The organism is Ruegeria sp. AL2 (assembly GCF_056540845.1).
Genome location: NZ_JBQFXM010000004.1, coordinates 225,169 through 280,965, shown reverse-complemented (window position 1 = coordinate 280,965; position 55,797 = coordinate 225,169). Strand labels below are relative to the sequence as shown.

Below are 55,797 nucleotides of genomic sequence, written 5' to 3'. Positions count from 1 at the left end.
CCGAGACCAAAGTTGGTCAGGTGATGGATTTTGCCCGCAGGCACCAGCACCCTTTGCAATGCACAATGGAACGCGAAGAGTAAGGCCTTTGGCCTGACGTTTTCCCTTCACTCAGCCGGAATTGCCCATGTCCCCTCGTCTGGAACTTGCCTTGCAAAACGGCCTGACGCTGTCCCCCCCTCTTAGTGTGATCTGCCCTACACCGGATCATGATCTGTCTGCTCTGGGGGAAGGTGCGCAGATTGTGCAGCCCTTCAAACCCTTTCACGACCATTTCGCCGCGCAGGGTTTTGAAACGGTGCCCGACGCAGATGGCCCCTGTCAGGACGCAATTGTCTTTCTGCCCCGCACCAAAGCACTGGCACGGTCGCTCATTCAACAGGCCTGTGCGCGGGCGAGCGGCCTGGTTGTCATCGACGGTGCCAAGACCGATGGTGTGGACAGCATATTGAAGGATGTGCGCAAGCGGGTTCCGGTCGAGGGACCGATTTCCAAAGCACATGGTAAGATTTTCTGGTTTCAGGCCGATGATCTGGCCTTTGTGGACTGGGCCGCGCAGAAACAGCAGATGGTTGGCGGATACTACACGGCACCGGGTGTGTTTTCAGCGGACGGAGTTGATCCTGCCTCGGCCCTGTTACTGAAGACCTTGCCTGACCGGCTTGGCCCCCGCGCGGCGGATCTGGGGGCGGGATGGGGATATCTGTCTGCGGAGATCCTGAAACGCGGTGGGGTAACCTCGCTGCATCTGGTCGAAGCGGACCATGCAGCGCTGACCTGCACGCGGCTTAATGTCACCCAATCCCAGGCGCATTTTCACTGGAGCGATGCCGTATCCTGGACCGCGCCGGAGCCTATCGACACCGTTGTGATGAACCCGCCATTTCACACCTCACGCAGCGCGGATCCCGCCTTGGGGCAAGGGTTTATAACCTCCGCCGCCCGCAATCTGACACGCAACGGAACCCTTTGGATGGTCGCCAACCGGCACCTTCCCTACGAAGCTACACTGAACGAACATTTCGCTCAGGTCGGTGAAATTGCCGGCGACAACCGGTTCAAGGTATTCCAGGCCTCTCGCCCTCGGCGTTAAGGCCCGTTAACCTGCGCCCCAATTCAGGAGGATTCGGATGTCCTTTTCCATCGCTGGCAAGACAGCAATCGTAACGGGCGGGGCAAGTGGCATCGGCCTGGCCATCGGGCGGCATTTCGCGGATGCGGGCGCAAATGTCATGTTTGCCGACATAGACGAAAAACGCCTGATCGACGAACTTGGAGAACAAGCCGAAGACAGCAATATCCGATATTTTGCGGGCGATCTGCGCGAAAAGCTGACCATTGCCAACCTGTTATCTGCGACGCTGGATGCGTTCGACCAGGTGGATATTCTGGTCAACGGTGCACGGCAAGTGATCCCGTCTGATCCGCTGGATCCGGATGACGATTCGATGCGCACCCTGCTGAACCAGAACCTGATGCCCGCCTTGCGGCTCAGCCAACTGGTTGCAAAGCGCATGATCAAGCAGGCCGACGGCGATCTCGAAAACCCGGCAGGGACGATCATCAACCTGTCCTCGATCGCGGCCCGACGGACCCACCCCGATCTGATGGCCTATTCCGTCTCGACCGCAGCACTGGACCAGTTGACCCGATCTCTTGCGGTCGCGCTGGCTCCGAAGCGGATCCGCGTCAACTCGATTGCGCTGGGTTCGGTCATGAGCGCATCACTGCAATCGACCCTCAAGGACAATCGCGATTACCGCGTCGATATCGAAAAGCACACACCCCTGGCCCGTATCGCCTCGGCCACGGAACTGACGGAAACCGCGCAATATCTTGCGTCTGATGCCGCCGGTTTTGTCACCGGGCAGATCCTGACAATCGACGGTGGCCGTACCCTGCTTGACCCGGTCGCGGCCCCTGCACATTAAGACCCATGTTCAAAACAGAAAAATCTACCGCCTCCGCCTGGTTTCGCCAATTGCGCGATGACATCGTTGCAGCGTTCGAAGCCCTCGAAGACAGCCACACCAACGGGCCGTTTGCCGATGCCGCACCCGGGCGGTTCGAGGTCAAGGAAACCAAACGCCAGTCGGACGATGGGTCAGACGCGGGCGGCGGGTTGATGTCGGTCATGCGCGGCGGGCGAGTGTTTGAAAAAGTAGGTGTCAATGTCTCGACCGTCTACGGCACGCTGGGCGAACGTGCGCAACGGGCAATGGCGGCGCGCAAAGGCATCCCCGGAATGACCGAAGACCCGCGCTTCTGGGCGTCGGGGATCAGCCTTGTGGCCCATATGCAGAACCCCCATACCCCGGCGGTTCACATGAACACACGCATGTTTTGGACACCCCATGCCTGGTGGTTCGGTGGCGGCTCGGACCTCAACCCCTGCATCGAGTATCGCGAGGACACCGCGCATTTCCACGCCACGCAAAAGGCGCATCTGGACCCGCACGGACCCGCCCATTACCCGCGCCTCAAGGACTGGGCCGACGAATATTTCTACATCCCTCACCGCAAACGCGCGCGCGGCGTCGGCGGGATCTTCATGGACGACTATTGCACCGGTGACTGGCAGGCGGATTTCGCCCTGACACAGGATATTGGCAGAGCCTTTCTGCCCGCCTTCCTGCCCTTGGTTGAAAAGCGCCGCGTTCAGAACTTCTCAGAGGCGGACAAGACCACCCAACTGGTGCATCGCGGCCTTTATGCGGAATACAACCTTGTCTATGACCGGGGCACAAAATTCGGTCTGGAAACCGGGCATGACCCGGATGCCGTTCTGATGAGCTTGCCGCCGATGGCAAAATGGGTCTGACGATCAGAACGGGTCCGTGATGAAATTGTCGTAGCAGTAGTTCTGCGCCGACACCGCCGACATGTTTGCTCCGACTTTCTTGACCGTGATCGAATAGCCGGGTTTCGTATCGGCCCCCGGCGGCGGGGTCATGGAGAACTGCACTGTTCGCACGCCGGGTTCATACGCCCGCCAGATATAGATCCTCTGCGAGTTCGGAACGCCAAGTGTGCGAATGGCATAATCTCCGATCCCGCACCAATAATTGACAGGCGCGGATGATCCGACAGCCTTCACCTCGTAAACGCCGTTCGGCAAGGGCGTGATCTCGGTACGGAACTGCGGCCGGACTGACAGGCCGAACCCAACGGCCCCGGCCACCGCAGGCGCTAAAATAAATGTGGCAGCGATGAATGGCTTGAGAAAACGCATGATCCAGATATCCCAAAACAATGGCACCAATACCGATAGCATAGCCACGACACCCTGCGAGTAAAGTGGGGCACGCCAGCTACGCGGACACAGTTATTTGGGGAATTCCCACTATTCATATCGCCGGAAACGAGTACACTACCCGAAAGCATTTATAACGCATCAAACTATCGGCAATTCCGTTGACCAAGAGCTTTCCAAAAGACTGGTTCGATTTCCCGCCCGAGAAATATGCGGATCTGGGTGCGATGTTCTATCTCGCGGGGCTTACGAAAACGCACCAGAAACGTAATCTGGCACAAGTTCTTTATGCGTTTGAAACCCCGTTCCGTCTGGGCCAATACCAGATCTTCAGGCAGAATGGCTTTCCCCGCGGATTTGTCACTTTTGCCGGTCTCAGCCCCGAGGCCGAGTATCGCTATGCGGTGAAAGAAAATCCGCTGATGGACAAGGATTTTACCAGCGGGTCATCCTTTTGGATCATCGACCTTGTCGCGCCGTTTGGACAGACCAGTCAGATTGTTGATATCCTCAAGCAAGAGATCCCGCATCCGCGCGTGCGCACCAACCGAATGGACAGCGACATGACACGCAACCGGATTGTCGAATGGACGCGGGACGAAGCAGGCGAGGTTCATATGCGCCTGTACCGAAAAAAGGAATTTGAGCGGGTGTTGCAACAAGGCGAGGTCTAGTTGGTTTCAGTTCCGATCACTGGTGAATTGACCGGCGACGTGACCGGGTCCCCACCCAATGTGGCGATGGGGCAACCCACCCTGAACAACGGAAACTTCACGCCGCTGACCCAAACCTGGACGATTGCGACACCTCCTGCCAACGGCACCGCGACGATAGACCCAAATACCGGAGAGTGGACCTATACGGTCGATCCGACGTATTTCGACAGCCTCGACAATGGTGAAGTTGTCTTTGACTCCTTCTTCATCAGCGTCTCAGGGACAACGCAAACCGGTCCTGTCACACTTCCGTTTACCGGCTCTCCGGATCCGGTCGAAGTGGTCATAAGGATCGAAGGCGTCTGTTTCGCAGCTGGAACCCTGATCGAGGCTGAGGACGGTCCCCGTGCCATCGAGTCCCTGAACGTCGGGGACAAGGTGGCGACAGCCGATCACGGGTTGCAACCTGTTCGTTGGATCGAAAGCAGCACGATCCCGCCCGACCGATTGCGCACCGAACCTGCGATACGGCCCGTTCGCATCTCGGCAGGCAGTCTGGGGCCTAACACCCCCGCGCGAGACCTGCTGGTGTCTCAGCAGCACCGTATTCTGGTGAAGGGCCCCTGGGTTGAGCTGCTTTTCGGAACCGCCGAAGCGCTGGTTGCCGCCAAGCACCTGTGCCGATGGCATGGAATAGGGCTCGATACCTCGGTTGAAACGGTCGAGTATTTGCACATCCTGCTGGATCGGCACGAAATCCTTTCGGCGGATGGAGCACAAGCAGAAAGCCTGTTTCTGGGGGAAGAGGCGCTACATACACTTTCATCCGACGCGCTTCAGGAACTGGCCGCAATATTTCCCGACCGTCCCTGCTCTGGACATCAGGGGTTTGGACGCGCCGCACGCCTTATCCTGCTGGAACACGAAGCCAGCGCACTTGCCTGAGGTCAGGTGCCGGTCCCGATGCGGCCACCGACATTCTGCGGGGCCAGCGCAACCGTCTTGATCACGGCATGGCATGTGCTGCCCGGCTGCAAGTTCAACGCCGCAACCGACCGGCGCGTGACCCGCGCCAGAACAGTCCCTGCCGGTGTCCTGACCGACACGATCGCACCGGGACCTTCGCCCGACCGGATCGAGTCGACCGTCCCGCTGAGCACGTTCAATGCCGACAGACCCTCGGGTTTTTGGACGGAAAGGATCACCTCCTGCGCCGGAATGCGAATTCGCAGATGCGTGCCGACCTCCTGCCCGATACGTGGCAGAAACAGACGCGCGCCATTTGCGTTCAGCTCGGTCAACCCGTCGGTGTGGTGCTTCAGCACCTGCACCTCCAGCACGGCACCGATCGCGCGCACACCTGCCGGTGCCACAGTCGGGTCAGACAGAACCTCGGACGCGGGGCCGTGGCGGACGACCCTGCCATCCTGCAAAGCGACAACCGATGTGGCCAGACGGGCCACCTCGTCGGCCGAGTGGGTCACATACAGGATCGGGACAGACACCTCATCCCTGAGACGCTCAAAATAGGGCAGGATCTCCGCCTTGCGGGCCTCGTCCAGCGCCGCAAGCGGTTCATCTGCAAGGATTAGTCGCGGGCTGGCCAGCAACGCCCTGCCTATCGACACTCGCTGTTTTTCGCCCCCTGACAACCCGGCTGGACGGCGGTTCAGAAGGTGGCCGATCCCCAGCATCTCGATGACCTTTTCCGGATCTTCACGCCGCGCGCTTTTGGGGGCGAACCAGCGGCCATAGGCAAGGTTCTGGCGCACGGTCAGATGCGGGAACAACCGCCCCTCCTGAAAAATATAGCCCAACCGCCTCCGGTGCGGCGGCAGCCAATGCCCCCTATCGGTGTCAAACAACACCCAGTCATCCACGGCCACCCTGCCCGCGCGCGGCCGCAGCAATCCGGCCACCGCGTTGACAATCGTGGTCTTGCCCGACCCGGAACGCCCGAACAGCACGGTCACACCGGATGGGGCGTCAAAACTGACCTCCAGATCGATCCCCGGCAGTTGATGGTGCAAACGAACAGACAAGCTCATGATCCGGCCACCCGCGCGGCGGCGCGCCGTCCCACATATTCCGACAGCAGCAACGCGCCCATGGCGATGACGATCGAGATCAGGACCAGCCTTGTTGCAGCAGCCTCGCCCCCCGGTACCTGCAAAAAGGCGTAAACAGCCGATGGCAATGTCTGCGTCTGTCCCGGAATATTCGACACGAATGTAATCGTGGCCCCAAACTCACCCATGGCCTTGGCAAAGGCCAGAATGGCCCCGGCGATGACACCGGGCAGGATCATCGGCAAGGTTACGGTCAGAAACACCATAGGCCGCGACGCCCCCAGCGTCGCCCCAGCCTGTTCCAGCTTCGGGTCAACCGCCTCGATCGACAGACGTATCGCCCGGACCATCAGCGGAAACGCCATGATACCTGCGGCCAGCGCGGCCCCAGTCCAGCGAAAGGCGACCACAATGCCGAACTCGGCCAAAAACCGCCCCAACGGCCCCTGAATGCCGAAAGTCAGCAACAGCAGATACCCCGTCACTACCGGCGGCAGGATCAAAGGCAAATGCACCAGACCATTCAGAACCTGCCGCCCGGGGAACCGCCAGCGGGCCAGAATGTAGGCAACAAAAATGCCGAACGGCAAAGTGGCCAGCGTCGCCCAGAACGACACGCGCAGCGACAGCTTCAGCGCTTCAGCTTCAGCGGGGCCCAACCACTCCAACGCGATCACCCGCCCGGCAGGGAAAATCCCTGCTCCTGAAAAATTGCCAAAGCCGCATCGCCGTGCAGATGATCCAGAAAAGCCCGCGCCGCACCTGTGGCATTACCTGTCATCGCCGCCGGATAGATGATCGGAGGGTGCAGGTCGGTGGGAAAACTGGCCACAACACTGACCCGCTGTTCCGCCCGCGCATCCGATCGATAAACGATCCCCAGAGGCGCGGCACCCGTTGCCACAAGGGCCAGCGCAGCGCGCACATTGTCGGTTTGTGCCACTCGGTCCTGCACCGCCTCCCACTGGTTCAGCCCCTGCAAAGCCGCCTTGCCGTAGATACCGGCGGGCACCGCATCGACCAGCGCCATGGCCAGAAAGCCTTCGCCCAGCTCGGCCCTGAGGTCATGAACCACCCGAATGTCACCCAGAACAGGACGCCCCGCAGCGCCGATCAGAACCAGACTGTTGCCCAGCAAATCCGACCGTGTCCCAGGCTGCAACAAGCCCTGCTGTTCCAGATAATCCATCCAGTCGGCATTGGCAGAGATGAAAATGTCCGCAGGCGCACCCTGCTGAATCTGACGCGCCAGCACTGAAGACGCTGCGTAGGACACGGTGACATCGTGACCCGTCCGCTCTGTGTATTCCGTCGCGATTTCGTCCAAAGCGGTCTTGAGGCTGGCTGCGGCAAAAACCAAAACCCCTTCTGCCCCGGCCCGGACCGGAGCCAGCACAAATGCGCCAAGGACCAGTGCCACCATCCAGATACGGCAGGCGAAGGGTAGGATCATGTGTGCTCCCGACCGGAAAGTTGCAGTCTCTTCGGGCATATCGGAGGCCATAGGGCGCTTGCAAGCGCCTTTGATCTTTTACACCCGCTGATCCAGATCAGGCGCTGGCAACCCACCCCGGCCAGCCTCGTCAACCTGTGGTCACCCCAGGCACGCGTTGATGGGGGCGGCATTTCCTATCCGCAACCCATCGCGGAATAAAAATCTCACAGACCCTCTTGCGCACGCCCGCTGGCTTGGCTACATGCAGCGTCACGGGTGATTAGCTCAGTTGGTAGAGCGCTTCGTTTACACCGAAGATGTCGGGAGTTCGAGTCTCTCATCACCCACCATCCTTTCCCCACAGTGTATCAAGGTCTTACGCGACTGGCATCTATTGCTATGCTGCGCATGAAACCGTGTCCGCTGCGCATTGATCGCCCGGCAGTTTAAATAGCGTTTTCTTGATTAGTGACGCGTATCTCAGCATGATCCGAATATGTCGGTTGAAATGGACACGTGGCTTAACGACCTCGGACTGGGTCAGTACGCAGATGTTTTTGCGGTAAACGACATTGATGCGCGGGTTCTGCCACTGCTGACAGGCGACGACCTGAAAGAGCTTGGGGTAAGTCTTGGTCACCGAAAGATCATCCTTGCGGCAGTTCAGGATTTGGCTGGCTCTAGTCACCTGTCTTCATCAGCGCCTGCCGCAGGAGAGCCCACCCGCGAGAATACTCGGCCATCCGCCGTTGATGTCGTGCAGGGCGAAGCTGCACCGACGAAAAAGCCCATCGCGCCCGCGGCTGAACGGCGTCATCTGACAGTCTTGTTTGCGGATCTGGTCGGCTCGACAGAGCTGACCAACCGTTTTGATCCCGAAGACATGCGGGATCTGCTACAGAACTATCAGGATACCGTCGCGGGGGCAGTGAGCAGGTATGGTGGCTATGTCGCGAAATACCTTGGCGACGGTCTTCTTGTGTTTTTCGGCTGGCCAACAGCCTACGAAGATCACGCCATTCGCGCGATAAAGGCGGGGCTTGAGTGCGTCCACCGGGTTGAAGAGCTCAACACTCCTGACGGTGAGCGTTTGTCGGTCAGACTGGGTATCGCGAGCGGCGATGTCGTGGTCGGCGACACGATCGGCGAAAACTCGTACGAGGAAGGTGCCATGACCGGGCCGGCGGTCAATCTGGCGGCGCGGATACAGGAACACGGCCTGCCGAACTCGGTGGTTTTGTCTGCGGAAGAAACCGAAGCCGCCTTGCACCGGATATTCGAGTTCGAGACCCTTGGATCAACTCAATTGAAGGGGTTCAAAGACCCTCGGACCTTGTTGAAGGTCGTATCGGAACGCAGCGCGGAAAGCCGGTTTCGCGCGTCGTACAAGGATGACGCCGACAGTACCATGATTGGCCGGGACTACGAAAAGGGTATCCTGTTGCAATCGTGGCAGCGCGCCCAAAGCGGTCATGGTGAGGTGGTTCTGCTGTCGGGTGAGGCGGGAATAGGAAAATCGCGCCTGACTGAGGGGTTTCTTGCGGATGTCACGGCAACCGGACAGGCCGATGTGATAAGGCTGAACTGCTCTCCCTATCTGACCAGCAGCCCCTTTCATCCGGTCACCCAGCGAATCTCGCAGGATGCAGGTGTTGAACCGGATTTTGATGACAATCAAATTCTGGAGCATGTCAGGAAGCTGCTGGAAGGCCGGGAAGGTCTGGACTGGGAACAGGTTCTGCCTGTCTTTGCAGCGCTGGTCGCGCCGCGCAGCGCACTGGCTCGTGAAGTTCTCGAGATGTCGCCGCAGGAGCAACGCGACATAACGATCCAAACCCTGATCCATACGGTGCAGGTCCGGGCAAGCGTGCGCCCGGTTATTCTGTGTGTTGAGGATGCACATTGGATCGATCCCTCGACGCAAGCCCTGCTGGAGCGGTTCAAGGCGATTTGCACCGATCTTCCCCTGATGATCCTGATGACCCACAGACCCGGGTGGGACTTGGCCCGCGATGACGGGGACACGCATGTTCAAACACTCCTGCTGCGCCGGTTCGGTTCTGCTGATGTCTCGGATCTGGTCCGCAATATCACTGGCAAGGACCCGGACGATGCCTTGATCGCGACGATCATCGAAAAGACTGACGGTGTGCCCCTGTTTGTCGAAGAATTGACCCAGGCGATCGTGAATGCAGATGAGCAGGGACAAGTCCGCATACCATCGTCGCTGAAGGGCGCCTTGATGGCGCGGCTTGATGCAGTTTCGCCCGAGGCCAAACAGGTCGCGTTGACGGGGTCAGTCATTGGGCGGGAATTTGAACCAGATTTGTTAAGGGCCGCGATGGGGCTGGAACGCGCAGATATCAATCTTCGCCTCGAAGAACTGTCGCGAACGGGACTGATCTTTGAAAGCGGAAACAACCGCGGGCATTTCGTGTTCCGCCACGCCCTTATCCGCGATACGGCATATCAATCCATGTTAAGCTCTACCCGCAGGCAGCAACATTCAGACGTTGCCCGCGCACTGATCGCGATGCGATCTGCTGAAATCGAACGCCGGCCCGAGCTGGTGGCCCGCCATCTGTCAGAAGCAGAAGAATGGCGCGCCGCATTCGACAAATGGGAAGCTGCGGCTGAAATGGCGTTGGCCCGGTCAGCCAGCCAGGAAGCGATGACTAATGCGCAACAGACGCTCAAAGCGGCTAAGCAGCTGAACTCGGAAACCGGCCGGGAAATGGTCAGGGGCATGATCCTGGTTGGCCGCAGCCATGACAGCCAGGGTCAGTTGTCCGAGGCGATAGCGGTTCTGAAAAGTGCATCTAACGCTGCCCAGAAACTCCACGATGTGGAGCTGGCAGCCGATGCAGCCAATCATTTTGCTGACTCGTGCATGATGACGAGCAAGCGACATCACGAAGCGATTGACCTTTGTGAAAAGGCGCTAAAAGACCTGTCTGACAATGACGAAGTCAGGCGGTGCCGGTTGATGAGCCAACTTGCGCGGGCGTATATGTTTGTCGGCCAGTTTTCCGTAGGCACCCGCTTTGGTCAGCAATCCATGGAACTGGCGGCGAAGCTTGGGGATCATAAATCCCAGTTTTCGGTAATGATGATGCATTTTGGGGCGCCATTCGTTGCGCGCAACGGGCAAGAGGCACGACATTGGCGTGAAAACCTGGACGCCATGCATCAGGTAGCGGAACACCTTGGCAGTATTGATCAGGGCCGCGACCGGACGCTCAGCCTGTTTGTCGGCGCTGAAATGGCCGACCGCGACCTGTTGGACAACTCACTCGAATTGCTGACAGCGATTTCCGAAAAGGACAATCATCTGCAACTCTATTGGGTTCAAAAACACGCACGCGCCATGGTTGCAATCATGGACGGCGACTTTGTTCAGGCTGAAAAGCACGCCACTGAAGCGGTCAAGATCGGTCGAAAAACGCACGGCGAACATGTCGAGGGCGTTTTCGGCGTTCAGATGTTTACCATCCGCCGCGAGCAGAACCGCCTGCACGAGGTCGCGCCTGTGATCAAGAAACTGATGACCGACAGCCCCGAAGACATCTCGTGGAAGCCGGGTTTTGGCCTTATCGCAGCCGAACTGGGATACACGGAACCGGCTGAAAGAATACTGAATGAAATGGCGGAAAACGGCTTCGACCTACCGCCAGATGCCATGTATTCAACAACTCTGTCCTATCTTGCTGACATCTGCGTGGCTGTCGGGCATCCGGGTCATGCCCAGACGCTTTACAGTATGCTGCAACCTTACGAAGACCTGACGATCACCGCAGGGGCAACCACAGTCTGCACAGGTGCCGCAGCCAGACGCTTGGGGAGACTGGCAACGGTGCTGAAAGACTGGGAAATTGCCGGGAAGATGTTCCGGAAAGCCATCGAGATTGACACGCGGATGAATTGCCCGCCCTGGATTGCGCATTCCAAGGCAGCGTATGCATCAGCACTCAGACAACAGGGCCGCCCCAGCGATTTGGAACTGGCGTTTCAACTGGAAGGGGAAGCGTTGGCAATATCACAGAAATTGAGTATGGTTTCCCTTAAGTCAAAGCTCGAAGGGGTAGCCAGTTAAGGCCCGGAAAATGCTTGGGGGGGGGGCATAATGCCACGATACATCATTGAACGAAATTTTGCGGAACAGCTGAATATCAGCGACAACGACAAAATTCACATCAAAGAAATCAACGACGAAGTCGGCATTGAATGGATCTTTTCCTTCCTCAGCGCAGATAAGCGCAAAACATACTGCCTTTACGAAGCCCCGGATGAAGAAAGCCTGCGAAAAGCGGCCGAGCGTCTAAACATTCCTGCCGATGTCATCACGCCGGTAGATCGGATCGATCCGGGAATATTTGCCTGACGACCAGCTTTCCCCCACAACCAAGTATCCCCTTCTCAGGGCAATAACAAATTCACGAGGCAGCCGTGCGCGAAACCTTTCCTGAAACAAGGGAGGCCTAAGCATGTTTGACCTGAAAGCACTCGACGGACGTATCGCGACTGTGGATCAAGGCGATTTGGACGCGCTTGACACTTCACTGCGCGGTGGGGTCTACCTGCCGGGAACCCCGGAATATGAAGAAGCCAGGATTACCTGGAACAGCATGTTCGAGCGTTACCCCGCCTTCGTGATCCGTGCGATGGGGGCAAGCGATGTCCAGAAGGCAATAAACTTCGTCCGACAAGCAGGCCTTATGATGACCGTTCGATCAGGTGGGCACCAGATTGCAGGGCACGCCGTCGCGGACAAGGCCGTCATGCTGGACCTGTCCCAGATGCGTTCGGTTCACGTGGACCCTGCCCGCAAAACTGTCCGCGTTGCACCTGGTGCGTTGCTTGGAGACGTTGATCGCGAAACACAGGCCCATGGTCTTGTTGTCCCCACAGGCATCAATTCGACCACCGGCATCGCCGGGCTGACCCTGGGTGGCGGTTTTGGCTGGACGACGCGGAAATTCGGCATGACGATCGACAACCTTCTGTCGGCAGAAGTCGTGACGGCGGATGGCGCGATCGTCACCGCCTCGTCCACGAGCCACCCGGAACTTTTCTGGGCCATTCGTGGTGGTGGCGGAAACTTCGGTGTCGTCACCTCATTCGAATTCCAGTTGCATGATCTTGGGCCCGATATCCTGTCCGGCCTGATCGTGCACCCGATCGAAAAGGCACCAGAGCTGCTTTCCGCGTTTGTGGCCATTGCAGACACCTCCCCCGATGAGCTCACCGTCTGGAGCGTGATGCGAAAAGCGCCGCCACTCCCGTTCCTGCCGGAAGAGTGGCACGGGCGCGAGGTGCTGATTTTCGCGGCGTGCTATAGCGGCCCGATGGATGAGGGTGAAAAAGCGATGTCGGCCTTGCGCGCGCTGGGTGAACCGATTGTGGATGTCATTTCACCGCACAGGTTCGTGGACTGGCAGGCGGCTTTTGATCCCCTGTTGTCGCCGGGCGTCCGCAACTATTGGAAAAGTCATGACTTCAATACGTTGCCCCCGGCCGCCATCACGGACCTGCTGGACGCGATTTCCACCATTCCTGACCCAGCATGTGAGGTTTTCATTGCTCATGTCGGTGGCGCGATGGCCCGCGTTGAACCCGCTTCTACCGCCTACCCGCAAAGATCTGCGCATTTCATTATGAATGTCCACACACGATGGGAGGACCCTGACAAGGATGACACCTGCATCGGGTGGGCACGCCAGCTGTACGAACAGATGAAACCATACTCAACAGGCAGTGCCTATGTGAACTTCATGCCTGAAGACCAGGCAGACCACGTGACCGGCGCTTATGGTGTGAACGGCGAAAAACTTTCCAAGATCAAAGGAAAGTACGATCCCACCAATTTGTTCAGGATGAACCACAATATTCTACCAACGTAAGACAACCAAAGTGGTAGTACCCGATCGACATTGATGTTGAGACTCTTGTCTTAGCATCACGCAAATTGTGTCGCTGGCCAATAATCGCGCCAAGCGGTTCCTCTCACCTATGGCCGCGCTGGCAATCATGCCCTCTTGTCGTGCAGCTACCCTAGATGCTGTACCACAAGCGCGTTGAATTTACGGATCGCGAACGAAATCAACTTCCCTGATCCCGTTTCAAACACCTGTTTTACGCTTAAGCCTGCAATCTCGGTCGCTAGGAGCAATTCATCGAATAACCGCTTCGCTAATCGCAGAGCAAGTTTCCTTCGGCTTCTTGCTAGAACTATCCGATGGGCCCATTGCGGCGTCCGGTTCCCAGAACCTTCACCTCCAGCCAGTGGAAAACCAAGGCAATTACACCCGCTACGAGAATGTAGAATACGGCCAACAGGATAAGCGGTTCGTAGACGATAAACGTATCGGCGCGCACACGGGACGACACGGCATAGATATCAACCACGGTTATTGTGGCGACCAGCGGTGTTGCCTTTAATTGCAGAATGGTTTCACCGCCCAAAGTCGGCAGAACATTTCGGATTGCCTGTGGTAACCAGATGCGGCGAAACATCGTCAGCCTTGGCATACCAAACGCCTTGGCCGCCTCCAGCTGTCCTTTGGCAACGCCCTTGAAGGCTCCGCGCATGACCTCACCTTCGTAACCCGCATAAGAAAGTGTCAACGCCAGCACCGCATAGGGCCAAGCCTGACGCAGGTACGGCCAAAGATCAGACGATCGTATCCATGGGAACTGCGGAAACAGAGAGCCGAGGCCATAATACAGCAGCCAAAGCTGCAAAAGCAGCGGCGTGCCGCGAATGATAGTGCAAAACGCCTTTGCAGGTGCCGCAAGGTACCATGGCCCAACTGCCTGCGCTAACCCAAGGGGTACAGCCAGTAAAAAACCAAGAACGATCGTGACAACCAGCAGCCAGAGCGTGGTCCAGATACCCTTCAATGCAAGAGGCGTATAATTGGGTATCCAATCCCACCGCAATGTCATCGCGCACCAAACCGCGATCCCGGCAAAGATCAGCATCATCACGATACGATGGGGTTGCATCAGAGATCTGAGGTCGATCATCTGCTGCCTCCGTTCAGAGCGGGTTGACCGCGACGGGCCCATTTCTCAATCCGCGCAAAGATTCCACCCGAAAACAGCGTAACCATCAGATAAAGGAAGCCCGCCGCCAGGAAAAAGGTAAAGTAGGCCCGCGTGCTGCTGGCCGCCTGGCGCGTTTCCAGTGTCAGCTCGTTAAAGCCGACAACGGCCAGCAATGCGGTGTCTTTGGTTGCAATCAGCCACAAGTTGGCCAGACCCGGTACCGCAAAGCTCATCATGGCGGGGATCGTGACGCGCCGCATGGTCATGAATGCCGGCATTCCGTAGGATTTCGCCGCTTCGATCTGACCGGGCGGAACCGCCTGAATGGCACCGCGCAGAATCTCGGTCGCATACGCGCCCTGAACGACGCCCAGCACCCAAATGCCTGCGGCAACGCCGTTGATCTCGACGCGGCCACCACCCATGGCAGCAGATATTTTGTTGATAATATCGGATCCTACGTAATACAGGATCAGGATCAGGACCAGTTCCGGCACGGCCCGGATCACGGTCGTGTAAATGGCAAGAAGGTCGCGCGTGACCTTCCCGCCGTAAAGTTTGCCATACGCTCCGAACAATCCGATCACGAGGCCCAGTGCATATGCGCCAAAAGCGATCTGCAAGGAGTGGGACAATCCGCGTAGCAGATTGGCCCCCCACCCCGGTGGCGAGAGCGACAGAAGCTCTGCGCTCTGCGCCAAACCTAGTGATTCCAGAAATCCGGTCACGGCAACGGCTTAGTAGATGCTGGTCGAGAAATAGTTCGACGTGATCTTCTCATGCGTGCCATCGGCAAGAATTGCCGCGATGCCCTTGTTCAACGCCGCAAGCAGGTCATCCTGCCCTTTACGGACGCCCGCACCGACACCACGCCCCAAAATGGCTGGATCGTCCTTCACGGCACCTTTGATTTCGCAGCAAGCACCGGCATCCGAATTCACAAAATCGGCCATCGCAATGCTGTCAGCTTGGGTGGCGTCGATCCGACCGGCAAACAGGTCCTGATTGGCTTCATCCTGAGTTTGATAGACGCGCAGTTCGGAATCCTTGAAGTATTCCTGCGCATAGGCTTGGTGGATCGTCGAAGCTTGAATGCCTATGACTTTACCCGCCAGCGATTCCGGGGTTGCTTCGATATCCATCGATTTATCGGCAACGATAACCGCAGGTGTGTTGTAGTAAGGATCGCTGAAATCAATGGTTTTCAACCGTTCCTCGGTGATCGACATCGAGGCCATGATGGCGTCGATCTGCTGTCCGGTCAGCGAGGGGATAATACCGTCCCAGGCCACCGGTGTGATAACACAGTCAAGTTCCGCGGCGGCGCAAACTGCATTGATGACATCGATCTCCCAACCAACCCAGTTGCCTGAGCTGTCCAGCGACGCGAAGGGCGGATAAGGCTCGGCCGCGATGCCGATCTTGACCTCTTCTGCACTGGCAACACCAGCCGAAAGGACAGCGGCGGCGAGACCGGACGCGAGCAGTTTTTTGACGTTCATTTTGTTACTCCCTTTGGTTCATTATGTTGTTTTTCTGGATCAGGCGACCGAGCTAAGGAACTGCTTCAATCGCTCTGACTTTGGATTTCCGAAGACCTCGGCAGGTGGGCCTTGCTCTTCAATGCGGCCCTCGAAAAGATAGACGACGTGGTTCGCGACTTCGCGCGCAAATTTCATTTCGTGGGTCACAAGCAGCATTGTGCGCCCTTCCGCTGCAAGATCCCGGATTACGGTCAGAACTTCGCCTACAAGCTCTGGATCAAGCGCCGAAGTTGGCTCATCGAAAAGCATTACGGAAGGATCCACCGCAAGCGCGCGTGCGATTGCAGCGCGCTGTTGCTGACCGCCTGACAGATAGGCCGGATAGGTGTCGGCCTTGTCGCCGAGGCCCACCCTCTTGAGCAGTTCATGCGCCCGCGCGATAGCCTCTGCCTTCGGCACCTTGAGGACATGCACGGGCACCTCGATCACGTTTTCCAGAAGCGTTCGATGTGTCCACAGGTTGAACTGCTGGAAAACCATCGCAAGCCGCGTACGGATACGTTCAATCTGGCGGCGGTTCGAGGGGCTGCCGTCGGCATGCATTTCAACCAGCTCACCGCCGATCGTGATCTTTCCCGAGCTTGGTGTTTCCAGAAAGTTGATACAGCGCAGCATCGTGGATTTGCCCGAGCCTGAGCCCCCGATGATTGCAACGACATCGCCCTTGCTTGCTGTCAGCGAGACACCTTTCAAAACCTCCAGCGTGCCGAAAGACTTGTGCAGGTCCTCAACCCTTATCGCCTCTTCAGACGTGGTTGCTTCGCGTGCGGGTGTTGCTGCTTTGGCTGTGTCCATATCCAAGAATCTTCTGATTTCAGCTTGCAGTAAGCCTCGAATCTCGCAATTATGCAAGTGTATAATAATTCCGTACCATGGATGACCCGGACGTGCAGGACGACAGCCGTAAATTTACACGTGAATCTGCCGAGTTTAGGCGCGAGGCGCTGATCCTGGCGACTTTGGACCTGATTGCCGAGATGGGCGTTCGGGGTGCCACTGTGCGTCAGATCGCGGCCCGCGCGAACGTGACCCAAGGGCTGATCCGGCACTATTTCTCATCCAAGGAGGAACTGGTTCAGGCTGCGTACGAACATCACATGAATACGCTGACCGATCAGACAGCTGCGTCGTCAGGGAAAGGCAGCGCAGTATCTCAGTTGACCAACTTCGTTGATGCGTCGCTGCGACCGCCAATCGTTGATCCAAGCGCTGTGGCCTTGTGGGCCGGCTTCCTGAACAAGGTGCAGCGTGATCCGAAAATGCAACGCATCCACCAGCAAACCTATAACTATTTCCGGGATCAGCTTGAAAAGCTGATCGTCGCCGCATTGCAAGAAACCGGACGTCCAGTTACCACGTCGCAAGCCGTGCAACTGGCCATTGCCTGCAACGCGGTTATCGATGGTCTTTGGCTGGAAGGCGGTGCGCTTCCGGATGAATTTTCCGAAGGTCAATTGGCGCAGATCGGATTGGATTCCGTCAGTGCTATCGTCGGTATCCCATTGATCAAAGAGGTGGAACAACCATGAAGACCACATCGGTGACAGAACGGTTGGCGGGCTTGGGTGGCGCCAAATGGGGCGTACATCTGAAAGCGCGCGACCTTATCAAGGCCGGAGCGGACATCGTCGAAATGACGATAGGTGAACCGGACGTGCCGGTGTCGGACGCGCTGGTCGAAGCCACCGTAACCTCACTACGGGCCCAGCGAACGGGCTACTCCAACGGCCGTGGCGAAGCTGGCTTGCTTGACGCGCTTTCCGCCCGTTACTCGGCTTCCCGCGGACGCGTTTTCGGGCCCGAGAATTTTCTGTGCTTTCCCGGAACGCAGACCGCATTGTTCGCTGCCATGGCCGGCGTTGCCGAGGCCGGTGACGAAGTTCTGGTCGGTGATCCGATGTATGCAACCTACGAAGGGGTCGTGCGTGCTTCCGGGGCGGAAATGGTGCCCGTACCGCTGCGCCCGGAACACGGGTTTCGCATGCAGGCCAAAGATATCGCCGTACGCGTAACACCGCGCAGCCGCGCCATTCTTCTGACCACGCCACACAACCCAACGGGCGCGATCCTGACCGCCGAGGAGCTAGCCGAGATCGGACAGCTCGCGATTGCGCATGATTTGTGGATTATCTCGGACGAGGTCTATGAAGAACTGATCTTTGACGGGGCCAGATTTGTGTCGCCACTGGCAGACCCGGAACTGGCGGATCGTGTCATAGGCGTATCATCCATCTCGAAATCACATGCCGCGCCGGGGTTCCGCAGTGGCTGGTGTGTCGGGCCAGCCGCGTTTTGCGAAGCGCTACTGCCCTATTCCGAGACCATGCTTTTCGGCAATCAGCCCTTTATCGCCGATATGACTGAAAAGGCGATCCGCGACGGGTCCGAGGTTGCCTCCGGCATGGCCGCCCGTTTTTCAGCGCGCGCCACGCTTTTGGCTGATCGCCTCGAAGCAGAAACGGATCTGACCGTTCACCGGCCTCAGGCGGGAATGTTCGCCATGATCAACGTCTCCGCCACCGGGCTGGACGGCGAAGCCTATGCCTGGGACCTGTTGCAGACCGGGGTGGCTGTCATGCCGGGATCCGCCTTTGGGGACAGCTTGAAAGACTGGGTGCGAGTGGCCCTGACGATCAGTGACACCGACTTTGCCACTGCGGTCTCTCGCATCATCGATCACGCCAACAGAAAATCACGCGAGGTTGCATGAGTGAAATGACCGTGGGCGAAGCATTGGTTGCCAGGCTTCGCCAAAAGGATGTGACCTGCGTGTTCGGAATTCCGGGCGTTCATACGGTCGAGCTTTACCGCGGGCTTGCAGGCTCGGGCATTCGTCACGTTACACCCAGACACGAACAGGGCGCAGGGTTTATGGCCGACGGCTATGCGCGCGTGTCAGGCAAACCGGGTGTGGCCTTTGTGATCACCGGGCCTGGATTGACCAATACATTGACGCCGATGGCGCAGGCCCGCGCGGATTCAATACCGATGCTGGTGGTGTCCGGTGTCAACAAAACCGCATCTCTTGGCAGGGGTTTAGGGCATCTGCATGAATTGCCAGACCAGTTGGGACTGGCCAGGGCCGTTGCGTTGCTGTCCGAACAGGTTTCCGCCACCAACGCTCTGGACCCGGTCTTGGACCGCGTGTTCCACACCATCGCCAACGGTCGACCCGGACCGGTGCATATCGAAGTTCCGTTGGATATCGCAGCTTCAGAGTATCAGGAAACACCGGTCGAACCGCCTGTCTCAGTCTCACCGATTGACCCGGCTTTGATCACCCAAGCCGCAAAGCAACTGGCCAAAGCGAAGAACGTTGTCATTCTGGCGGGCGGCGGCGCAAAGCATGCAGAGGCTGGATTGCAGGCACTGGCCGAAGCTCTGGATGCCCCCGTGGTGCAAACCGTCAACGCGCGCGGCCTGATGCACAGGCATCCACTGACCGTTCCGGCCAGCCCCAGCCTGAACGCGGTACGCGGCTTGATAGAAAGCGCCAATTGCATCCTTGCGCTGGGAACTGAGTTGGGGCCAACCGACTATGATATGTATGCCACCGGCCAAATTGCTGAAATGTCAGGGTTGATACGGGTTGATCGATGCAGCGAGCAACTGACGCGACATGAGGCAGCGCTCATCATTCAAGGTGACGTCAACTTGGCTGTATCAGCGCTGGTTGACGCTTTACCGCACAAGCCAAAGCAAAGCGATGGTACGGAACGTGCAGGCAAAACACGTGACGCCGCCTGGGCGGAGATTGGTCCGGACTATCGCAAACAGGTAGAAATCCTCAACGCAATGCGCTCTGCGCTCCCGAACGCGCTAATGGTCGGAGATTCCACCCAACCGATCTATGCCGGCAATCTTTTCTACGACCACGACCGGGCCGGAGGCTGGTTTAACGCGGCAACTGGGTACGGCGCACTGGGCTATGGAATCCCCGCAGCCATCGGCGCTTCGGTCGCCGATCCCACAGCACGTGTGATATGCATCGCGGGCGATGGAGGCGCGCAGTTTTCTCTGCCTGAGATTATGGCCGCAGTCGACGAAGACCTGCCGGTCACCTTCGTGATCTGGAACAATCACGGATACCAGGAAATTGCCACGTCAATGCAGGATGCGGGCGTAACAGTCATAGGATGTGATCCCTCGCCTCCCGATTTTTCAGCAACGGCCAAGTCATACGGCATTCCATTCGCTTCGGTTCCAGCTGAACCGCAGGCTGTCGCGCAGGCATTGCGCCAAACTGCCGCCCAGAACGGGCCGGTAATGATCGAAGTCACCACTCCGAAATTCGCAGCTCAGAAAGATTGAAACATGTCAGACCCAACCTTTGAGTTTTCTCGCGCCATCACCCGCCGTCCGGCTCCGACTATTGCAGGCGGGTTGCGTGCAGAAGATATCGGAAACCCGGATTTCGACGGGATGAGAGCGGCGCATAAGGCATATGTGGCAGCACTGAAAAGCACCGGGGCCGAGGTGATCGAACTGGATCCCCTGAACGCGTTTCCCGACGCACAATTTGTCGAGGATACAGCCCTTTGCCTGCCGCAAGGTGCGATACTGATGCGACCTGGCGCACCTTCGCGGATGGGTGAAGTGGCTGAAATGGCACCGACCCTTCTCGGCTGCTACGATACGGTTCTGGAAATCCAGGGCCCCGGCCATATCGAGGGTGGAGATATCCTTGTTACCGGTCGCGAAATTCTGGTGGGCCGGTCAGACCGTACCGACGCGGAAGGTGTCGCCGAGCTGGCGAAAATCACCTCGGAGTGGGGGCACAAACTGCGCGAGGTGTTCACGCCCGAGGGCGTCTTACACTTCAAGACAGATTGTTCACTGATGGACGCCGAAACAATACTGTCGACCCGACGGCTGGATGCCTCGGGCTGTTTCGAGGGCTACCGGGTGCTGCATGTTGCGGACGGAGAGGAAGCTGCCGCCAATGCGATCCGCTTCAACAATCTGGTGCTGATGGCCGCTGGCTTCCCACGCACAGCTGAGATGTTAGATCGTGAAGGGTATGAGGTCGTTGAAATCGACAACATCGACTGCGCAAAGCTGGATGGAGGAATGTCCTGCCTTTCGCTAAGATTTTAGGAGTGTAACCGGTAGCGTTCGATCCTTGGTGTTTCTTGCGAAAACTGTCGCCCGTACCGGTCTTTCCTTTCCCGCCAATCGCTCATAAACATAGGTGGCTGTCGATGATCTCGTCCGCCGAGTGCGACCTGCAACCGGTTGCAAGACTTTTGCGATGGTGCATAATGAAGCTCTGATGCAAAACACCTTGATATCTCTGACCATCAACGACCGGAGCCGCACTGCGTGAGCGTGACCCTGAAAGACGTCGCCGCCTTGGCTGGCGTATCGCGATCTGCGGTGTCGCGCACCTTCACCGAAGGCGCCTCGGTCTCTGCAAAAACACGCAGTAAAGTTGAAAAGGCCGCGCGAGAGCTTGGCTACAGCCCCAATGCCCTCGCCTCGTCCCTGACAACCGGGCGCACCAAACTGATTGGGTTGATTTCGAACAACTTTCACAACCCGATTTTTCTTGAGGTGTTCGATCAGTTTACCCGCGCCTTGCAGGAACGCGGGCTGCGTCCTTTAATCGTGAACCTGACGGACGAGACCGAGCCCGCAAACTCGGTCCGCATGCTGCGCCAGTATTCGGTTGACGCGGCCATCGTTGCGTCTTCGACGCTGCCGCCCAGCTTTGCCAAGGCGTTCCACGATGCGGGCGTACCGGTGGTGCATACATTTGGCCGCTCGGCCACCTCGCCCGAAGTGCATGTGGTGGGAATCGACAACGTCGAATGCGGGCGCATGGCCGCGCGAGAGCTTTTGGCGCGCGGATACAGGCGTGTCGGCTATCTGGGCGGGCCCAAAGATGCAACCTCGGCACTCGACCGGTATCGCGGGTTCATGGAAGAACTGGCAGATCATCCCGATATCGAAGTAAGCCATTGTTTCGCAGGGGCTTATTCCTTCGAGGCCGGCCGCGCCGAAATGTTGCGCCTGTTGGCCAACACCCCGTCCGAGGCGTATTTCTGCGGCGATGACATCCTGTCTGTTGGCGCATTGTCCGCACTGGCCGATCACGGGCTGAAACCGGGTCAGGACATTGGAATCATCGGTCTGAACGACATGGAGATGTCGCGCTGGGAAAGCGTTAACCTGACAACGATCCACCAGCCGATCCAACAGATCATCACTTCATCCGTCGATCTGGTCGTTGAGATGCTGAAAGAGCCTCAGCGCTATCCCGAGGCCCGCATTTTCCCCTGCCGCGTGATCGAACGGGGCACATTGCGGCCCCGCCCCTGATCAGCGAAACATCGGCGGGCGCGCGTCCTGCCATGCGCCATCGGCCTTGCCCGACGCAACAGCCGCGTGGACGGCCGCAATGGACCGCAGCCCATCTGCCGCACCGGGCAGACCGTCGCGTCTTTCACCACGGATCGCATCCGCCAGATCGCAATAGATGTTGGCGACCGCCAGCGGAAAACCCTCGGGGTGCGCAATGGCGACACGCGACAGGCGTTGCACCTCATCGTGCAGACCGCCCTCACCCTTTTCGATGATCTGAGTACGCCCGCCGACCGGAGTATAGATCAACTGATTGGGCTGCTCGGACGCCCACCGCAGCCCACCGGTTTCGCCAAAGACCTGAATGTCAAAGCCATGCTGCCGCCCGATCGCCACTGATGACGTCCAAAGGCGTCCAACCGTGCCGCCCTCCATCCGGAAGTTGATCATTGCATCATCTTCCAGCTCACGGCTGACGATGGTCGAGGCCATGTCGGCAGACAGGGTTTTCACCTGATCGTCACAGATGAAACTGGCCATGTGCAACGCATGGATGCCGCAATCGGCAAACTGCCCTGAAACCCCGGCCATCGCAGGGTCATAGCGCCAGCGCACGCGCGGGTTATCCGCATCTGTGGCATCGCCATGATGGCCGTGGCTGAAATTGGTCACCACCAGACGCACCTTGCCGATATCGCCTGCGCGCACCATCGCACGGGCCTGACGCACCATCGGATAGGCGGAATAACAGTAGTTCACTGCACAGATCCTGCCCGAGGCTTCGGCCACGCGCACAATCTCTTCGCCCTCTTTCACCGTCATGGTCATCGGCTTTTCGCACAACACGTTAAAGCCTGCCTCAAGATAGGCCTTGGTAATCTCAAAATGGGTCGAATTGGGCGTCGCGATGGTTACCAGATCAATCCGATCCTCGCGGTCTTTTTCGCCCGCCAGCATCTCTTGCCAATCGCCATAGGCACGATCGGCAGCAACACCCAATCGCTGCGCGTATTCGCGGCCCACCTCGGGCCGGTGATCCAGCGCGCCAGCCGCAAATTCGAACAACCCGTCAGCCTGTGCCCCCAAGCGGTGCGCGGGGCCAATCTGGCTGCCTTCACCACCCCCGATCATGCCCCATCTCAACTTAGCCATGGTCATTGTCTCTCATTGGAATTGTCTCGTAGAGCGATCAGAAATCGCTGATGTCCTGCCACTGCCGCTGATCGGACGAGGCCAGCGCAGCGGCCAGCACGCGGTTGACCTCATGCCCGTCGCGGAACGTGGGCCAGATCGCCTCGCCGGTATGGATGGCCTGTAAAAAGTCCTTGGCCTCGATGATGATCTGATCCTGATAGCCGGTTCCGTGACCCGGACCCTGACAGAAGGGCTCATAATCCGGGTGCGCGGGGCCGGTCAGGATCTTGGTGAACCCGCGCGCGGCTTCGGGCCCTTCGCGCTTGTACAGCCACAGCGCATTCTGGTCCTCCTGATCGAACCGGATTGCGCCTTTTGTGCCTGATATTTCATAGGCATAGCCCATTTTCCGCCCCGTCGCGACGCGGCTGAAATACAGGCTTCCCATGACCCCGTTTTCGAACCGGCACATCATCTGGGCATGGTCGTCATTTGTTACCGCACCACCGGGGCGGGTTTTGTGAACGGTCTCAACATCGGCCATCACCTGCGCAATGGGCCCGACCAAGGCCAATGCGCCATTGACCATATGCGGGGCAAGATCGCCGATTGTGCCGTTGGCCATACCGGTCGTGCGCCAGGTGGCCGGGGCCTGCGGATCTGCATAGAAATCCTCGGTATGTTCGCCCCGGAACCACGTGATGTCACCAATCGCGCCATCGGTAATCAACTGGCGGGCATATTGGCTGGCGGGTGTGCGGATATAGTTGAACCCCACCATGTTCACCGCCCCCGAAGCCTCGGCCGCAGCAACCATCGCCCGACTGTCTTCAAGCGATGCGCCCAATGGTTTCTCGCACAAGACCGGTTTGCCCAAGGCAAAAGCCGCTTCTGCGATCTGACGATGTGTTGACTGAGGCGAGGCGATCACGATTGCCTCGGCCTTGGGGTCTTCAACCAACATGCGCCAGTCATCGGTTGCCCGCTGAAATCCATAGGCCGCCCGGTAGCGTTCGGCACTGTCCGGGCTCGACGCGCAGATGACCTCAAGCCGGGGGCGCAACGCCGTGTTGAAAACCGCTCCGACGGCCGACATCGCGACGGAATGGGCCTTGCCCATATAACCGCCACCCACGATTCCCACTCCGATTTCAGGCATCTGCCATGGCCTCGCACATTGTGTTTGCAACCGGTTGCAAAATCAGTATCGTGTGAATCGATTCAACGCAAGGTCCAAACTTTGCCCACCCACTTTGCCGGAGGACATGACGTGAGCGCTTTGATAGACGGTATCAAAGGAAATCGCTTTGCCGTTCTGGGGCGTGCGGGTATGGACCTTTACGCAGACCCGGTCGGTGTCAAAAGCGAAGAGGCCGATACGTTCCATGCCGATCTTGGCGGCTCGTCCGCGAATATCTGTGCCGGTCTGGTCAAGCTGGGCAGCCAGGCATCCTTGATCACCTCCATCTCGGACGATGCAATTGGTCGGTTCTGCCTCAACCGGTTGCAACATTACGGGGTAGATACCTCTTATATCCGCGTGTTGGGGGGCGAGTATCGCACCTCTCTGGCCCTGTATGAAAGCCGGACCGAGAACTTTCAGAATGTCATCTACCGCAACGGAGCGGTCGATTTTCAGGTTACTGACGCGGATGTGGACAGGGTTGATTACTCATCCTTCTCGGCCTTGATTTCGGCTGGCACCGTCTTTGCATCCGAACCCTCGCGCAGCGCCACGTTCCGAGGGTTTGAAAATGCGCGCAAAGCTGGTCTTCCGATCATTTTCGATGTTGATTACCGCCCCTACAGCTGGCCTTCGCCGGAAATTGCCGCTGACGTTCTGTCCCGTGCGGGCGAAGCCAGTGACCTGATTGTCGGCAATGATGAAGAGTTCGGCTTCATGGCCGGAGGTCTGGAAAAGGGCTTTGCCAAGGCAGAGGACCTTGCCAAGAAACCGGGCCGGGTTGTCATTTACAAGATGGGCGAAAAAGGCGCCGTGACGCTGGCGGATGGGCAAGAAATCAAAACCGGGATCTACCCAGTGGACGCTATCAAGCCCGTCGGGGCTGGTGACAGTTTCATGGCAGGGCTTCTGGCTTCGATCGCGGCGGGGCACTCGCTGAAAGACTCGGTGATGCGCGGTTCCGCCTGCGCATCCATTGTCGTATCCAAACCCGGCTGCGCCCCCGCTATGCCCACGACCCCCGAACTGAACGCGTTCCTCGCCTCTCACCCCGGCCCGACCACATAGGAGTATCCCATGCATATCGCGCCCTATGACAATCAGAACAAGCCCATCGTTGACGCCGGCGATCCGACCGTTCCGCTGAACTATTTCAACATCGTCAAACTGAAAAAAGGCGAGGCGTTCGAATACCGGGTGCCGGGCTACGAGACCTGCATCGTCCCTGCAACCGGCAGCGTCGACGTGGATGTCGAAGGCGTTTCCTTCCCCAGGCTGGGCAACCGGGGCGAAGATGTCTGGGATGGCGAGCCCGAGGGCGTCTATGTTCCCGTCGGCGCAAAGGTGCAGATGGTCTGCCTTTCTGACGCGACCGAGGTGTTTATTGCCGGTGCGAAATATGACAAGGTGCTGGACCCGTTCGATGTGCGCGAACACGACCTTGTGCAATATGGCAGCGACGACACCAAAACCCACCGCAAGATCAAACACATCCTTGGCCAAAAGCAACACGACAAGGTCGGTCGCCTGCTGGTCAGCGAGCTGTTCACCGTCGGTCAGGGCGGCTGGTCGGGCTTTCCCAGCCACAAGCACGACACCAACCGCCTGCCGGATGAGACCCGCCACGACGAGACCTACAATTTCCGGTTCAAACCCAACTGGGGCTCGGGTCTACAGATGCTTCAGCGCGAAGATAACCAGCCGGGCGACGCCTATCACATCGTGGATGGATCGACCGTTTGCATCGACAAGGGCTATCACCCCTGCTGCGTTTTGCCGGGGTACGAGATGTATTATTTCACCATCCTCGGCGGCCTGACCCAGCGTTCTCTGGTGCAGTATTTCCAGCCCACACATGCCTATCAGATCGAAACCATTCCCGGCATCAAAGACATGATTGCGAAATTCAAATGACCCTCGTCACGCTGAAAGACGTCCTGCAACCCGCTTATGAACAGGGCTATGCCGTAGGCGGGCTGGTCACACTCGGCTGGGAAGATATGCGCGCCTATGTGGCCGCGGCCGAGGCCGAGAATGCGCCCGTGATCCTGCAAGCCGGACCCAGCTGCCGCGACCACACTCCGCTGCCTGTACTGGGCAAGATGTTCCGGCATCTCGCCGAAAACGCTTCGGTTCCGGTCGTTGCGCATCTGGATCACGGCTATACGTTCGAAGACTGCAAGATCGCGCTCGACAGCGGTTTTACGTCCCTGATGTTCGACGGGTCGCGCAAACCCCTGCAGCAAAACATCGATGAAACCGCCGCAATTGCCGAGATGGCCCATGCGGCAGGGATTTCCTGCGAAGGCGAGATTGGTTTTGTCGGGTACTCGGGCGGTGAAGGATCAAACGGCACCGACCCGGCAGAAGCCGCCCAGTTCGCACGTGAAAGCGGTGTGGATGCCATGGCGATATCGGTCGGCAACGTCCACCTGCAACAAAACAAGGAAGGCGGTCTGGACGAAGCCCGCATCGCCGAGATCGACGCCTTGACCACAGTGCCTCTGGTCATTCATGGCGGATCGGGTGTGCCGGTAGATCAGCGTATGAAGTTGGCCCGCGAAACCTCAATCTGCAAGTTCAACATCGGGACCGAGCTGCGCATGGCCTTCGGCAATGCCCTGCGAGACGCTGTCAATCGCGATCCCGAACGGTTTGACCGCGTGACCATCCTGAAAGAAACCCACGATCCGGTCGAAGCCGCCGCGCGCATGGTCATCCGTGCCTTTGGCGCGCCGCCGCAACGTTGACGCGCGCTTTCGTCCTCAGATCGACCCCCCCTCGACCATGAAGTTGCCCGCGCTGCACATGGCAGCGTCATCCGAGGCCAGAAACAGCACCATGCGCGCGACATAGACAGGCTCAATCGGATCGGGCAGGCATTGGCGGTCGACCTGTTTGGCCAGCGCTTCGGGCGTGACCCAGAGGTTCTTCTGGCGCTCGGTCATGATCCAGCCCGGCACCACCGTGTTCACACGAATGCGGTGATCGCCCAATTCGCGCGCCATGGTGCGGGTCAGGCCATGCACCGCCGATTTGGCGGTGGCATAGGCCGGAAAACCTGCCCCGGCCTCCCACCAGGAATTCGATCCGATATTGATGATCGAACCTGAGCCCTTGGCGATCATACCCGGGGCCACAGCCTGAATGGCAAAGAACATATGGCGGATATTGGTCGCCATCCGCTCATCCCAATAGTCCGGCGTCACCTCGCGCCAGTCGTGACGGTCATCCTGGGCGGCGTTGTTGACCAGCACATCCGCCTCGCCCAACTCCTCGACCAGTTGCTCCAGCGCGGCCCGCATCCCTTCGATATCGCGCAGGTCACATTGCGCAAAGGCGTGTTCACCGTCCAGTTCCGCAAGCAGAGCAAGGCCCGCATCCGCATTGATATCCAGAAACCCGACCTTCGCCCCTTGCGCGGCAAAGGCGCGAACGGTTTCCGCACCAATTCCCCCGGCCCCGCCGGTGATGACAACCGTTTTGCCCGCAAGGCTTGGGTAATTGGCGAAGTCTTGGCTCATCCGTCACGCTCCATGATCCATTCGACCTCGGGGGCCAGGGCAAACCGCCATTTGCGCAGGGGGCCCGCCATGACGTTCAGGTAATACATCTCAAACCCATAGGGCGCGCCACAAGGGTGATGGCCGCGCGGAACAGTCACAACATCGCCATCGGAGACAGCCATCGTCTCATCCAACTGGCCATCATCGGTATAGACCCGCTGAATTCCGAATCCGTTGGCCGGGTTGAGGCGGTGATAATACGTCTCTTCCAGATAGGTGATACGGGGAAAATCATCCTCATCATGTCGATGACTGGGGTAAGAGGACCAGTGCCCATTGGGCGTAAAGACCTCGGTCACCAGCAGACTGTCGGCATAATCCTCGTTCTCCATCGCGATATTGTTGATATACCGCGTATTCACACCCTTGCCGCGTTCGGTCAGCGTGATGCCATCCGGCCCGATCCGGCGCGCTTTGTGGCCGCCCTTGCCCGGGGCCGAACACACCGCCACAACGCAGTCGGTTTCCGCCACAGCCTCCCACTCGGTTCCGTTGGGCAGATACAGGCTATGCGGCGGTGTCTTTTCGAACACGTTCATCCGACCGCCCAACACGCCCCAGTCCTGCCCAGCCCCGGTGATCCGCGCCTTGCCTTCGACCATCACCAGAATGACTTCGCGGTCTCCTGTCGCCTCGGCCACCCTGTCGCCGGCTTGCAGATGATACAGCCCAAAACCCACATATTGCCATCCGGCATTGTCCGGGGTGATGTCATGTACCTTGCCACGGGTTCCAATAGGTTTCTTCAGCAGATCTGCCATTCTTGTTCTCCTTATTGGGCGGGCCTAAACGGCCCGCCTGTGTTGCCCTCAGGCCGCTTGCCGTGCTTGCAGGGCCAAAAGCGCGGCAGACAGCTGAGCCTCGGCCCACCCTTCCGATACGGCCCGGTGCAATATGTCGGCCTGGCTTTCGGGCGCGTTGCCACCAATCGGCGGGTCGGTGTCCAGATTGGTCGGGAACGGATAGCCCTCAGCCGTTGCAGCAATCGCCGCATTCAGCTCTGCCGCACTCAGCGCCCCGCGTTGTTTCAGGGCGACCAGCGACGGAAACACCGCCTGCGACATGGACTGCCGGTCAACCATCTCCATCGCGCGGCCAAAAGCGGATGAGACCTGCAACAGGTTCGCCATCCGCTGAATATCCGTACTGCTGTTTTCCCCGGCAGCGTGGAACAGCGCCGGGTTGAAGAACATCGCATCCCCCTTCGCAAGGGGCAACTGAATGTAGTTCTCTTCAAAAAACGCCCGGTGTGCCGCATCGTGAAAGGCCAGATATCCCGGCGCGTAAAGCTGCGAAAACGGCAACAGTTTGGTTGGGCCGCTTTCCACGGGCATGTCACAATGCGCAACCGCGCCTTGCAAGGTCAGCGAGGCCGTCACCAGATGGGCATGGGCCGGATACCGGGCGGCGCTGTCAGCGGTTTGAAAGCCCAGATGGTAATCCCGATGCGCCTGCTGTGCCTTGCCGCCGGGGCGCACCTGATTGATCTGCGCGGTCATTTGATAGTTCGGCCCCAGCCACGCTTCGCAAGCCGTTGCAATGGCCACATTCCCGAAATAGAGTGCAAAGCCTTCGGGGTCGCGCAAGCACTGTTTCTGCAATGCGTTCCATATCCGGTCATTCGCGCCCGAGGCCGCGAAGTGGTCGCCTTCTCCGGCCCCGCCCTGACGTTCTTCCTCGATGATCTGCTGGAACACAGCCGTCGCCCGGTCGATCACGGACGTATCCGCAAATGCGCCTTTTAGAACGATCACACCCGCAGATTTGTCCAACACGCCTGCCCATTCCGCCAGCAGCGCTTTTCTTTGATCTGCCTTCTCCAGCGCCGGGCGCAGAGCATGCATATCATAGATCGGAACGTTCTTTTGCACCGATGCGGCATGAGGAACCGCACCGGCTGTCAGGTTTTGCGAGGTCAACACCTTGAATTCATCCAGATCACAGGATTCCCGGTCAAAATAACCGACATATCCAAGGTCTTGATGTACCATGACAAACTCCTCTTTCATGGCTTCGGTGTTGCCCCGAGGGGCGGTGATTAAACGGTGATCTCCAACCCTGCCTTGCCGCAAACCTCGACGATGTGGTCATAGCCCAATTTGGAGTACTCATAGGGCGGCGCCTTGGCGGGGTCCTGCTCGGCCTCGACCACGATCCAGCCGCTGTAATCCATTGCTTTCAACGCGTTGGCTACGGCCTGAAAGTCGATGCACCCATCACCCGGCACGGTGAATGCCCCGGCAATTACGGCATCCAGAAAGCTGCGATTGTTCTCGCGCGTGTCCTGCACGATGTCTGGGCGGATGTCCTTGAAATGCACGTGATGCACCCGGTCGCCCCAACGGTTCAGCGTGGCCATCACGTCGCCACCGCCAAACAGCAAGTGACCCGTATCGAAACACAGCTTCAGCTCGGGGCCTGAACCCTGCATCAGCCAGTTCACATCCTCTTCGCTTTCGATGATCGTGCCCATATGATGGTGATAGGCCATCGGCATACCCTGATCTGCCATCCATTTGGCAAGCTCGGTCAGCTTGCCCGCATAGGCCAGAACCTCGTCTTTGGACAGCTTCGGGCGGTCATTGACCGGCGTTCCGATCTGCCCCTGAACGGTATTTGAACACTCGGCGTAAACGATGCAGGGGCTGTTCAGCGCAACAAATTGTTCCACCTGCTCGCGCACGATGGCGACCTCGGCCTCAAGGTCATTGACCAGAGTACTGCCCGAACACCAACCGCCACACAGCGCGATGTCGTTTGCGTCCAGATAGGCGCGCAACCCTTCGGTGTCGCCGGGCATCCGCTGGCCCCGTTCAACACCGGTATAGCCGATCTCGCGCGCTTCTTTCAGCGCCTGCTCCATCGTGTAGGCTGCGGTCAGGTCCGGCAGATCGTCATTCTGCCAGGCAATCGGAGAGATACCGATCTTCACGCTCATTTCGTGTTTCTTTCCTTGATGGCGACCTCATAGGCCGCACGTTTTTCGTTTACTTCCGGACGGATGCTGACCTCGGGCACCGCCACTTCCCACCATGTTCCGCCATATTCGGTCGATGGGTAGGGATCGGTGTCGATCACCACCACATAGGGGCCTTTGATGTCACTTCGCTTGGCCAGTGCCTCCTCAAGCTCGGTGATCGAGCTGACCTTGAGCGCGGTCGCCCCCATGGCTTCGGCATGTTTGGCAAAGTCGATCACCGAATTTTCGCCGCCGACCGCGTGATCCAGCAGGTTGTTAAACTCGGCCCCGCCGGTTCCCATCTGCAAACGGTTGATGCAGCCAAAGCCGCGATTGTCGGTGACCACAACGGTGAACGAAATCCCCATCATCGCCGCCGTCGCCATTTCCGAGTTCGCCATCATGTAAGTGCCGTCGCCGGTAAAGCAGATCACGTCGCGGTCGGGCTGGGCCATCTTGATGCCCATCGCACCGGCGATCTCATACCCCATGCAGCTGAAGCCATATTCCATATGATAGGCACCGGGGCGCGGTGCCTTCCACAGCTTGTGCAACTCACCCGGCATCGTGCCCGCGGCACACATGGCAACGGTGTTTTCATTGGCCGCCCGCTGCACGGCACCAATCACCTGCATATCCGTGGGCAGCGCATTGCTGTCTGCGGGCGCGTCGGTCAATGCGTCGACCTTGGCAAACCATTCGGGTTTCAGCGTTGCAGGCATATCAGGCGCGCGGTAACCGCCCAACGCGTCGCTCAGTTCACCCAGTCCAACGTGGGCGTCAGCCTGCAGCGGCATCGCGCCGTGCTTTGCCGCGTCATAGGCGGCGGTGTTCAGGCTGATCAATTCCCGCTCGGGGTTCGCGAACAATCCCCATGACCCGGTGGTGAAATCCTGAAACCGGGTGCCGACGCCCAGCACCAGATCCGCCTCGGCGCAGATATCGTTGGCAGGCTCACCGCCGGTGACGCCAATCGGACCAAGGTTCAGCGGATGATCCCAGGCCAGCGCGGATTTACCTGCCTGCGTCTCGGCCACCGGCACATTGTGCGCCTCGGCAAAGCGCTGCAAAGCGGCGGTCGCGTCCGAATAATGCACACCGCCCCCGGCCACGATCACAGGGCGCTTGGCTGCCTTAATCGCGGCCACGGCCCGTGTCAGTTCACCCTCATCCGGACGAATTCGGCGCTGATACCAGACGCGCGGCTCAAAAAAGCTTTCGGGATAGTCATAAGCCTCGGCCTGCACATCCTGACAAAAGGCCAGCGTCACCGGACCGCAATCCGCCGGGTCCGTCATCGTGCGGAAGGCGCGCGGCAGCGCCGTCAACAGGTGCTCCGGCCGGGTGATGCGGTCGAAATAGCGGCTGACCGGTCTGAAACAGTCATTCGCGCTGATGGTTCCGTCCGAAAACACTTCGGGTTGCTGCAAAACCGGGTCGGGACCACGCGTGGCAAACACGTCACCGGGCAGCAACAAAACCGGCAGGCGGTTCACATGGGCCAGCGCCGCAGCGGTAACCATGTTGGTGGCCCCCGGCCCGATGGACGAAGTGACCGCCATCGCCCGCCTGCGCCCCAACTGCTTGGCATAGGCAATCGCGCAATGCGCCATGGTCTGCTCATTATGACCGCGATAGGTGGGCAGGCTGTCTTTCACACCGTGCAGCGCCTCGCCCAGACCGGCCACGTTGCCATGGCCGAAAATCGCCCAGACACCTGCGATAAAGGGCTCTCCGGCCTCGTTCATCTGCGCGCCCAGATAGCGCACCAGAGCCTGCGCCGCAGTCAATCGGACTGTCTTGCTCATCATGATCCCTTTCAACTCAGCTCCGCCTTTGGCGACCTGCGGGTTTTGTCATTTGCGAAGGTGCCAGCTTTTGTATCAAAGCCTGAAAAAAGTGGGGCGTCACGTGCCACCGCCCGATGGATGCCCCATTGGGGCATCCAAGTTCTGTACTTTAAACCGTACCGCCCAGCGATCCTTCTAGCTCGGCCATTTCCTGACCGCCTGCCATCAGGTCCTGCAACTGCTCTGGCGTGATCTCGCCACGCGTTGCTGTGCCCAGCGTCTTGCCCCGGTTCAAAACGGTGAACCTGTCACCCACCGCCAGCGCGTGACGCACGTTGTGGCTGATGAAAACCACGCCGACGCCCTGACTGCGCACCTTGTCGATGGTGGCCAGAACGTTCGAAGTCTGGCGCACACCAAGGGCCGAGGTCGGCTCGTCCAAGATCAGGATCTTGGCACCAAAATACACGGCGCGGGCAATGGCAACGGTCTGCCGTTCCCCCCCAGACAAGGTGCCAACAGCCTGATCCGGCCCGCGCAGGTTGATGCCCATCTTGCGCATCTCTTCCATGCAGACCTCATTCGCGTGTTCAACATCGAACCGTTTCAGCAGACCCTTACCCTTGGTCGGCTCGCGCCCCATGAAAAAGTTGCGCGTGACGCTCATCAGCGGGATCATCGCAAGGTCCTGGAACACGGTCGCAATGCCTGCCTCCATCGCATCCCGCGGAGTGTCAAAATGCAACGGCTTGCCCTCGAAAAAGATCTCGCCCTTGGTGGGTTTATGTACCCCGGACATGGTCTTGATGAAGGTCGACTTGCCCGCGCCGTTATCGCCCAGCAGGCAGTGGCATTCACCCGGTTTGACGTCGAAACTGACGCCCGCCAATGCGATGATGTTGCCAAAGTGCTTCTCGATATCCTTCATTTCCACGATGGGGGCCTGATCGCCTGCCGCATCGCCATGGTGGAACTTGGTATCTTCGGTCATATCAGCGCTCCCCGGTTACGCGTTTGCGGATCGCGTTGTTGAACAGAACGGCAATCAGCAGCATCGCGCCCAGGAACACCTGGAACCAGTCCTGATCGAAATCCGTATAGGTCAGTCCGATGACAACCATGCCAAAGATGATCGAACCAAAGAACGCCCCGATGGCCGAGCCATATCCGCCCGTCAGCAGACAGCCCCCGATCACGGCAGCGATGATCGCCTCGAATTCTTTCTGGAAACCACGCCGTGCGTCGGTCGAGCCCGCGTCGATCACCGTAATGATGGCCACCAATGCAGCGCAACAGGCGGTCAGCATGAACAGAGACACCTTGATCTTGCTCACGGGAACACCGGAATTCGATGCCGCAGTGCTGTCACCGCCCGCCGCGAAAATCCAGTTCCCCGCCGGGGTTCGCAGCAACACATAGGTGGCGGCCAATGCCAGCACGATGAACCACAGGATTTCGACCGGAACGCCGGGCACCTTGGGTGCTCCGCTTTTGAAGGTGTCAATCATGCCATTGGCCGCCAGCCAGGCAAACAGGCTGCCAAAGGCTTCGCCCGAAAAGAACGGCGCCAGCCAGTCGTTTTCAACCACGTCACGCACACCGCGCAACTGGGTCGACCCTCCGGTCGCCGCTTTGAGGCCAACAAGGGACAAGCCACGCAGAATGAACAGGAAAGCCAGCGTCACGATAAAGGACGGCAGGCCAGATCTTATGACGATATTGCCGTTCACTGCTCCGACGAATGCCGCGAATACAAATGTCATGGGGATCGCAATGATCAGTGGCAGATGCCATGTCACCACGCAGACGCCGAAGAACAGGCCCGCAAACGCCACCATCGATCCGATGGACAGATCAAACTCACCACCGATCATCAGAAGGGCCGCACCAATTGCTAGAATGCCCAGCTGTGCCGCAGGTGTCATGAAGTTCATGACCCCGGCCAGGGTAAACATCGAATCGTCTGCTGTGATGGCAAAGAAGATGACCACCAGAACGACACCGGCCATCGCACCGAGTTCGGGCCGTTTCATGAGCTTGGTCATGAAAGGTTCTTTCTTGACCCTTTCGTCCCCGGCGATTTGCGCTGAGTCACTCATCGTTTCCTCCCACTTGGGTGGGAGCGGCGCCACCGCGCCGCCCCGTTTAGTTCAGGTTGCGGTATGGATCAGCGGATGCCCTGCGCGGACAGCTCGATCACCTGCGCGGCCTTGTCCTGAGTGATCAGGTTCGGACCCGAAGGAACGTTGCCACCGGGCATCAGGCCGTATTTGGCGTGCAGGCCCATGAAGTTCACCGACAGATACCCTTGCAGATACTGCTGCTGGTCAATGGCAAAGGCCGCGTCGCCATCCGCAATCGATTGCAGGAAGTTGGCCGACAGGTCGAAGGATGCAACATTCACATCACGGCCCGACGCTTTGACAGCGGCAACAGTCGGCTCACCGGCCGAGCTTGCACCCAGCGCCATGACCGTATCGACGGCTTCGTTTGCAGCCAGAGCAGCCGAGACCTTCGACTCGATTTCCGACGGGTCATTCGAGGTTGGCAGAACTTCGACATTACCGCCAAAGCCTTCCGCGAAACCTGCGCAACGCAGGTCCAGCGCAACGTTGCCCACTTCGTGGTTCACACAGATCGCGGTTTTGCCCCCCATCGAAGCCAGTTGTTCACCCGCAGCTTTCCCGGCGTCAAACTCGTCCTGACCCACGTGCAGCAACGCACCCAGCTGTTTCGACACATCCGACCCCGAGTTGATCGAGATCACCGGGATGCCTGCGGCAACGGCACGTTCGATTGACGGGCCAAGCGCATCCGCATCCGGGATCGAAACGATCAGGCCATCAGGTTCCTGGTTCACCGCAGCGTCGATCAGCTGCGACATGGCCACCATGTCGAAGGTTTCCGGTGCGCGGTATTCCACATTCACACCGACATCCTTGCCAGCCTGTTCAACACCGTTCTTCACGACGTTCCAGAATGCGTCATTGGCCTGGCCATGCGATACGACCACGATGTCCTGCGCAAGAGCGGGTGTAGCCAGGGCCAGTGCCCCCGCGGCAAGTGCACCTTTAACGAATTTCTTCATTTCAGTTTCCTCCCATTGGTTCAGTCTGATCTTCTGTTGGGGTACCGGCCCCAATCATCCGGCTGTGCCGAATCTCAGTGGCTGCGGCGCAGGGCCGAGCTGTCGTTAGTTTGAAGAATTTTGGTCATTTTGCAACCGGTTTCAAAATTTCCTCCATCCGGACGGGCTTTCCCGTCTGCGCTGACAGGGTCGCGGCCTCGGCCATCGCCAGCGCCGCCACACCATCCTGCAACGTGACGGGAACGTTGGAACCGCCGCTGACGGCATCAACAAATGCGGCCCATTCCACGCGATAGGCCGGCATGTAGCGTTCCAGAAAGAAATAAGTCGGCTTTGCGCCCACAACGCCATCTGCCGTCGATTTCACGACGGTGTTTTCCAGCATGTTATGCGCCTGCAACAACCCTTCCGAACCCAGCACCTCGACCCGCTGATCATAGCCATAGGCCGCCCGGCGCGAGTTCTTGATGACCGCAATCCGGCCGTCTGCGTAAGTCATTGTGACCACAGCCGTATCCACATCGCCTGCCGCGCCGATCTCCGCATCCACAAGCGACGATCCCACCGCCGTGACGGTCTGAGGCACATCCCCCATCAGAAAGTTCGCCATGTCAAAATCGTGGATCATCATGTCCCGAAACAGTCCTCCGGACACTTTTACATAGCTGACCGGAGGCGGTGCCGGGTCAAATGACGTGATCGACAACAGTTCGGCCTTGCCGATTTCACCCGCGTCCAGCCCGGCCTTCAAAGCTGCAAAATTGGGATCGAACCGCCGGTTAAACCCGATCATGACAGGTTTGCCGCGCCCCGCGACCGCTTTCAGACAATCCTGTGCCCTCTGAAGGCTCAGATCGACGGGCTTTTCGCACAGAACGGCTTTGCCAGCGCCCGTGGCCGCCTCGATCAGGTCGGAATGCGTATCCGTCGGCGTTGCAATCAGAACCGCGTCAATCTCGGGATCAGCGATTATTTCTTCTGAACTGCGTGCCTCGGCCCCATATTCATCCGCCAGGCTGGCTGCCGCCTCGGGTAGCGCATCGGATACCGCACACAACCTGCTCCCCGGATGGGAAGATATGGCCTGCGAATGAACACGCCCAATACGCCCGGCACCCAGCAATCCGACCCTCAACATGCAGCTCTCCCGAATCTTGTTGTTGTGCGTAACAATGATTTTCTTTGCAACCGGTTGCAATATATTTTTTGCATCGCCGCCGGTTTTGCCAGCCTATCCCGCACCCTCACCGTGAATGCCGCGCAAAAACCCGGTCTGATCTCAACAGGATTACCCCGCCCGACACGCATTTTCCGCGCAAATGCCAGCCTACGGGAATCCCCCAATATCGCCGCCCGGTGAATCACGTTAGATTGTACTTAAGGAACACATACTACCACTCTGTGACCCCTTAGAGGGGCTGGCATGACCCCCTCGTCCAGCCCCTCATACCACACCAAACAGCCACAAGATCACATCGCGCCGACCAAAGCAGGCGCATGTCCGGTATTGATCTGGTTTGACAATGGCGATCCCTGAAGGACTCGAACCCTCAACCTGCTGATTAGAAGTCAGCTGCTCTATCCAGTTGAGCTAAGGGACCGCTGCGCCCTTCTTGCGGTTTTTACCCGCGGGGTTCAAGAGGCAAGCGCATGAATGCGCTGTTGGGATCGTCAACATACCCAAAGATTGGCCCGCAATAGGAATAGCCCAGCGACTCATACAGCTTGCGGGCGGCATCATATTCGCGAAGATGGCTTGCCCCGGTCTCAAGAACCAAAGCCTCGCACCCCTCTGCGCCAGCCTGTTCAGCCAGATGCGTCATCAGCACGTGCGCCAGCCCGCGCCCTCTTGCCTGCGCCAGAATATGCACCGATTTCACTTCGGCGGTTCCATCGGGCAGCGCTTTCAGCGCACCGCATCCCAATGGCTGCTGTCCGTCAAAAATGGCCCAGAATCGCACCCCCGGGCCAGCCAATGCTTCGGCGTCCATCGTGTGGTTGCTTTCCGCAGGTCCCGCAGTTTCGCCATGGGCAAAATGCGCCTCGACAATCGGGCGTAATACGTCCGATGTCGGGTCAGCCTCGCGGATTTCGATCATTCAGTGCGTCCAGGGGGCACGCCGGTCGGTTGCGAAATTCTCGCCATAGCCCCGCGCACGCAGATTGGGTTTGCGCTTGTGCGGCTCGCTGACCTCAGCATCGATACCGTGGGCCTTGGCATAATCCAGCGCCTCTTCCCTCGTGTCGAACTTCAGGCGCACCTGAGCCTGCGTGTCGCTGGACGACGTCCAGCCCATCAGCGGATCAACCTCGCGCGCCGAGGCCGGGGCGTATTCCAGAACCCATTTGCGGGTCTTGGCCATCCCCGAGGTCATCGCATTTCTTGCGGGCTGGTAAATCCGTGCGCGCATGTCGCCTCTCCGTACTCACTTGGCTGAGCCCGTTTATGCGTCAGAGCGCGCCCGGGGGCAAGATTGCAATTGTCGCGGCCCTCGCCCGCGAACTCATGCCAGAAACTGTCATCAGGCTGGGATAGGATCGCGCCAAACAAACGCAAGAAATTCACAACGACTCACCCGTCGCACGGCCTCAGACCGCATAGCGGGCAATGAATCCGGATCGGCCCTTGCAGTTGGACAAAATAAGAACAAATGTAAGGGCCTGACGCCCGGAGCCTACCTATGCCATACGCCCATTCCGACAAGACCCAATTGACCGCCGAAGACGTGCGCGCCCGCCTGAAACTGGAAGGCGGCAGGCAATTCGTGATGCATACCGAATTCAATCCGGCGGGCGATCAACCCACGGCGATCAAGGAACTGGCAGGCGGCGTGCTGGACGGGGAACGCGATCAGGTGCTGCTGGGCGCGACCGGAACGGGCAAGACCTTCACCATGGCCAAGGTGATCGAGGAAACCCAGCGCCCCGCCATCATCCTGGCCCCCAACAAAACGCTCGCCGCGCAGCTATACGGTGAATTCAAGGGCTTCTTCCCCGAAAACTCGGTGGAATATTTCGTGTCCTACTACGACTATTACCAACCCGAAGCTTATGTGCCGCGCTCTGACACCTACATCGAGAAAGAATCGCAGATCAACGAACAGATCGACCGGATGCGCCACTCGGCCACGCGAGCGCTGCTGGAACGCGATGACGTGATCATCGTCGCCTCGGTGTCGTGCATCTACGGTATCGGTTCGGTCGAAACCTACGGGGCGATGACGCAGGATCTGAAGGTCGGTCACGAATACGACCAGCGGCAGGTGATGGCCGATCTGGTGGCCCAGCAATACCGCCGCAACGATCAGGGGTTTCAGCGCGGCTCGTTCCGGGTGCGGGGCGACAGTCTGGAAATCTGGCCCGCCCACCTTGAAGACCGCGCCTGGAAACTGTCCTTCTTCGGCGAGGAACTGGAACAGGTCACCGAATTCGACCCGCTGACCGGCGAAAAGACCGACACGATGGACCATATCCGGGTCTATGCGAATTCCCACTATGTGACGCCGAAACCGACGATGCAGCAGGCGATCATCGGGATCAAAAAAGAACTGCGGATGCGCCTCGACCAGCTGGTCGGCGAAGGCAAACTGCTCGAGGCGCAGCGGCTGGAACAACGCACCAATTTCGATCTGGAAATGCTCGAGGCCACCGGCGTCTGCAACGGGATCGAGAACTATTCGCGCTATCTTACCGGCCGCGCACCGGGCGAGCCGCCCCCGACCCTGTTCGAATTCATCCCCGACAACGCCATCGTCTTTGCCGACGAATCCCATGTCAGTGTGCCGCAGATCGGCGGCATGTATCGGGGCGACTATCGGCGCAAGTTCACGCTGGCCGAACACGGGTTCCGCCTGCCGTCCTGCATGGACAACCGGCCTTTGAAGTTCGAGGAATGGGATGCCATGCGCCCGCAATCCGTCTTCGTCTCGGCCACCCCCGCCGCGTGGGAGCTCGACCAGACCGGCGGCGTCTTCACCGAACAGGTGATCCGCCCCACCGGCCTGCTGGACCCGCAGGTCGAAATCCGCCCCGTGTCGATGCAGGTCGACGACCTGCTGGACGAGGTGCGCAAGGTCGCCGCCGATGGCTATCGCACGCTGGTCACAACGCTGACGAAACGCATGGCCGAGGATCTGACCGAATACCTGCACGAACAGGGCATCAAGGTGCGCTACATGCATTCCGATATCGACACGCTGGAACGCATCGAGATTCTGCGCGACCTGCGTCTGGGCGCGTTCGACGTGCTGGTCGGCATCAACCTGCTGCGTGAAGGGCTCGACATTCCCGAATGCGGGCTGGTCGCCATTCTGGACGCCGACAAGGAAGGCTTTCTGCGGTCCGAGACCTCGCTGGTTCAGACCATCGGCCGCGCCGCGCGCAACGCCGATGGCCGGGTGATCATGTATGCCGACAAGATCACCGGTTCAATGGAACGCGCGCTGGCCGAAACCGACCGCCGCCGCGCCAAGCAGATGGCCTATAACGTGGAACACGGCATCACGCCCGCGACCGTGAAAAAGAATGTCGAGGATGTTCTGGCCGGGCTGTATGCGGGCGACGTGGACATGAACCGCGTCACCGCCACCATCGACAAGCCGATGCACGGCGCCAACCTCGAGGCGCACCTGAACGGGCTGCGCGACCAGATGCGAAAAGCCGCCGAGAACCTGGAGTTTGAAGAGGCCGCCAACATCCGCGATGAGATCAAACGCCTGGAAGCGGTCGATCTGGCCATCGCCGACGACCCCATGGCCCGCCAATGGGCGGTCGAGAAAGCCTCGGAAGACGCCGTGAAAACGCGCGGACGCTCAACGGCTGGACGGCCGGGGCAAAGGGGTGGGAATGTGAAGCGGAGGAAGCGGTAGGTTTAAACGCAACTGATGGTTGCAATTTGCCTAAAAGCAAGAAATCTATCTTCTTAGACAATCGGTTTAGGAAAGTTTTTTGATCACGCTTCTTATTGCAGTTGGGCTGCTCGGAACCATTTCACTCCTATCAATGGTTTGGGTATGGGTAAGTGTGCTCGCAGGATGGCGCGAAGCGTCGCCCGGCAGAAGTTTGTCAATGCTATGGTTCGTGCTCCTTTTGATGATCATCTGGGGACTTGGAGTAGATTCGGGCGTCGGTAGCTCACCAGTGCTGGCACTCACTATTTGGCCCGCCGCAGTCCTGTTTTTTCTAGGAACCGCTTTAACCGCGAGACTTTTCATTTTTATCATTGCGGCGTTGATGTTGCTGGTTTTGGTAGCCGCAGCCGCTTTGATCATGCCGGGCAAAGCAAAAGTGCCGATTATAATTGTTGGCGCAATGCTTACAGTAATAGGTCCGGTCGCGTTGCAAAACCTGCAAGTGCAATGGCAAATGAAAAGATATGCGAAAACATCCGAGTTACGCATCATAGAACGTTCGTCTTTGTTCAAGTCTATTCGGGAACGATCTGACGGTTACCAGTCCCCACATGGCGTCGCGTGTAACAGCGAGAATTGGCCGTTTCTTTGGAGTTATCGACACAGAGACTGGATCGCACTGCCGTCCAACACCCGTTACGGCGGTGATACTAAGGAAAGAGTTATGAGCGTTTGCCTGAGTAGGTAAGTCACATCCCACACTCCACCCTTGCAGCCCAGTGCGCACTCCTCCACGTTTGAAATCACAAATTGTGTTTCCAAGCGGTTGCCATGACGAACCCGAACACCCTGGCCAGACCGCATGAGGTCCAAATCGCTGTTCTCTCCAACTAAAAGAAAGGGCGGGAACCCCCGCCCGAACCGTTACCCCTTATCCCAATGGGCAATCACGTCGTACCCAACCGGCGTCGGCGGGCCTTCCATGAATTCGGCGAAATGGCCCCACAGCTCGGCCACTTTGGGCGCATTCGCGTTCGAGGTCGCCTCGCTTTCGACCACCGAAATCACATAGCCCGAACCATCCTCGTTCATCACATTGGTAAAACTGTGCATGCCGGGCATACCCATGATGTCGGATTTCAATTCATTCATCTTCGCCGTCGCCGCCTCGCGCGTACCGGGCTTCATTTTATATTGGGTAATTCGTGCAAACATCACTTTCCTCCGTCGTCTGGCAAAATTGCCATGTAACACGGCCGGAACGGCCCCGCCGCGCGTACTCTAGCACGGCAGTCCGAAATCTCGCATTGATACCGGCGATTTGCGCCGATTTTCAACCATACACCGCACTGCATCCGGGCGGCTGTCCCTTCAGGGTTGCAGCCTCGCCCCCAATGCGGTTGTTTTTGCACCGATGGATGCTTGATCCCAATCAATGTCGAAACGCGAATGCGTCGGCAAAGTGGGTCCCATGCAAACACAGAACCCAACCGGAATTGACGCCTACAAACCCGCCCAGATCGCCGAGCTGGTTGAAACCGCCGGTGTTGCCAAGGCACATCTCACGGTCAGCCAGACACTGACTCTGGCGATACTCGCGGGCGTGTTCATCGGCTTCGGCGGGGCCGCCTATACCATGGTCATGACCGGCGTTGACCCGGGGTTTGGACCGGCCCGGTTTCTGGGTGGGGTCGTGTTCTCGCTGGGCCTGATCCTTGTGGTCGTCGGCGGGGCCGAGCTGTTCACTGGAAATGCCCTGATGACTATCGCGGCGGTGGACCGGAAAATCTCGCCGCGCGCCCTGCTGCGCAACTGGGGCCTCGTGTATCTCGGGAATTTGGTCGGGTCTATCGCGCTGGCTCTGGCCTTCGCTGCAACCGGTTTGCTGGACGGGCCCATGGGGGCCACCGCATCAGCAATCGCAAATGGCAAGGCCGACCTCTCGGCCACCCAAGCCTTTACGCGCGGCGTTCTGTGCAACGCGCTGGTCTGCCTTGCCGTCTGGCTGAGCTTCGCGGCCAGATCGGTGGTGGGCAAGGTCATGGCGGTACTCTGGCCCATTGCAGCATTTGTCCTGTTGGGGCTCGAGCATTCCGTCGCCAATATGTACCTGCTGCCGCAGGGCGCGCTTGCGGGTGCCGACCTCGGTTTTGGCGCGGCCATGGGTAACCTCTTCTGGGTCACGATCGGCAATATTGTCGGCGGCGCAGGCGGCGTCGCGCTTGCCTATCGCTTTGCCTATCTGCGCAATACGCCCGGCTGAGCACGCGGTTTATCAGGTTTAGGGCAGGGATATCCCCACACTCCACCCTTGCACCCCGCTCCACCCTCCTCCACGTTTGAAATCACAAATTGTGATTCCAAACGGCTGCCATGACGAACCCGAAAAACCTGCCCAGCGCGCATGAGGTCCAAAGTGCCATTCACAGGGTGCGCGGCACCCGCGTGGTGCTGGCCGAGGATCTGGCGCAGTTCTACGGAAAATCCGTCAGTGCCTTCAATCAGGCCGTCTCGCGCAACACCAACCTGTTCGAAGGCTACCGCTTTCAGCTTTCCGATGCCGAGGTTGCCGATTTGCAATCACAGAATGTGATTTCAAAACCCAAAGGCCGCGGCGGGCGGCGGGTCAATCCGTGGGTCTATACCGATTACGGCGTGGCCATCGCCTCGGCCCTGTTCAAGGACCCGCGCGCGATCAAGATCACGCGGATGATCACCGAAGCCTTTGTCGATGGCGCGAACGCCCTGGCCGAGACCCCGCGCAGCGTGCCGGAAATCCTGCCCCCCGAACAGGCCCCTGCCCCGCTGCTGCCCAATGGCGACCAACTGCGCGAACTGGCCGAAAACATCCTCGATTCCGGGCAGCAGAGCCTTGTCGATTATATCGCCAACCCCACTACCAAACGCCAACAGGCCGTGGCGGTGATCATGAAGACGCTGGCCGAAACCGCCGGGGAAGAGGTCCGCACCCAACAGGAACGCCTGCGTCTGCGTATCGCCGAACGGCTGGCCACCGGCGATTATGCCAGTGACGACGACCGCAAAGGGTTGTTGGAACTGCTACAGGCGATGAAAGGCTAGACCCTTCCCCCGAATTCAGGGGCGCACGAACTTGGCGCTTCCCACCGACCGTTCGCGCGGCTTCGGCTGGTCCTGCGCCTGCACGCTGGTCGCACGTGGCAGCTCCAGCTCGGCATACCCGCAGGCCACCCCGTCACCATCCGGATCGTTGCGCTCATGATAACCCGGCTGTCCTGCGCGGAACGGCCCGATCCCCATGGCCTGCGTCGCATCACATCCCGCCAGCGCGAACAGGTGGATCACCGCCTCGTCCCGCTCATAGCCCGAGGTGCGCAGAAAGACGCCCGTGGCAATCAGCGCGGTCGTCAGCGGCAGCAGCAGAACCATGACCAGTATCCTCAGCGGGGACAGCGCCTGCCGCCGCGCCGCCTCGGCACGCTGGTGTCGTTTGGCCGAGCGCGGGTTCAGGTCAGGTGCTTCCTGCGTTGGTTTCTTGAACAACATGCCCAGACCAATAAGGGCAATATGTGGCAAAGCCGAGGCAACACAGTTCCACCGGGTTCAAAAAATCTGGCCCGGCCCGAAACCGCCGCCCGCACAGGCACAACGCGGCTTACTGTCAGTGATGTCCGACCGTCACCGGACCACATGCACCGCGCAAGGGGCGTGGCGCACAATATGGGACGCGGTGGATCCCAGCAGCAGATCCTGCATCCCCGGCCGGTGCGAGGCCACGATGATCAGGTCCGGGTGATGCGCCTCGGCCCAGTCCAGAATGGTCCGGCCGGAATGCCCTTCGATCACGACGCCCGTGGCATTCGGCAATTGCGACGCCAGCGTATCAAGCTCTGACTGAATCGCCTTTCGGGCCTCGGTCAGATATTCGGACGGCATGTACGAGATTGCATAATTTGGAATATGCTCAACCACATGCAGCAATGTGACCTGCGCGTCCGGCGTGGCCAGAACCCGGGCCAGTTTCAACGGCCCGGACGTGTCTCTTTCAGCATCGAAAGAGATCGGAACGAGAATGTTGTGATACATAGCATGCGCCTCCGTTTTGCAGGCTTACTTTGAAACAGACATGCACGGCAGGCTTTGATTCAGGTCAGGTAGAGCCAAATGTCTCTGCAACGTCATACATGACCGGCTCAAAGCTCTTGCACAGCTCGTTGATCTTGCGGTTGCGGTCGCGCATCTCGGCGGTCCGCAGCATGGCCAGGAAATCCTCGCGGCGTTGCCATTGCGAATAGTTGGCAATCCGGGTTTGCGCATCATTCACATGAAGCCCGGCAGAAACAAAGCCGGGCTGCTTCGAGATGAACTCGGAATAGGCGTCGGTCAGCGCCTCCAAAAGGTCCTGACAGGTGCCGGGCGTCATTTCAAACGTGGTGATAACTGTCTGAACACTGGCGTTTTTGGCGATTTTCGGCATCGGGATTCTCCATTTCTTTCCCCAAGCCTAGCACATCAGATTGAAACGTCGCCTATTTCCTTGCCGCTGCGCCAATCCGCGCTTTTCTGCGCCCGTTTGTCAGGCGGCTGGCCACCCGGTATGGGCGACCAGCCGCTGTTTCAACGCTCCATGCGCATCGTGACCGAGACTTCGCCTTTCAGGTGATCCGGCCAGCGCAGAATAAGACTGTCACCACTGGCCCCCTGTTCGGTCAAAACATGAGGGACCGAATAGACAAGGTTGTTGAACACCCCGGTCAGCGACCCGATGGCAGTGACCCCATCGCAGCCGCGCGCCTTGCCGCCAAATGGCAATTCCCCGTTTGCCGAAACAGACCAGACATTCGCGACCGAGTTCTGCTGGCTGCGGACGCGCAGCGGGTTCGATGATCTCTTGGCAATCCCGTGATAGGTATTGTTCTCGTAGGTCACGTTCGAATGCCTGTTATTGTCCAGATCGGCAAAAGATGTATCGACCCGTTCCGCCCGATCAATCGAACCGCTGGTGGCACGGAACTTGTTGCCGGTCACCGTCACGCCATTCAGGTAATGGCCAGCGCCATAGGGGCGGATGATAATATAGCTGAACCAGGCCGGTGCATCGCTCGAGAAAAAGATATTGTCCGTGATGCTCATCGAACTGAACGAAAACCCGCTGGTATAGGTGGGCGCCGCATCCCGTTCATTGGTCCATTCGATAAAGCAGTTGTCGACATAGTTCTCGGCAATGGTCGAGGTGTTGTAGGTGCCGATCATGATCAGCCCTGCGGTACGGACCCCCTGCGGGATGCCGTCGCCCTGAAAGAAATGGTTGCCCAGAACCACGTTGGTACCGCCGCCCAGAACGGCAAAATGCTTGAACCGCACCGCCCGATTGTGACGCAGCTTCACGTCGTTCGAGTTGGTGTTCAGCCCGATGGAATTCCGGTCCGTCACGTCAAGCGCTTCTTCTGAGGACAAGAACTGGCAATTGTCGATCAGCAGCCCCTTGCACCCCGTCGCGGTCGAGGTCAGACCCCGATCCTTCGGGCGACTGATAAAACAGTCTTTCAGCGAAAACGTACTGCCCGAAGCCGCCAGACGAATGCCGCTGCACCGGCTGTTGCACTGAAACTCGATCTGCTCCATGCCGAACTTCCGCAACGTATCGAAACCGCTGAAATCCAGCAGGTATTTGAACGACTGAAAGGTAAAGGTCTGGGTACCGGCGGCGTCATAGATGGGCGCGCTCAGGGTCATCTCACCGGCGCCTATGTTCTTCGAGCGCACGTAAACCTCACGCCCGACACCACTGCCCTCAACCAGCGATCCCACGGGAATATTGGCCACATTGGCGACATTGGTCAGACGTGTCTTGTCCAGGGGGTCATAGGTGGCGACAGAGGTGAAGGTTTCTGTGTCCCAGGCGGTTCCGCTTTTGACATCGAACTGCCCGTTGCGGATCACGCGCCGCGTGGAAAAGCCGCTTTGCTTGTTGGGAACCGCAGCGGCCATGTCGATCGGCGCGGAAACTGAAATCTTGCGCCCGCCCAGATCCAGCGAATCGTGGTCCGAATTGTTCAGCAGCGCCTGAAACGCCTTCTTGAAGGCCAGCTCCTCATCTCCGAACGCCTCGATATATGCGGGCAGATGGAAATCCTTGGTCAGCAACAGCATCTTGTCATCCGGCATGGTGACGGTGCCTTCGAATTCAATCTCCGCATCGATGCTGGTGTTCTCCGCAAGGTGATAGGTGCCTTGCGGAACAAAGACCCGGCGGCCACCGGCGGCCTGATCCGCCGCCTCAAACGCAACCGAGTCATCCGTCACACCGTCACCAACCGCACCAAAGTCGCGCACGTCGACCAGGCTGATCATCTCGCGCAGAAAGAACCCGGTGACATCTGTGATCTCAAGATCATCGACGCGCACCAGCGCGCCGTTGGCCCCTTCGAGATCCAGGCCGAAATGCCCGTAAAGGGCGGCCAGCCCCCAGGGCATGTCCACGCCCGGGCGCTGGCCGGTGCCGACAATCGCGGTGATCTCGTGTACCGTGCCATAGCCCGACAGCTGGGTGGCAGGCCCCTGTTCCACAACACCGGCTACGTGCACATCACCCGCGCCACCGGCCCAGGCTGCAATACGCACCGACGGCAACGGACCGCTGATCGCCTTGACCCGGGCTTTGATCTGCAAATAGCAACCGGGCAGGATCGGTGTCTGCCCCATGTAACGCAATTGCTGCGTTGTGTTGACCTTCAGGATTTCAAGACAACCGGCAAAATCCGCATCCGCCGGAACAAATACCCCCGTGCCGGACCCGCCATATGTGGGCGATCCGGGTGTTCCGTCCCCCGCAGACCAAACCGTCAGACCATTCGCGAATTGAGGCGGCATGAACACGATGCCGTCGGTGATTGCCTTGTTCATAGAAAACCCTTTCCCAATCGCGTCGCGCAAATCCGGCGACGCGTCCAAACCCCGTGTTCAGGTCCGCCCCGAACGCGGCAGTCTGGATATCGAAAAGGAATTAATCACGGCTCATATCACCGTGACGGTGGTGTTGCCTCAGGCCGCAGGGTCAGCGGCACCCAACAGTTGCACCCCGTTGATCTTCCAGCCTTCCGTCAGCGGGATCATCTGATAGTCCAGAAGATGCACCCGCCCGTTACCGTCCGTAATCATCACCTTCTGCCACAGCGCGCCATCAACCTCGCGCAGTTCCAGAAAACGCACATCGGCAGGACGCCAGACCATGGGATAGCCATTGCGCACCATCGCGCCGAAATTGTCGGGGTTTCGAAACAGACGCTGGATGCTGGGGCTGGCAAAGGTGAAGGCGGTCGCAAAGTCATCCGCCCGGAAGGCCTGTATCTGCGCCGCGATATTGGCCTCGATCTCGGCACTCTGCGCAAACGCGCCCGACGCCAGCCCGGCGCTCAGGGATAATGCAAGCAATAATCGACGCATGGGGCCACCTCCTGTGCCAAGGATAGCCCCATGCCGGTTCAGGTCAAATCAGACCAGCTCTCCGGCCAGTGCCTTGTCGATCAGCGCGATGGTCTCGGGCACGCCGTAAAGCGCGATAAAACCCCCGAAGCGCGGCCCTTGCGAGGCCCCCAGCAGCACCTCATAAAGCGCCGAGAACCATCCTTTCATTGGATCAAACCGCTCGCGGCCGATGGCATAGACCACCGATTGCAACGCTTCATCCTCGGTCGGGCCATCATACGCCTCAAGCGCCGCTTTCAGCGCTTCCAGCGCCTCGCGCTCCTGATCCGTCGGCGCGCGATGCTTGCGCGTCGGCTTGACGAAATCGTTGAAGTACCGCACGGCGAAACCAGCAGCCTTGTCCAGATCGGGATGGCTCTCTGCCGTTGCCTCGGGCGCATAGCGGCGAATAAAGCCCCACAGCGCCTCCTTGTCTTCGGCACCGGAAACCGATGCCAGATTCAGCAGCATCGCAAAGGGAACGATCAGGGTCGATTCCGGCACGTCGCCGCCGTGAATATGCCAGACCGGGTTGTTCAACTGGGCCTTCAGGTCCTGCCCCGGATAGGCGCGCAGCTGCTGATGATACTCATCATAGGCTTTCGGGATCACGTCGAAATGCATCCGCTTGGCCGTCTTGGGCTTCTGGTACATGAAATAAGCCAGCGACTCGGTCGGCGCATAGGTCAGCCATTCGTCAATCGACACACCATTGCCCGACGATTTCGAAATCTTCTGTCCGTTCTCATCCAAAAACAGCTCATAGCTGAAATGCTCGGGCGCGCGGCCACCCAAGGCCCGGCAGATCCCGTCATAGATCTTTTCGTTGGTCGCGTGTTCCTTGCCGTACATCTCGAAATCAACGCCCAGTGCCGCCCAGCGCGCCCCGAAATCCGGCTTCCATTGCAGCTTCACGTTGCCGCCGGTGACGGGAACGGTCCATTCCTTGCCGTCTTCATCATCGAAGGTAACGGTATAGGTTTCGGCGCAGACCTTTTTCATCGGCACATACAGAACCCGCCCGGTTTCCGGGTGGATCGGCAGGAAGATCGAATAGGTCTGCTGGCGTTCTTCCCGCAGGCTTTTCAACATGATGGCCATCACGTCGTCGTAGCGTTCAACCGCACGCTTCAGAATCTCGTCGAACTGGCCCGAGCGATAAAAGTCGCGCGCCGAGTAGAACTCGTATTCGAACCCGAAGGTATCAAGGAACCGGCGCAACATCGCGTTGTTGTGTTCGCCAAAGCTGTCAAATTCGCCAAACGGATCAGGAACCGAGGTCAGCGGGCGCTGCAAATGCTCTTCCAGCGCCTCGGGGTTCGGCACGTTGCTGGGAACCTTGCGCATCCCGTCCAGATCGTCCGAAAAACAGATCAGCTTGGCCGGGATATCCGACAGCGCTTCAAAGGCGCGCTTGACCATCGTGGTCCGCGCCACCTCGCCGAACGTGCCGATATGCGGCAGGCCCGACGGGCCGTATCCGGTTTCAAACAGCACATACCCCTTTTCCGGAGCACCTTTCTGATAGCGTTTAAGCAACCGGCGCGCCTCTTCAAAGGGCCAGGCCTTGGACGACATCGCGGTTTCGCGCAGTTCAGACATTTCAATGTGCTCCATTGGGGAAACGGTCGCGGCTGCACCACGCAACCCGACCGGGTCCTCCTATTGTGCCAGTGCAGCATGAGTCAATAAAGCACCCGTGTTTTAACTGCCCGGAACCCGTGGAAAACCGCCTTGTCACGGGGTTTTGCCGCTAAATGACTGTACTGCCCGCCCTCAGCCTCTGATCCACGCCAGGAGCGTCCGCAATCCCGTACCGGTTTTTCCATCCGCAAGCCTTACTCCAGCCACACTCATAAGATGGGTTTGGCGCGCGAAACATAAAAGACACGGGCGACAGGCTTTGACCTGACCCGGATATTTCACGTGTTTGCACTGCGGTGCTACGATAGAAAGACGCCGGGAAACCTCCCCGGGACCAAAGGAAACTAGATGCGACGCGAAACCAGCAACCTAATCCGCTTTGTGCTCGAGGATATCGTCCCGCCGATCCTTCGCGACAGCGCCGCTTTTCACTGGCTTGCGCGCCGTGTCTGGGGGGAACACATTACCCGGCTGGCAGCGTTCCGCGAACGCGCGCCTTTTCTGACGGACGAAGAATACGAAACGCTCTACCGGGAACACCCGCGCGTGCATGATGGTACTGACAATTCCGACGCCTGCATTGACCGGATCGCCAGCGACATTGTTGGCAACAGCATCTGCGACGTCGGCTGCGGCACCGGGGCTCTGCTGCAACGCATCCGCGCCCTGCGCCCGGACATCACGGCCATGACCGGTGTCGATTTCGTTATCGATGACGCTGAAGCCATCGAAAACATCAGATATGTTGCCGCCCGGATCGAAGACCTGCCTTTTGAGGATAACAGTTTCGACACGGTCATCTGCACCCATGTGATCGAACATCTGCTGGATTACCGCCGTGCCATCGCTGAATTGCGCCGGGTCGCGCGCAAGCGGGTTATCATCGTGGTCCCGCGCGAACGGGAATATCGCTACAGCTTCAACCCGCATTTCAATTTCTTTCCCTACACCCACAGCTTTCTGCGCGCCGTGCATCCTAGCCCCAGCCTTCACACCTGCGAGGATATCGGGCGTGACATCTATTACTGCGAGGATCGACCGGCCGAGGAATCCACCGGAAAGCCCCTCAAGGATCAGGCTGCATGAGCGCAACCGCACCCACAGCACTGGTCTGGACCGGGCTGCTTCTGACACCTGTCATGATTTCGGTCGGACAGGTATTGTTCAAACTCGCTGGCGGGCGGATCGAGGGTCGCACCGCGACCGGTGCGATGGGGCTGTTGCATACCCTGCTCGACCCTTTCTTGCTCGTCGCGCTGGCGATTTACGGCACTGCAACGATACTCTGGATTTACGTCCTCAGGCATGTGCCGCTGTCGCAGGCCTATCCGTTCATGGCCCTAAGCTTTGTCTTGGTCCCCCTCGCCTCGTGGCTGTTCTTCGGTGAAACGCTGGGGCTGCGCTATTGGATCGGGGCGGGCCTTTTGCTCGGCGGTATGGCGGTAATGAACACCTGACCGGTTCAACCTGCCGCACAGTGGGGCAAAACAAGATGTTGAACCTGCCTTGCCCCCCTTCTATCCTGCGCCATTGACGAACCCCAAGCAGGATGCACCGAATGACCGAGCAAGTTCCCCACCCGATGTCCCCACAGGATTGCCTTGTGGCGATCATGGTTGCGATCTCGGCCTCCGACGAAAACATCCGAACTGCTGAACTAGTCAAGATCGAGGTCGCCGTGAACATGTTGCCGGTCTTCGCCGGGTACGACATCGACCGGATGCGCCACGTGTCGCAGGTCGTGTTTGACCTGTTCGAACAGGAAGACGGGCTGGATGCGCTGTTTGGCCTGATCCGGGACAACCTGCCCGAACGCCTGAACGAAACGGCCTATGCTCTGGCCTGTGACGTCGCTGCCGCTGACGGAACGCTGGCCGAAACCGAACTGCGCCTGCTGGAAGAAATCCGGTACGAGCTGAACATCGACCGCCTGCACGCGGCCGCGATCGAGCGCGGGGCCAGGGCGCGCCATACCGTCTGACGCCCGCTTCAGGCGGGTTTCAGGTTTCAGCTTCCATAAAGTGACCCCCAGCGCTCCAGCAAAGCGCGCTGCAATTTTCGCGATCTGCTGTTCCAGCTGCGTGCACCGTCCGGGCGCTCACGCTGCGCGCGTGGGATCGTTGCGCGATGGTCCACGTCGGCGGTGAATATCGCAAAGGCCAGATCGACCCCGTCCGCAGTCGTCAGGAAACCGCCCAACCCGGATACAAAGTTCAATGTCCCTGTCTTGGCATCAACCTTGATCGGGTGGTTCTTGACGGGCCGCCCGTTCCGGTCGGTCAGTGCAAAAGGTTTCATCAAGGGCCGCAACATCCCCGACTTCTGTGTTGCGACAAGGGCCGCAACCAAATCCTCCGGTACCATGCGCGAGGCATCGCTCAGACCCGAATGATCGACCATGGCGATTCCTGTCACGCCGAAACGACTGGCGGCCCACCGGTTCATCTCGGCTGCCGAATCCGCCAGGGTGTGCGGGTTAACACCGCGCGCCCTGGTCGCGGCCAGCCCGACCATCTCGGCCGTCAGGTTGGTCGAGTATTTCAGCATCCCGCGCAGGACACGATCCAAACTGTCGCTGCGATGCACCACAAGATCGACACCCTGCACGCTCTGGCGTGTCACCTGAACGCGCTTCAAAACGATCCCGTTCGACCGCGCCAAGGTGCGAAATACATCGCCCGCGTACAAAGCGGGCTTGCGCACCGGCAACCAGCGGGCCCCGCCATTGCCCAGCGCGCCCTTGGCCACGGTCCAGCGATCCTGCCGCGCGCTTGCCTGATAGGTATAGATCGGCAGGCTACGATCCTCGACCCGCATGGCCGAGGCATCCACCGCAGGCACATAACGCTCACTGCGGGCATCCATGGTTATGTCATAGCCACTCCCTGCGCGTTTCCATTCGAAATGGACGCGATTGAAGTTCAGGGAAATGCCGCTGACGGCCGGGCTATAGCCCACATGATCCGGCTGCTCGGGATCGATGCTGAACACATAAGGCAACGCCCCGTCGTAAACCCTGAACGCGCCGCGCACTTCGATAATCCCGGCCTCGCGCAAATTGGCCGCCATCGTAGCCAGCGCATCCGTATCCAGCAGCGGGTCACCGCCCCCAACCAGAATCAAATCGCCGTGCAAAACGCCCTTCTCGATCCGGCCATCCGCCACCAGACGGGTCTCGAACCGGTGTTCCGGCCCCAGAACGTCCAGCGCATAAAGCGCGGTCATTGCCTTTCCGACGCTGGCCGGGGGCAGACTTGCGCCCTCGCCAAACACTTCCAGCTGCGCCCCGGTCGCCACATCCGCAACTGCAAACACAACCTCGCCCTTCAGGCCTGCTGCGGCCACCAATCGCTCGGCGCCGCTTAATATGACCCCGCGCGCCTGCGGCCTAAGCGATACAAGCGGCGCCTGCGCAAGGCCCGCTGCCGGGATCAGGGACGCCCCTAATCCCCCCAGAAACAAACGACGTGAATAACGACCAGCCATAGCCGAATTAAAATCCCACAGATCAAAAGCACACAACCACTGTGTTAGATTATGCGCCCGTTGGGGCTATTCCGGCAACACTTCTGCGCCCCATTCGCCGCGCGTCCGGAGTTCGGTCGAACTGACATCGATCATCGGCACGTTCACGAAACACCAGGCCGGAGCCTGCGCCTGCCCCAAAAGGTGCCGCGCCTGCCCGTCAATCCGGTACTTCGCATAAACCCGCGCCGCAGGTGACATCCGGGCCGAGATCCGCTCACCCGGCCGCGCCACCACGCCCACCGGCACAGTGTCCATGATCAGCCGCCAGTCTTTCCAGCGATGAAACTGCGCCAGATTGTCCGCGCCCATCAGCCAGACAAACCGCACCTGCGGGTAAAGCCGCCTGAGCGCTGTCAGAGTGTCCGCCGTCGCCCGCGTGCCGACCAGCGCCTCGATATCCGTCACGTCGACCTTCGGATGCTGCATCACCCGCCGCGCCGCCGCCATGCGCCGCGCGATCGGCGCAGGCCCCCGCTCTTTCAACGGATTGCCGGGTGACACCAGCCACCACGCCCGATCCAACCCAAAGGCCTTCATCGCCTCACGCGTCACATGCACATGGCCCTGATGCGGCGGATCGAATGACCCGCCGAACAACCCAACGACCTGCCCGGGCCGCGCGTAAGGGATGTCGTACCGCTCCATAACCTGCTGATGTTCAGAACCGGGCCGCGTTGTCAATCAATCGGTTGCACGGCGTCGCCCAGCGCAACCCGCCCCGGCCTGACAACTTCGGCGCACCATCCCCCATGCCCCCGCACGGCAGAATAGCCGCCCTTGCCCAGCGCCTCTTCCATCCGGCTGCATGGCGCACAGATCACGGTAAAGCGCAAAACCGCCTCACCCACCTGCACCTCACGCCCCTTGAGCGCGGCCAGATTGATGCCCGAAACCACCAGATTGCGCCGCAGGGTTTCGGGGGCAACCGGTCCTTGCCCCAGATAAGAGCCAATGGCCGCCAGATGCTCCCGCTGGATCAAAGAAACCGCCCGCTTACCCACACGGCCCCGGTCACCGTCGAGCCCATCGGCTGCGACCACCGCCTCCCTCACCACCTCCACCCCAACCCGCCGCTCGGGCCGCAGGCCAATCCACTCCACCCGCCCCGGTTGCGCCCAGCCTGATATCAGTTCCGCCAGTTCCACCACTTCATGCCCCTCATACAGCCCGGCAAACCTAGCCCATACGGATTCGGGACGAAATTCACAAAACCACCAGCTTGCCCCGCCCGCCCCGCTCGGATATCCAGCGTTTCAACCCAAATTCCCGACCCAGAGGACGCGACATGGCCGCCTATCAATATGTCTACCACATGCAGGGTGTCTCCAAGACCTATCCCGGTGGCAAGAAGTGCTTTGAAAACATCCACCTCAGCTTTCTGCCCGGTGTGAAAATCGGTGTTGTCGGCGTCAACGGCGCGGGTAAATCGACGCTGATGAAGATCATGGCCGGCCTCGACACTGACTTCACAGGTGAGGCATGGGCCGCCCAAGGTGCCAAGGTCGGTTACCTGCCGCAGGAACCGCAGCTGGATGAAACGCTCACCGTCCGCGAAAACGTCATGCTGGGCGTGGCCGCGAAAAAGGCCAAGGTCGACCGCTTCAACGAGATTGCCATGGAGATCGCCGAGAATTACTCGGACGAGCTGATGGAGGAAATGACAACCCTGCAGGACGCCATCGACGCGGAAAACCTCTGGGACCTCGACAGCCAGATCGACGTGTCGATGGAGGCACTGCGCTGCCCGCCGGACGACGCCAACATCGCCAACCTTTCGGGCGGTGAAAAACGCCGCGTGGCGCTCTGCAAGCTGCTGCTCGAAGCGCCCGACATGCTGCTGCTCGACGAACCGACCAACCACCTCGACGCCGAGACCATCGCCTGGTTGCAACAGCACCTGATCGACTACAAGGGCACCATCCTGATCGTCACCCACGACCGTTATTTCCTCGATGACATCACCGGCTGGATCCTCGAACTCGATCGTGGCCGCGGCATCCCTTACGAGGGCAACTACTCCGCATGGCTGGAACAAAAAGCCAAACGGCTGGAGCAGGAAGCCCGCGAGGACAAATCCAAGCAGAAGACCCTGCAACGCGAACTGGAATGGATGCGTCAGGGCCAGAAGGCCCGTCAGGCCAAATCCAAGGCCCGGATCAACGCCTATAACGAGCTGGCCGAACAGTCCGAGCGCGAAAAGCTGACCCGCGCCCAGATCGTCATCCCCAACGGCCAGCGCCTCGGCGGCAAGGTGATCGAGGTCGAGGGCCTGTCGAAGCACATGGGCGACAAGCAACTGATC

57 protein-coding genes and 2 tRNA genes (2 of these 59 cut by a window edge) are annotated in these 55,797 nt (G+C 59.1%); 27 read left to right on the top strand and 32 right to left on the bottom strand.

Translation table 11 applies throughout. From position 1 onward, the window contains the following. The 4 genes in view from clpS to hemF are tightly spaced (at most 44 nt apart) and all read left to right on the top strand, a layout consistent with a single transcriptional unit that may run on beyond the window. Positions 1 to 83: the 3' end of an ATP-dependent Clp protease adapter ClpS gene (gene clpS, locus ACR0ID_RS08670; protein ID WP_480475346.1), read on the top strand. It extends 259 nt beyond the left edge of the window; the window shows 83 of its 342 coding nt (coding positions 260-342); its start codon lies beyond the left edge, outside the window; its stop codon occupies positions 81 to 83. 44 nt (positions 84 to 127) lie between these two features. Further along, positions 128 to 1,093 (top strand): class I SAM-dependent methyltransferase, encoded by a 966-nt coding sequence (locus tag ACR0ID_RS08665; protein ID WP_480604870.1) that lies wholly within the window; start codon positions 128 to 130, stop codon positions 1,091 to 1,093. A gap of 37 nt (positions 1,094 to 1,130) precedes the next feature. Continuing rightward, on the top strand, positions 1,131 to 1,931 hold the full coding sequence (locus ACR0ID_RS08660; protein ID WP_480475342.1) for an SDR family NAD(P)-dependent oxidoreductase: 801 nt from the start codon (positions 1,131 to 1,133) through the stop codon (positions 1,929 to 1,931). Between the two features lie 5 nt (positions 1,932 to 1,936). Continuing rightward, positions 1,937 to 2,821, top strand: coding sequence for an oxygen-dependent coproporphyrinogen oxidase (hemF, locus tag ACR0ID_RS08655; RefSeq protein WP_480604868.1), 885 nt, complete (start codon positions 1,937 to 1,939; stop codon positions 2,819 to 2,821). Positions 2,822 to 2,824: 3 nt separating this feature from the next. Here hemF and ACR0ID_RS08650 read toward each other — a convergent pair whose 3' ends face one another. Next, positions 2,825 to 3,232 (bottom strand): hypothetical protein, encoded by a 408-nt coding sequence (locus ACR0ID_RS08650; protein WP_480495565.1) that lies wholly within the window; start codon positions 3,230 to 3,232, stop codon positions 2,825 to 2,827. Positions 3,233 to 3,414: 182 nt separating this feature from the next. Here ACR0ID_RS08650 and ACR0ID_RS08645 point away from each other — a divergent pair, with 182 nt between their 5' ends. Beyond that, on the top strand, positions 3,415 to 3,927 hold the full coding sequence (locus ACR0ID_RS08645) for a toxin-activating lysine-acyltransferase (RefSeq protein ID WP_480604866.1): 513 nt from the start codon (positions 3,415 to 3,417) through the stop codon (positions 3,925 to 3,927). Beyond that, complete coding sequence (locus ACR0ID_RS08640) at positions 3,928 to 4,854, top strand: Hint domain-containing protein (RefSeq protein ID WP_480604864.1); 927 nt, start codon at positions 3,928 to 3,930, stop codon at positions 4,852 to 4,854. 2 nt (positions 4,855 to 4,856) lie between these two features. Here ACR0ID_RS08640 and modC read toward each other — a convergent pair whose 3' ends face one another. From modC to modA, 3 genes are read right to left on the bottom strand one after another with little or no spacing between them, the layout of a single operon-like run. Next, entirely contained in the window at positions 4,857 to 5,957 is a 1,101-nt protein-coding gene (gene modC, locus ACR0ID_RS08635) for a molybdenum ABC transporter ATP-binding protein (RefSeq protein WP_480518616.1), read from the bottom strand. Beyond that, positions 5,954 to 6,646: a molybdate ABC transporter permease subunit gene (gene modB / locus ACR0ID_RS08630; RefSeq protein ID WP_480476900.1), complete on the bottom strand. Its 693-nt coding sequence runs from the start codon at positions 6,644 to 6,646 to the stop codon at positions 5,954 to 5,956. Before modB ends, modC begins: the two co-directional genes overlap by 4 nt. 5 nt (positions 6,647 to 6,651) lie before the next feature. Next, positions 6,652 to 7,431 (bottom strand): molybdate ABC transporter substrate-binding protein, encoded by a 780-nt coding sequence (modA, locus tag ACR0ID_RS08625; protein WP_480604862.1) that lies wholly within the window; start codon positions 7,429 to 7,431, stop codon positions 6,652 to 6,654. A gap of 256 nt (positions 7,432 to 7,687) precedes the next feature. Here modA and ACR0ID_RS08620 point away from each other — a divergent pair. The 4 genes from ACR0ID_RS08620 to ACR0ID_RS08605 all read left to right on the top strand — a co-directional run bounded on the left by ACR0ID_RS08620 (position 7,688) and on the right by ACR0ID_RS08605 (position 13,313). Continuing rightward, positions 7,688 to 7,763: transfer RNA gene (locus ACR0ID_RS08620), tRNA-Val, on the top strand. Between the two features lie 146 nt (positions 7,764 to 7,909). Further along, the gene (locus ACR0ID_RS08615; protein ID WP_480604860.1) at positions 7,910 to 11,506 is read left to right on the top strand and encodes an ATP-binding protein; all 3,597 of its coding nucleotides are present in this window, start codon (positions 7,910 to 7,912) and stop codon (positions 11,504 to 11,506) included. A 30-nt stretch (positions 11,507 to 11,536) separates the two neighbouring features. After that, positions 11,537 to 11,794: a DUF4242 domain-containing protein gene (locus tag ACR0ID_RS08610; protein ID WP_209504668.1), complete on the top strand. Its 258-nt coding sequence runs from the start codon at positions 11,537 to 11,539 to the stop codon at positions 11,792 to 11,794. Between the two features lie 103 nt (positions 11,795 to 11,897). Next, a complete protein-coding gene (locus tag ACR0ID_RS08605; RefSeq protein WP_480604858.1) occupies positions 11,898 to 13,313 on the top strand; it encodes an FAD-binding oxidoreductase in 1,416 nt (471 codons plus the stop codon). A 328-nt stretch (positions 13,314 to 13,641) separates the two neighbouring features. Here ACR0ID_RS08605 and ACR0ID_RS08600 read toward each other — a convergent pair whose 3' ends face one another. The 4 genes from ACR0ID_RS08600 to ACR0ID_RS08585 are packed head-to-tail and all read right to left on the bottom strand — an operon-like array spanning position 13,642 to position 16,799. Then, positions 13,642 to 14,439, bottom strand: coding sequence for an ABC transporter permease (locus ACR0ID_RS08600; RefSeq protein ID WP_480495551.1), 798 nt, complete (start codon positions 14,437 to 14,439; stop codon positions 13,642 to 13,644). Then, positions 14,436 to 15,188, bottom strand: coding sequence for an ABC transporter permease (locus ACR0ID_RS08595; RefSeq protein ID WP_480475310.1), 753 nt, complete (start codon positions 15,186 to 15,188; stop codon positions 14,436 to 14,438). Before ACR0ID_RS08595 ends, ACR0ID_RS08600 begins: the two co-directional genes overlap by 4 nt. 9 nt (positions 15,189 to 15,197) lie before the next feature. Beyond that, a complete protein-coding gene (locus tag ACR0ID_RS08590) occupies positions 15,198 to 15,962 on the bottom strand; it encodes a transporter substrate-binding domain-containing protein (RefSeq protein ID WP_480475308.1) in 765 nt (254 codons plus the stop codon). A gap of 39 nt (positions 15,963 to 16,001) precedes the next feature. Further along, positions 16,002 to 16,799, bottom strand: coding sequence for an ABC transporter ATP-binding protein (locus ACR0ID_RS08585; RefSeq protein WP_480475306.1), 798 nt, complete (start codon positions 16,797 to 16,799; stop codon positions 16,002 to 16,004). Positions 16,800 to 16,876: 77 nt separating this feature from the next. On the opposite strand from ACR0ID_RS08585, the gene ACR0ID_RS08580 reads away from it, so the two are divergent. The 5 genes from ACR0ID_RS08580 (at position 16,877) to ACR0ID_RS08560 (ending at position 22,325) form a co-directional block, all read left to right on the top strand. Further along, entirely contained in the window at positions 16,877 to 17,533 is a 657-nt protein-coding gene (locus tag ACR0ID_RS08580) for a TetR/AcrR family transcriptional regulator (RefSeq protein WP_480604856.1), read from the top strand. Beyond that, positions 17,530 to 18,714: a pyridoxal phosphate-dependent aminotransferase gene (locus tag ACR0ID_RS08575; RefSeq protein ID WP_480604855.1), complete on the top strand. Its 1,185-nt coding sequence runs from the start codon at positions 17,530 to 17,532 to the stop codon at positions 18,712 to 18,714. Before ACR0ID_RS08580 ends, ACR0ID_RS08575 begins: the two co-directional genes overlap by 4 nt. Continuing rightward, a complete protein-coding gene (locus ACR0ID_RS08570) occupies positions 18,711 to 20,315 on the top strand; it encodes a 5-guanidino-2-oxopentanoate decarboxylase (RefSeq protein ID WP_480604853.1) in 1,605 nt (534 codons plus the stop codon). The genes ACR0ID_RS08575 and ACR0ID_RS08570 overlap by 4 nt, the downstream gene beginning before the upstream one ends. A gap of 3 nt (positions 20,316 to 20,318) precedes the next feature. Next, positions 20,319 to 21,101: a dimethylarginine dimethylaminohydrolase family protein gene (locus tag ACR0ID_RS08565; RefSeq protein ID WP_480604851.1), complete on the top strand. Its 783-nt coding sequence runs from the start codon at positions 20,319 to 20,321 to the stop codon at positions 21,099 to 21,101. Between the two features lie 225 nt (positions 21,102 to 21,326). Then, positions 21,327 to 22,325, top strand: coding sequence for a LacI family DNA-binding transcriptional regulator (locus tag ACR0ID_RS08560; protein ID WP_480604849.1), 999 nt, complete (start codon positions 21,327 to 21,329; stop codon positions 22,323 to 22,325). Here the strand turns inward: ACR0ID_RS08560 and ACR0ID_RS08555 are convergent, their stop codons facing one another. Both ACR0ID_RS08555 and ACR0ID_RS08550 read right to left on the bottom strand, forming a co-directional pair. Then, a complete protein-coding gene (locus ACR0ID_RS08555; RefSeq protein ID WP_480518598.1) occupies positions 22,326 to 23,459 on the bottom strand; it encodes a Gfo/Idh/MocA family protein in 1,134 nt (377 codons plus the stop codon). Positions 23,460 to 23,496: 37 nt separating this feature from the next. After that, positions 23,497 to 24,600 (bottom strand): Gfo/Idh/MocA family protein, encoded by a 1,104-nt coding sequence (locus tag ACR0ID_RS08550; protein WP_480518597.1) that lies wholly within the window; start codon positions 24,598 to 24,600, stop codon positions 23,497 to 23,499. 111 nt (positions 24,601 to 24,711) lie between these two features. On the opposite strand from ACR0ID_RS08550, the gene iolC reads away from it, so the two are divergent. The 3 genes from iolC to ACR0ID_RS08535 are packed head-to-tail and all read left to right on the top strand — an operon-like array spanning position 24,712 to position 27,374. Continuing rightward, complete coding sequence (gene iolC, locus ACR0ID_RS08545; RefSeq protein ID WP_480604847.1) at positions 24,712 to 25,692, top strand: 5-dehydro-2-deoxygluconokinase; 981 nt, start codon at positions 24,712 to 24,714, stop codon at positions 25,690 to 25,692. A gap of 9 nt (positions 25,693 to 25,701) precedes the next feature. Beyond that, on the top strand, positions 25,702 to 26,538 hold the full coding sequence (locus ACR0ID_RS08540; RefSeq protein WP_480475288.1) for a 5-deoxy-glucuronate isomerase: 837 nt from the start codon (positions 25,702 to 25,704) through the stop codon (positions 26,536 to 26,538). Next, entirely contained in the window at positions 26,535 to 27,374 is an 840-nt protein-coding gene (locus ACR0ID_RS08535; protein ID WP_480518591.1) for a class II fructose-bisphosphate aldolase, read from the top strand. The genes ACR0ID_RS08540 and ACR0ID_RS08535 overlap by 4 nt, the downstream gene beginning before the upstream one ends. Positions 27,375 to 27,389: 15 nt before the next feature. Here the strand turns inward: ACR0ID_RS08535 and ACR0ID_RS08530 are convergent, their stop codons facing one another. From ACR0ID_RS08530 to iolG, 9 genes are all read right to left on the bottom strand, one after another. Further along, entirely contained in the window at positions 27,390 to 28,148 is a 759-nt protein-coding gene (locus ACR0ID_RS08530) for an SDR family NAD(P)-dependent oxidoreductase (protein WP_480604845.1), read from the bottom strand. After that, entirely contained in the window at positions 28,145 to 28,951 is an 807-nt protein-coding gene (iolB, locus tag ACR0ID_RS08525) for a 5-deoxy-glucuronate isomerase (RefSeq protein WP_480604843.1), read from the bottom strand. The genes ACR0ID_RS08530 and iolB overlap by 4 nt, the downstream gene beginning before the upstream one ends. A 48-nt stretch (positions 28,952 to 28,999) precedes the next feature. Next, positions 29,000 to 30,181, bottom strand: a complete 1,182-nt coding sequence (locus tag ACR0ID_RS08520) for a phytanoyl-CoA dioxygenase family protein (RefSeq protein WP_480604842.1) — start codon at positions 30,179 to 30,181, stop codon at positions 29,000 to 29,002. A gap of 47 nt (positions 30,182 to 30,228) precedes the next feature. Beyond that, positions 30,229 to 31,128, bottom strand: coding sequence for a myo-inosose-2 dehydratase (gene iolE / locus ACR0ID_RS08515; protein WP_480604840.1), 900 nt, complete (start codon positions 31,126 to 31,128; stop codon positions 30,229 to 30,231). Continuing rightward, on the bottom strand, positions 31,125 to 32,957 hold the full coding sequence (gene iolD / locus ACR0ID_RS08510) for a 3D-(3,5/4)-trihydroxycyclohexane-1,2-dione acylhydrolase (decyclizing) (RefSeq protein ID WP_480604838.1): 1,833 nt from the start codon (positions 32,955 to 32,957) through the stop codon (positions 31,125 to 31,127). The genes iolE and iolD overlap by 4 nt, the downstream gene beginning before the upstream one ends. A gap of 151 nt (positions 32,958 to 33,108) precedes the next feature. Then, positions 33,109 to 33,930 carry an ATP-binding cassette domain-containing protein gene (locus tag ACR0ID_RS08505; protein WP_480475274.1) on the bottom strand — a complete coding sequence of 274 codons (822 nt, stop codon included), beginning with the start codon at positions 33,928 to 33,930 and terminating at the stop codon, positions 33,109 to 33,111. A 1-nt stretch (position 33,931) separates the two neighbouring features. After that, positions 33,932 to 35,038 carry an ABC transporter permease gene (locus tag ACR0ID_RS08500; RefSeq protein ID WP_480475272.1) on the bottom strand — a complete coding sequence of 369 codons (1,107 nt, stop codon included), beginning with the start codon at positions 35,036 to 35,038 and terminating at the stop codon, positions 33,932 to 33,934. 68 nt (positions 35,039 to 35,106) lie between these two features. Further along, positions 35,107 to 36,027 (bottom strand): sugar ABC transporter substrate-binding protein, encoded by a 921-nt coding sequence (locus ACR0ID_RS08495; RefSeq protein ID WP_267364100.1) that lies wholly within the window; start codon positions 36,025 to 36,027, stop codon positions 35,107 to 35,109. 124 nt (positions 36,028 to 36,151) lie between these two features. Next, complete coding sequence (iolG, locus tag ACR0ID_RS08490) at positions 36,152 to 37,165, bottom strand: inositol 2-dehydrogenase (protein ID WP_480604836.1); 1,014 nt, start codon at positions 37,163 to 37,165, stop codon at positions 36,152 to 36,154. Here iolG and ACR0ID_RS08485 point away from each other — a divergent pair. Beyond that, the gene (locus tag ACR0ID_RS08485) at positions 37,118 to 37,387 is read left to right on the top strand and encodes a hypothetical protein (protein WP_480604887.1); all 270 of its coding nucleotides are present in this window, start codon (positions 37,118 to 37,120) and stop codon (positions 37,385 to 37,387) included. The genes iolG and ACR0ID_RS08485 overlap by 48 nt on opposite strands. A gap of 164 nt (positions 37,388 to 37,551) precedes the next feature. Here the strand turns inward: ACR0ID_RS08485 and ACR0ID_RS08480 are convergent. The 3 genes from ACR0ID_RS08480 to ACR0ID_RS08470 all read right to left on the bottom strand — a co-directional run bounded on the left by ACR0ID_RS08480 (position 37,552) and on the right by ACR0ID_RS08470 (position 38,438). After that, a tRNA-Arg gene (locus ACR0ID_RS08480) sits at positions 37,552 to 37,628 on the bottom strand. A gap of 21 nt (positions 37,629 to 37,649) precedes the next feature. Further along, complete coding sequence (locus tag ACR0ID_RS08475) at positions 37,650 to 38,126, bottom strand: GNAT family N-acetyltransferase (protein ID WP_480518577.1); 477 nt, start codon at positions 38,124 to 38,126, stop codon at positions 37,650 to 37,652. Continuing rightward, the gene (locus ACR0ID_RS08470; RefSeq protein WP_480518575.1) at positions 38,127 to 38,438 is read right to left on the bottom strand and encodes an ETC complex I subunit; all 312 of its coding nucleotides are present in this window, start codon (positions 38,436 to 38,438) and stop codon (positions 38,127 to 38,129) included. Positions 38,439 to 38,708: 270 nt separating this feature from the next. Here ACR0ID_RS08470 and uvrB point away from each other — a divergent pair, with 270 nt between their 5' ends. Then, a complete protein-coding gene (gene uvrB / locus ACR0ID_RS08465; RefSeq protein ID WP_480604834.1) occupies positions 38,709 to 40,895 on the top strand; it encodes an excinuclease ABC subunit UvrB in 2,187 nt (728 codons plus the stop codon). 79 nt (positions 40,896 to 40,974) lie between these two features. Next, positions 40,975 to 41,625, top strand: a complete 651-nt coding sequence (locus ACR0ID_RS08460; RefSeq protein WP_480483289.1) for a hypothetical protein — start codon at positions 40,975 to 40,977, stop codon at positions 41,623 to 41,625. 176 nt (positions 41,626 to 41,801) lie between these two features. On the opposite strand, the gene ACR0ID_RS08455 is transcribed toward ACR0ID_RS08460, so the two are convergent. Continuing rightward, positions 41,802 to 42,092 (bottom strand): antibiotic biosynthesis monooxygenase family protein, encoded by a 291-nt coding sequence (locus tag ACR0ID_RS08455; RefSeq protein ID WP_209507883.1) that lies wholly within the window; start codon positions 42,090 to 42,092, stop codon positions 41,802 to 41,804. Positions 42,093 to 42,348: 256 nt separating this feature from the next. On the opposite strand from ACR0ID_RS08455, the gene ACR0ID_RS08450 reads away from it, so the two are divergent. Together ACR0ID_RS08450 and ACR0ID_RS08445 are read left to right on the top strand one after the other, a co-directional pair. Beyond that, positions 42,349 to 43,140, top strand: a complete 792-nt coding sequence (locus tag ACR0ID_RS08450; protein ID WP_480518569.1) for a formate/nitrite transporter family protein — start codon at positions 42,349 to 42,351, stop codon at positions 43,138 to 43,140. 110 nt (positions 43,141 to 43,250) lie between these two features. Then, positions 43,251 to 43,958 carry an ORF6N domain-containing protein gene (locus ACR0ID_RS08445; RefSeq protein ID WP_480604832.1) on the top strand — a complete coding sequence of 236 codons (708 nt, stop codon included), beginning with the start codon at positions 43,251 to 43,253 and terminating at the stop codon, positions 43,956 to 43,958. 15 nt (positions 43,959 to 43,973) lie between these two features. Here the strand turns inward: ACR0ID_RS08445 and ACR0ID_RS08440 are convergent, their stop codons facing one another. From ACR0ID_RS08440 to ACR0ID_RS08415, 6 genes are all read right to left on the bottom strand, one after another. Further along, a complete protein-coding gene (locus tag ACR0ID_RS08440; protein WP_480518567.1) occupies positions 43,974 to 44,402 on the bottom strand; it encodes an excalibur calcium-binding domain-containing protein in 429 nt (142 codons plus the stop codon). 132 nt (positions 44,403 to 44,534) lie between these two features. Next, complete coding sequence (locus tag ACR0ID_RS08435) at positions 44,535 to 44,942, bottom strand: universal stress protein (RefSeq protein WP_480475256.1); 408 nt, start codon at positions 44,940 to 44,942, stop codon at positions 44,535 to 44,537. 64 nt (positions 44,943 to 45,006) lie between these two features. Next, on the bottom strand, positions 45,007 to 45,333 hold the full coding sequence (locus ACR0ID_RS08430; RefSeq protein WP_480475254.1) for an antibiotic biosynthesis monooxygenase family protein: 327 nt from the start codon (positions 45,331 to 45,333) through the stop codon (positions 45,007 to 45,009). Positions 45,334 to 45,473: 140 nt separating this feature from the next. Next, entirely contained in the window at positions 45,474 to 47,762 is a 2,289-nt protein-coding gene (locus tag ACR0ID_RS08425) for a glycosyl hydrolase family 28-related protein (RefSeq protein ID WP_480604830.1), read from the bottom strand. Between the two features lie 138 nt (positions 47,763 to 47,900). Next, positions 47,901 to 48,302 (bottom strand): DUF4864 domain-containing protein, encoded by a 402-nt coding sequence (locus ACR0ID_RS08420; protein WP_480475250.1) that lies wholly within the window; start codon positions 48,300 to 48,302, stop codon positions 47,901 to 47,903. Positions 48,303 to 48,350: 48 nt separating this feature from the next. Further along, a complete protein-coding gene (locus ACR0ID_RS08415; protein WP_480604828.1) occupies positions 48,351 to 49,925 on the bottom strand; it encodes a lysine--tRNA ligase in 1,575 nt (524 codons plus the stop codon). Between the two features lie 390 nt (positions 49,926 to 50,315). Here ACR0ID_RS08415 and ACR0ID_RS08410 point away from each other — a divergent pair, with 390 nt between their 5' ends. From ACR0ID_RS08410 to ACR0ID_RS08400, 3 genes are all read left to right on the top strand, one after another. Further along, positions 50,316 to 51,053, top strand: a complete 738-nt coding sequence (locus tag ACR0ID_RS08410; RefSeq protein WP_480604826.1) for a class I SAM-dependent methyltransferase — start codon at positions 50,316 to 50,318, stop codon at positions 51,051 to 51,053. Further along, positions 51,050 to 51,424, top strand: coding sequence for an EamA family transporter (locus ACR0ID_RS08405; RefSeq protein ID WP_480604824.1), 375 nt, complete (start codon positions 51,050 to 51,052; stop codon positions 51,422 to 51,424). Before ACR0ID_RS08410 ends, ACR0ID_RS08405 begins: the two co-directional genes overlap by 4 nt. Positions 51,425 to 51,525: 101 nt before the next feature. Continuing rightward, positions 51,526 to 51,948 carry a tellurite resistance TerB family protein gene (locus ACR0ID_RS08400; protein ID WP_480475242.1) on the top strand — a complete coding sequence of 141 codons (423 nt, stop codon included), beginning with the start codon at positions 51,526 to 51,528 and terminating at the stop codon, positions 51,946 to 51,948. Between the two features lie 26 nt (positions 51,949 to 51,974). Here ACR0ID_RS08400 and dacB read toward each other — a convergent pair whose 3' ends face one another. The 3 genes from dacB to ACR0ID_RS08385 form a co-directional block, all read right to left on the bottom strand. Then, entirely contained in the window at positions 51,975 to 53,453 is a 1,479-nt protein-coding gene (gene dacB, locus ACR0ID_RS08395) for a D-alanyl-D-alanine carboxypeptidase/D-alanyl-D-alanine endopeptidase (RefSeq protein ID WP_480604822.1), read from the bottom strand. A gap of 66 nt (positions 53,454 to 53,519) precedes the next feature. Further along, entirely contained in the window at positions 53,520 to 54,140 is a 621-nt protein-coding gene (locus ACR0ID_RS08390) for a nicotinate-nucleotide adenylyltransferase (protein WP_480518555.1), read from the bottom strand. A gap of 32 nt (positions 54,141 to 54,172) precedes the next feature. Beyond that, on the bottom strand, positions 54,173 to 54,643 hold the full coding sequence (locus ACR0ID_RS08385) for an MOSC domain-containing protein (protein WP_480604820.1): 471 nt from the start codon (positions 54,641 to 54,643) through the stop codon (positions 54,173 to 54,175). 137 nt (positions 54,644 to 54,780) lie between these two features. Between ACR0ID_RS08385 and ettA the strand changes: the two genes are divergently transcribed. After that, a protein-coding gene (gene ettA, locus ACR0ID_RS08380; protein WP_480604818.1) for an energy-dependent translational throttle protein EttA crosses the window boundary here: on the top strand, positions 54,781 to 55,797 show its 5' portion. The gene runs 651 nt beyond the window's last position; the window shows 1,017 of its 1,668 coding nt (coding positions 1-1,017); it begins with the start codon at positions 54,781 to 54,783; its stop codon lies beyond the right edge, outside the window.

What these genes read in the sequence shown, in the direction of transcription:
- ACR0ID_RS08665 (WP_480604870.1), top strand. Translation starts at nt 128, where the DNA reads ATGTCCCCTCGTCTGGAACTTGCCTTGCAAAACGGCCTGACGCTGTCC.
- ACR0ID_RS08660 (WP_480475342.1), top strand. Translation starts at nt 1,131, where the DNA reads ATGTCCTTTTCCATCGCTGGCAAGACAGCAATCGTAACGGGCGGGGCA.
- hemF (WP_480604868.1), top strand. Translation starts at nt 1,937, where the DNA reads ATGTTCAAAACAGAAAAATCTACCGCCTCCGCCTGGTTTCGCCAATTG.
- ACR0ID_RS08650 (WP_480495565.1), bottom strand. Translation starts at nt 3,232, where the DNA reads ATGCGTTTTCTCAAGCCATTCATCGCTGCCACATTTATTTTAGCGCCT.
- modC (WP_480518616.1), bottom strand. Translation starts at nt 5,957, where the DNA reads ATGAGCTTGTCTGTTCGTTTGCACCATCAACTGCCGGGGATCGATCTG.
- modA (WP_480604862.1), bottom strand. Translation starts at nt 7,431, where the DNA reads ATGATCCTACCCTTCGCCTGCCGTATCTGGATGGTGGCACTGGTCCTT.
- ACR0ID_RS08615 (WP_480604860.1), top strand. Translation starts at nt 7,910, where the DNA reads ATGTCGGTTGAAATGGACACGTGGCTTAACGACCTCGGACTGGGTCAG.
- ACR0ID_RS08610 (WP_209504668.1), top strand. Translation starts at nt 11,537, where the DNA reads ATGCCACGATACATCATTGAACGAAATTTTGCGGAACAGCTGAATATC.
- ACR0ID_RS08605 (WP_480604858.1), top strand. Translation starts at nt 11,898, where the DNA reads ATGTTTGACCTGAAAGCACTCGACGGACGTATCGCGACTGTGGATCAA.
- ACR0ID_RS08600 (WP_480495551.1), bottom strand. Translation starts at nt 14,439, where the DNA reads ATGATCGACCTCAGATCTCTGATGCAACCCCATCGTATCGTGATGATG.
- ACR0ID_RS08590 (WP_480475308.1), bottom strand. Translation starts at nt 15,962, where the DNA reads ATGAACGTCAAAAAACTGCTCGCGTCCGGTCTCGCCGCCGCTGTCCTT.
- ACR0ID_RS08585 (WP_480475306.1), bottom strand. Translation starts at nt 16,799, where the DNA reads ATGGACACAGCCAAAGCAGCAACACCCGCACGCGAAGCAACCACGTCT.
- ACR0ID_RS08580 (WP_480604856.1), top strand. Translation starts at nt 16,877, where the DNA reads ATGGATGACCCGGACGTGCAGGACGACAGCCGTAAATTTACACGTGAA.
- ACR0ID_RS08575 (WP_480604855.1), top strand. Translation starts at nt 17,530, where the DNA reads ATGAAGACCACATCGGTGACAGAACGGTTGGCGGGCTTGGGTGGCGCC.
- ACR0ID_RS08570 (WP_480604853.1), top strand. Translation starts at nt 18,711, where the DNA reads ATGAGTGAAATGACCGTGGGCGAAGCATTGGTTGCCAGGCTTCGCCAA.
- ACR0ID_RS08565 (WP_480604851.1), top strand. Translation starts at nt 20,319, where the DNA reads ATGTCAGACCCAACCTTTGAGTTTTCTCGCGCCATCACCCGCCGTCCG.
- ACR0ID_RS08555 (WP_480518598.1), bottom strand. Translation starts at nt 23,459, where the DNA reads ATGGCTAAGTTGAGATGGGGCATGATCGGGGGTGGTGAAGGCAGCCAG.
- ACR0ID_RS08550 (WP_480518597.1), bottom strand. Translation starts at nt 24,600, where the DNA reads ATGCCTGAAATCGGAGTGGGAATCGTGGGTGGCGGTTATATGGGCAAG.
- ACR0ID_RS08540 (WP_480475288.1), top strand. Translation starts at nt 25,702, where the DNA reads ATGCATATCGCGCCCTATGACAATCAGAACAAGCCCATCGTTGACGCC.
- ACR0ID_RS08535 (WP_480518591.1), top strand. Translation starts at nt 26,535, where the DNA reads ATGACCCTCGTCACGCTGAAAGACGTCCTGCAACCCGCTTATGAACAG.
- ACR0ID_RS08530 (WP_480604845.1), bottom strand. Translation starts at nt 28,148, where the DNA reads ATGAGCCAAGACTTCGCCAATTACCCAAGCCTTGCGGGCAAAACGGTT.
- iolB (WP_480604843.1), bottom strand. Translation starts at nt 28,951, where the DNA reads ATGGCAGATCTGCTGAAGAAACCTATTGGAACCCGTGGCAAGGTACAT.
- ACR0ID_RS08520 (WP_480604842.1), bottom strand. Translation starts at nt 30,181, where the DNA reads ATGGTACATCAAGACCTTGGATATGTCGGTTATTTTGACCGGGAATCC.
- iolE (WP_480604840.1), bottom strand. Translation starts at nt 31,128, where the DNA reads ATGAGCGTGAAGATCGGTATCTCTCCGATTGCCTGGCAGAATGACGAT.
- iolD (WP_480604838.1), bottom strand. Translation starts at nt 32,957, where the DNA reads ATGAGCAAGACAGTCCGATTGACTGCGGCGCAGGCTCTGGTGCGCTAT.
- ACR0ID_RS08505 (WP_480475274.1), bottom strand. Translation starts at nt 33,930, where the DNA reads ATGACCGAAGATACCAAGTTCCACCATGGCGATGCGGCAGGCGATCAG.
- ACR0ID_RS08500 (WP_480475272.1), bottom strand. Translation starts at nt 35,038, where the DNA reads ATGAGTGACTCAGCGCAAATCGCCGGGGACGAAAGGGTCAAGAAAGAA.
- ACR0ID_RS08495 (WP_267364100.1), bottom strand. Translation starts at nt 36,027, where the DNA reads ATGAAGAAATTCGTTAAAGGTGCACTTGCCGCGGGGGCACTGGCCCTG.
- ACR0ID_RS08485 (WP_480604887.1), top strand. Translation starts at nt 37,118, where the DNA reads ATGAACACGCCCAATACGCCCGGCACCCAGCAATCCGACCCTCAACAT.
- iolG (WP_480604836.1), bottom strand. Translation starts at nt 37,165, where the DNA reads ATGTTGAGGGTCGGATTGCTGGGTGCCGGGCGTATTGGGCGTGTTCAT.
- ACR0ID_RS08475 (WP_480518577.1), bottom strand. Translation starts at nt 38,126, where the DNA reads ATGATCGAAATCCGCGAGGCTGACCCGACATCGGACGTATTACGCCCG.
- ACR0ID_RS08470 (WP_480518575.1), bottom strand. Translation starts at nt 38,438, where the DNA reads ATGCGCGCACGGATTTACCAGCCCGCAAGAAATGCGATGACCTCGGGG.
- uvrB (WP_480604834.1), top strand. Translation starts at nt 38,709, where the DNA reads ATGCCATACGCCCATTCCGACAAGACCCAATTGACCGCCGAAGACGTG.
- ACR0ID_RS08455 (WP_209507883.1), bottom strand. Translation starts at nt 42,092, where the DNA reads ATGTTTGCACGAATTACCCAATATAAAATGAAGCCCGGTACGCGCGAG.
- ACR0ID_RS08450 (WP_480518569.1), top strand. Translation starts at nt 42,349, where the DNA reads ATGCAAACACAGAACCCAACCGGAATTGACGCCTACAAACCCGCCCAG.
- ACR0ID_RS08445 (WP_480604832.1), top strand. Translation starts at nt 43,251, where the DNA reads ATGACGAACCCGAAAAACCTGCCCAGCGCGCATGAGGTCCAAAGTGCC.
- ACR0ID_RS08440 (WP_480518567.1), bottom strand. Translation starts at nt 44,402, where the DNA reads ATGTTGTTCAAGAAACCAACGCAGGAAGCACCTGACCTGAACCCGCGC.
- ACR0ID_RS08435 (WP_480475256.1), bottom strand. Translation starts at nt 44,942, where the DNA reads ATGTATCACAACATTCTCGTTCCGATCTCTTTCGATGCTGAAAGAGAC.
- ACR0ID_RS08430 (WP_480475254.1), bottom strand. Translation starts at nt 45,333, where the DNA reads ATGCCGAAAATCGCCAAAAACGCCAGTGTTCAGACAGTTATCACCACG.
- ACR0ID_RS08425 (WP_480604830.1), bottom strand. Translation starts at nt 47,762, where the DNA reads ATGAACAAGGCAATCACCGACGGCATCGTGTTCATGCCGCCTCAATTC.
- ACR0ID_RS08420 (WP_480475250.1), bottom strand. Translation starts at nt 48,302, where the DNA reads ATGCGTCGATTATTGCTTGCATTATCCCTGAGCGCCGGGCTGGCGTCG.
- ACR0ID_RS08415 (WP_480604828.1), bottom strand. Translation starts at nt 49,925, where the DNA reads ATGTCTGAACTGCGCGAAACCGCGATGTCGTCCAAGGCCTGGCCCTTT.
- ACR0ID_RS08410 (WP_480604826.1), top strand. Translation starts at nt 50,316, where the DNA reads ATGCGACGCGAAACCAGCAACCTAATCCGCTTTGTGCTCGAGGATATC.
- ACR0ID_RS08405 (WP_480604824.1), top strand. Translation starts at nt 51,050, where the DNA reads ATGAGCGCAACCGCACCCACAGCACTGGTCTGGACCGGGCTGCTTCTG.
- ACR0ID_RS08400 (WP_480475242.1), top strand. Translation starts at nt 51,526, where the DNA reads ATGACCGAGCAAGTTCCCCACCCGATGTCCCCACAGGATTGCCTTGTG.
- dacB (WP_480604822.1), bottom strand. Translation starts at nt 53,453, where the DNA reads ATGGCTGGTCGTTATTCACGTCGTTTGTTTCTGGGGGGATTAGGGGCG.
- ACR0ID_RS08390 (WP_480518555.1), bottom strand. Translation starts at nt 54,140, where the DNA reads ATGGAGCGGTACGACATCCCTTACGCGCGGCCCGGGCAGGTCGTTGGG.